The 55005-nt window shown below is 61.1% G+C and carries 58 protein-coding genes (1 of these 58 only partly in view); 17 read left to right on the forward strand and 41 right to left on the reverse strand.

The window, feature by feature from the left end; genetic code table 11:
• The 9 genes from ACJ8HB_RS19115 to fkpA form a co-directional block, all read right to left on the reverse strand.
• Window positions 1–263: GTP-binding protein (locus ACJ8HB_RS19115; RefSeq protein WP_227640557.1), on the reverse strand; the 263-nt coding region annotated here is incomplete at its 3' end.
• Between the two features lie 70 nt (window positions 264–333).
• Window positions 334–2448 (reverse strand): elongation factor G, encoded by a 2115-nt coding sequence (gene fusA / locus ACJ8HB_RS19120; RefSeq protein ID WP_033654876.1) that lies wholly within the window; start codon window positions 2446–2448, stop codon window positions 334–336.
• A gap of 93 nt (window positions 2449–2541) precedes the next feature.
• The gene (gene rpsG / locus ACJ8HB_RS19125; protein WP_004956203.1) at window positions 2542–3012 is read right to left on the reverse strand and encodes a 30S ribosomal protein S7; all 471 of its coding nucleotides are present in this window, start codon (window positions 3010–3012) and stop codon (window positions 2542–2544) included.
• A gap of 96 nt (window positions 3013–3108) precedes the next feature.
• Entirely contained in the window at window positions 3109–3483 is a 375-nt protein-coding gene (rpsL, locus tag ACJ8HB_RS19130) for a 30S ribosomal protein S12 (RefSeq protein WP_004930426.1), read from the reverse strand.
• 143 nt (window positions 3484–3626) lie between these two features.
• Window positions 3627–3914 carry a sulfurtransferase complex subunit TusB gene (tusB, locus tag ACJ8HB_RS19135; RefSeq protein WP_033636257.1) on the reverse strand — a complete coding sequence of 96 codons (288 nt, stop codon included), beginning with the start codon at window positions 3912–3914 and terminating at the stop codon, window positions 3627–3629.
• A gap of 9 nt (window positions 3915–3923) precedes the next feature.
• Window positions 3924–4283, reverse strand: coding sequence for a sulfurtransferase complex subunit TusC (gene tusC / locus ACJ8HB_RS19140; protein ID WP_033636258.1), 360 nt, complete (start codon window positions 4281–4283; stop codon window positions 3924–3926).
• Window positions 4284–4290: 7 nt separating this feature from the next.
• A complete protein-coding gene (gene tusD / locus ACJ8HB_RS19145) occupies window positions 4291–4680 on the reverse strand; it encodes a sulfurtransferase complex subunit TusD (protein ID WP_033636259.1) in 390 nt (129 codons plus the stop codon).
• Window positions 4680–5402, reverse strand: coding sequence for a helix-turn-helix transcriptional regulator (locus ACJ8HB_RS19150; protein ID WP_004930418.1), 723 nt, complete (start codon window positions 5400–5402; stop codon window positions 4680–4682). The genes tusD and ACJ8HB_RS19150 overlap by 1 nt, the downstream gene beginning before the upstream one ends.
• Before the next feature lie 373 nt (window positions 5403–5775).
• A complete protein-coding gene (fkpA, locus tag ACJ8HB_RS19155) occupies window positions 5776–6615 on the reverse strand; it encodes an FKBP-type peptidyl-prolyl cis-trans isomerase (RefSeq protein WP_016930330.1) in 840 nt (279 codons plus the stop codon).
• A gap of 356 nt (window positions 6616–6971) precedes the next feature.
• Here fkpA and ACJ8HB_RS19160 point away from each other — a divergent pair, with 356 nt between their 5' ends.
• Window positions 6972–7199 (forward strand): SlyX family protein, encoded by a 228-nt coding sequence (locus tag ACJ8HB_RS19160; RefSeq protein ID WP_004930414.1) that lies wholly within the window; start codon window positions 6972–6974, stop codon window positions 7197–7199.
• 15 nt (window positions 7200–7214) lie between these two features.
• Here the strand turns inward: ACJ8HB_RS19160 and ACJ8HB_RS19165 are convergent, their stop codons facing one another.
• The 7 genes from ACJ8HB_RS19165 to kefG form a co-directional block, all read right to left on the reverse strand.
• Window positions 7215–8387 carry a MalY/PatB family protein gene (locus tag ACJ8HB_RS19165; protein ID WP_047570294.1) on the reverse strand — a complete coding sequence of 391 codons (1173 nt, stop codon included), beginning with the start codon at window positions 8385–8387 and terminating at the stop codon, window positions 7215–7217.
• A gap of 1 nt (window position 8388) precedes the next feature.
• Window positions 8389–9828: a Na+/H+ antiporter NhaC gene (gene nhaC / locus ACJ8HB_RS19170; protein ID WP_047570292.1), complete on the reverse strand. Its 1440-nt coding sequence runs from the start codon at window positions 9826–9828 to the stop codon at window positions 8389–8391.
• A gap of 122 nt (window positions 9829–9950) precedes the next feature.
• Window positions 9951–10979, reverse strand: coding sequence for a LacI family DNA-binding transcriptional regulator (locus ACJ8HB_RS19175; protein WP_033654874.1), 1029 nt, complete (start codon window positions 10977–10979; stop codon window positions 9951–9953).
• Window positions 10980–11071: 92 nt separating this feature from the next.
• Window positions 11072–11659, reverse strand: coding sequence for a peptidylprolyl isomerase (gene slyD / locus ACJ8HB_RS19180; protein ID WP_033654873.1), 588 nt, complete (start codon window positions 11657–11659; stop codon window positions 11072–11074).
• Window positions 11660–11771: 112 nt separating this feature from the next.
• Complete coding sequence (locus ACJ8HB_RS19185; protein WP_041036966.1) at window positions 11772–11975, reverse strand: YheV family putative zinc ribbon protein; 204 nt, start codon at window positions 11973–11975, stop codon at window positions 11772–11774.
• Between the two features lie 14 nt (window positions 11976–11989).
• Window positions 11990–13798 (reverse strand): glutathione-regulated potassium-efflux system protein KefB, encoded by a 1809-nt coding sequence (kefB, locus tag ACJ8HB_RS19190; protein WP_033636264.1) that lies wholly within the window; start codon window positions 13796–13798, stop codon window positions 11990–11992.
• 2 nt (window positions 13799–13800) lie between these two features.
• On the reverse strand, window positions 13801–14352 hold the full coding sequence (gene kefG, locus ACJ8HB_RS19195; RefSeq protein ID WP_025159909.1) for a glutathione-regulated potassium-efflux system ancillary protein KefG: 552 nt from the start codon (window positions 14350–14352) through the stop codon (window positions 13801–13803).
• 129 nt (window positions 14353–14481) lie between these two features.
• Here kefG and ACJ8HB_RS19200 point away from each other — a divergent pair, with 129 nt between their 5' ends.
• A complete protein-coding gene (locus ACJ8HB_RS19200) occupies window positions 14482–16395 on the forward strand; it encodes an ABC transporter ATP-binding protein (RefSeq protein WP_047570288.1) in 1914 nt (637 codons plus the stop codon).
• 3 nt (window positions 16396–16398) lie between these two features.
• Here the strand turns inward: ACJ8HB_RS19200 and tauD are convergent, their stop codons facing one another.
• The 6 genes from tauD to ACJ8HB_RS19230 form a co-directional block, all read right to left on the reverse strand.
• Entirely contained in the window at window positions 16399–17247 is an 849-nt protein-coding gene (tauD, locus tag ACJ8HB_RS19205) for a taurine dioxygenase (protein WP_033654872.1), read from the reverse strand.
• Complete coding sequence (gene tauC / locus ACJ8HB_RS19210; protein WP_047570286.1) at window positions 17244–18080, reverse strand: taurine ABC transporter permease TauC; 837 nt, start codon at window positions 18078–18080, stop codon at window positions 17244–17246. Before tauC ends, tauD begins: the two co-directional genes overlap by 4 nt.
• Entirely contained in the window at window positions 18077–18844 is a 768-nt protein-coding gene (tauB, locus tag ACJ8HB_RS19215; protein ID WP_047570285.1) for a taurine ABC transporter ATP-binding subunit, read from the reverse strand. Before tauB ends, tauC begins: the two co-directional genes overlap by 4 nt.
• Before the next feature lie 9 nt (window positions 18845–18853).
• The gene (gene tauA, locus ACJ8HB_RS19220; RefSeq protein ID WP_033649304.1) at window positions 18854–19849 is read right to left on the reverse strand and encodes a taurine ABC transporter substrate-binding protein; all 996 of its coding nucleotides are present in this window, start codon (window positions 19847–19849) and stop codon (window positions 18854–18856) included.
• Between the two features lie 114 nt (window positions 19850–19963).
• The gene (locus ACJ8HB_RS19225; protein WP_047570283.1) at window positions 19964–20746 is read right to left on the reverse strand and encodes a PhzF family phenazine biosynthesis protein; all 783 of its coding nucleotides are present in this window, start codon (window positions 20744–20746) and stop codon (window positions 19964–19966) included.
• Between the two features lie 10 nt (window positions 20747–20756).
• Window positions 20757–21359: a LysE family translocator gene (locus ACJ8HB_RS19230; RefSeq protein WP_039569226.1), complete on the reverse strand. Its 603-nt coding sequence runs from the start codon at window positions 21357–21359 to the stop codon at window positions 20757–20759.
• Between the two features lie 118 nt (window positions 21360–21477).
• On the opposite strand from ACJ8HB_RS19230, the gene ACJ8HB_RS19235 reads away from it, so the two are divergent.
• From ACJ8HB_RS19235 to ACJ8HB_RS19245, 3 genes are all read left to right on the forward strand, one after another.
• Complete coding sequence (locus ACJ8HB_RS19235) at window positions 21478–22458, forward strand: hydrolase (RefSeq protein ID WP_047570281.1); 981 nt, start codon at window positions 21478–21480, stop codon at window positions 22456–22458.
• A complete protein-coding gene (locus ACJ8HB_RS19240) occupies window positions 22455–22688 on the forward strand; it encodes a YheU family protein (RefSeq protein WP_004930376.1) in 234 nt (77 codons plus the stop codon). The genes ACJ8HB_RS19235 and ACJ8HB_RS19240 overlap by 4 nt, the downstream gene beginning before the upstream one ends.
• Before the next feature lie 151 nt (window positions 22689–22839).
• Window positions 22840–23709 carry a phosphoribulokinase gene (locus tag ACJ8HB_RS19245; protein ID WP_004930374.1) on the forward strand — a complete coding sequence of 290 codons (870 nt, stop codon included), beginning with the start codon at window positions 22840–22842 and terminating at the stop codon, window positions 23707–23709.
• A gap of 38 nt (window positions 23710–23747) precedes the next feature.
• On the opposite strand, the gene ACJ8HB_RS19250 is transcribed toward ACJ8HB_RS19245, so the two are convergent.
• Window positions 23748–24155, reverse strand: a complete 408-nt coding sequence (locus tag ACJ8HB_RS19250; protein ID WP_004930372.1) for an OsmC family protein — start codon at window positions 24153–24155, stop codon at window positions 23748–23750.
• A gap of 382 nt (window positions 24156–24537) precedes the next feature.
• Here ACJ8HB_RS19250 and crp point away from each other — a divergent pair, with 382 nt between their 5' ends.
• Together crp and ACJ8HB_RS19260 are read left to right on the forward strand one after the other, a co-directional pair.
• Window positions 24538–25170 carry a cAMP-activated global transcriptional regulator CRP gene (crp, locus tag ACJ8HB_RS19255; RefSeq protein WP_004090925.1) on the forward strand — a complete coding sequence of 211 codons (633 nt, stop codon included), beginning with the start codon at window positions 24538–24540 and terminating at the stop codon, window positions 25168–25170.
• Between the two features lie 51 nt (window positions 25171–25221).
• Entirely contained in the window at window positions 25222–27300 is a 2079-nt protein-coding gene (locus ACJ8HB_RS19260; RefSeq protein WP_047570276.1) for a YccS/YhfK family putative transporter, read from the forward strand.
• A 40-nt stretch (window positions 27301–27340) separates the two neighbouring features.
• On the opposite strand, the gene argD is transcribed toward ACJ8HB_RS19260, so the two are convergent.
• The 3 genes from argD to ACJ8HB_RS19275 all read right to left on the reverse strand — a co-directional run bounded on the left by argD (window position 27341) and on the right by ACJ8HB_RS19275 (window position 30864).
• Window positions 27341–28558, reverse strand: a complete 1218-nt coding sequence (argD, locus tag ACJ8HB_RS19265) for a bifunctional acetylornithine/succinyldiaminopimelate transaminase (protein WP_047570274.1) — start codon at window positions 28556–28558, stop codon at window positions 27341–27343.
• A gap of 131 nt (window positions 28559–28689) precedes the next feature.
• Window positions 28690–29265: an aminodeoxychorismate synthase component II gene (locus tag ACJ8HB_RS19270; RefSeq protein WP_033654864.1), complete on the reverse strand. Its 576-nt coding sequence runs from the start codon at window positions 29263–29265 to the stop codon at window positions 28690–28692.
• Window positions 29266–29337: 72 nt separating this feature from the next.
• Window positions 29338–30864, reverse strand: coding sequence for a helicase HerA-like domain-containing protein (locus ACJ8HB_RS19275; RefSeq protein ID WP_039569209.1), 1527 nt, complete (start codon window positions 30862–30864; stop codon window positions 29338–29340).
• Window positions 30865–31074: 210 nt separating this feature from the next.
• Here ACJ8HB_RS19275 and ACJ8HB_RS19280 point away from each other — a divergent pair, with 210 nt between their 5' ends.
• Window positions 31075–31344 carry a hypothetical protein gene (locus ACJ8HB_RS19280; RefSeq protein WP_041036986.1) on the forward strand — a complete coding sequence of 90 codons (270 nt, stop codon included), beginning with the start codon at window positions 31075–31077 and terminating at the stop codon, window positions 31342–31344.
• Window positions 31345–31361: 17 nt separating this feature from the next.
• Window positions 31362–31640 carry a type II toxin-antitoxin system RelE/ParE family toxin gene (locus ACJ8HB_RS19285; protein ID WP_038878101.1) on the forward strand — a complete coding sequence of 93 codons (279 nt, stop codon included), beginning with the start codon at window positions 31362–31364 and terminating at the stop codon, window positions 31638–31640.
• Here the strand turns inward: ACJ8HB_RS19285 and btsR are convergent, their stop codons facing one another.
• From btsR to ppiA, 3 genes are all read right to left on the reverse strand, one after another.
• Window positions 31641–32366 (reverse strand): two-component system response regulator BtsR, encoded by a 726-nt coding sequence (gene btsR / locus ACJ8HB_RS19290; protein ID WP_047570270.1) that lies wholly within the window; start codon window positions 32364–32366, stop codon window positions 31641–31643.
• A complete protein-coding gene (locus tag ACJ8HB_RS19295; protein ID WP_033636285.1) occupies window positions 32366–34051 on the reverse strand; it encodes a sensor histidine kinase in 1686 nt (561 codons plus the stop codon). The genes btsR and ACJ8HB_RS19295 overlap by 1 nt, the downstream gene beginning before the upstream one ends.
• 156 nt (window positions 34052–34207) lie before the next feature.
• Window positions 34208–34777 (reverse strand): peptidylprolyl isomerase A, encoded by a 570-nt coding sequence (gene ppiA, locus ACJ8HB_RS19300; RefSeq protein ID WP_033636286.1) that lies wholly within the window; start codon window positions 34775–34777, stop codon window positions 34208–34210.
• 353 nt (window positions 34778–35130) lie between these two features.
• Between ppiA and ACJ8HB_RS19305 the strand changes: the two genes are divergently transcribed.
• The 4 genes from ACJ8HB_RS19305 (at window position 35131) to tsgA (ending at window position 39203) form a co-directional block, all read left to right on the forward strand.
• Complete coding sequence (locus ACJ8HB_RS19305; protein WP_094860072.1) at window positions 35131–35469, forward strand: PTS lactose/cellobiose transporter subunit IIA; 339 nt, start codon at window positions 35131–35133, stop codon at window positions 35467–35469.
• Window positions 35466–36773 carry a 6-phospho-beta-glucosidase gene (locus ACJ8HB_RS19310; RefSeq protein WP_094860071.1) on the forward strand — a complete coding sequence of 436 codons (1308 nt, stop codon included), beginning with the start codon at window positions 35466–35468 and terminating at the stop codon, window positions 36771–36773. The genes ACJ8HB_RS19305 and ACJ8HB_RS19310 overlap by 4 nt, the downstream gene beginning before the upstream one ends.
• Window positions 36774–36846: 73 nt before the next feature.
• Entirely contained in the window at window positions 36847–37827 is a 981-nt protein-coding gene (locus tag ACJ8HB_RS19315; RefSeq protein WP_047570266.1) for a LacI family DNA-binding transcriptional regulator, read from the forward strand.
• Window positions 37828–38018: 191 nt separating this feature from the next.
• Window positions 38019–39203: an MFS transporter TsgA gene (gene tsgA / locus ACJ8HB_RS19320; RefSeq protein WP_047570264.1), complete on the forward strand. Its 1185-nt coding sequence runs from the start codon at window positions 38019–38021 to the stop codon at window positions 39201–39203.
• Window positions 39204–39257: 54 nt separating this feature from the next.
• Here the strand turns inward: tsgA and ACJ8HB_RS19325 are convergent, their stop codons facing one another.
• A complete protein-coding gene (locus ACJ8HB_RS19325; RefSeq protein WP_033649318.1) occupies window positions 39258–40526 on the reverse strand; it encodes a cytosine deaminase in 1269 nt (422 codons plus the stop codon).
• Window positions 40527–40829: 303 nt separating this feature from the next.
• On the opposite strand from ACJ8HB_RS19325, the gene nirB reads away from it, so the two are divergent.
• The 4 genes from nirB to cysG are packed head-to-tail and all read left to right on the forward strand — an operon-like array spanning window position 40830 to window position 45973.
• Complete coding sequence (gene nirB / locus ACJ8HB_RS19330; protein WP_047570262.1) at window positions 40830–43379, forward strand: nitrite reductase large subunit NirB; 2550 nt, start codon at window positions 40830–40832, stop codon at window positions 43377–43379.
• Window positions 43376–43702 carry a nitrite reductase small subunit NirD gene (gene nirD, locus ACJ8HB_RS19335; RefSeq protein WP_019456155.1) on the forward strand — a complete coding sequence of 109 codons (327 nt, stop codon included), beginning with the start codon at window positions 43376–43378 and terminating at the stop codon, window positions 43700–43702. The genes nirB and nirD overlap by 4 nt, the downstream gene beginning before the upstream one ends.
• A 16-nt stretch (window positions 43703–43718) precedes the next feature.
• A complete protein-coding gene (gene nirC, locus ACJ8HB_RS19340) occupies window positions 43719–44519 on the forward strand; it encodes a nitrite transporter NirC (protein ID WP_033636294.1) in 801 nt (266 codons plus the stop codon).
• A 50-nt stretch (window positions 44520–44569) separates the two neighbouring features.
• Window positions 44570–45973 carry a siroheme synthase CysG gene (cysG, locus tag ACJ8HB_RS19345; RefSeq protein WP_047570258.1) on the forward strand — a complete coding sequence of 468 codons (1404 nt, stop codon included), beginning with the start codon at window positions 44570–44572 and terminating at the stop codon, window positions 45971–45973.
• Between the two features lie 51 nt (window positions 45974–46024).
• On the opposite strand, the gene trpS is transcribed toward cysG, so the two are convergent.
• The 11 genes from trpS to ACJ8HB_RS19400 form a co-directional block, all read right to left on the reverse strand.
• A complete protein-coding gene (gene trpS / locus ACJ8HB_RS19350) occupies window positions 46025–47032 on the reverse strand; it encodes a tryptophan--tRNA ligase (protein ID WP_025304534.1) in 1008 nt (335 codons plus the stop codon).
• A gap of 2 nt (window positions 47033–47034) precedes the next feature.
• Window positions 47035–47733, reverse strand: a complete 699-nt coding sequence (locus ACJ8HB_RS19355; protein WP_015379295.1) for a phosphoglycolate phosphatase — start codon at window positions 47731–47733, stop codon at window positions 47035–47037.
• Complete coding sequence (gene rpe / locus ACJ8HB_RS19360; protein WP_004930320.1) at window positions 47726–48403, reverse strand: ribulose-phosphate 3-epimerase; 678 nt, start codon at window positions 48401–48403, stop codon at window positions 47726–47728. Before rpe ends, ACJ8HB_RS19355 begins: the two co-directional genes overlap by 8 nt.
• 51 nt (window positions 48404–48454) lie before the next feature.
• Complete coding sequence (gene dam / locus ACJ8HB_RS19365) at window positions 48455–49267, reverse strand: adenine-specific DNA-methyltransferase (RefSeq protein ID WP_004930319.1); 813 nt, start codon at window positions 49265–49267, stop codon at window positions 48455–48457.
• 84 nt (window positions 49268–49351) lie between these two features.
• Window positions 49352–50362, reverse strand: coding sequence for an SPOR domain-containing protein (locus tag ACJ8HB_RS19370; RefSeq protein WP_033636298.1), 1011 nt, complete (start codon window positions 50360–50362; stop codon window positions 49352–49354).
• Between the two features lie 156 nt (window positions 50363–50518).
• Window positions 50519–51619, reverse strand: coding sequence for a 3-dehydroquinate synthase (gene aroB / locus ACJ8HB_RS19375; protein ID WP_033636299.1), 1101 nt, complete (start codon window positions 51617–51619; stop codon window positions 50519–50521).
• Window positions 51620–51725: 106 nt separating this feature from the next.
• Window positions 51726–52247, reverse strand: a complete 522-nt coding sequence (aroK, locus tag ACJ8HB_RS19380; RefSeq protein WP_004391482.1) for a shikimate kinase AroK — start codon at window positions 52245–52247, stop codon at window positions 51726–51728.
• 349 nt (window positions 52248–52596) lie between these two features.
• Entirely contained in the window at window positions 52597–53841 is a 1245-nt protein-coding gene (gene hofQ / locus ACJ8HB_RS19385; RefSeq protein WP_080298851.1) for a DNA uptake porin HofQ, read from the reverse strand.
• On the reverse strand, window positions 53838–54200 hold the full coding sequence (locus ACJ8HB_RS19390) for a HofP DNA utilization family protein (protein ID WP_047570249.1): 363 nt from the start codon (window positions 54198–54200) through the stop codon (window positions 53838–53840). Before ACJ8HB_RS19390 ends, hofQ begins: the two co-directional genes overlap by 4 nt.
• Window positions 54193–54687 (reverse strand): hypothetical protein, encoded by a 495-nt coding sequence (locus ACJ8HB_RS19395; protein ID WP_039569176.1) that lies wholly within the window; start codon window positions 54685–54687, stop codon window positions 54193–54195. Before ACJ8HB_RS19395 ends, ACJ8HB_RS19390 begins: the two co-directional genes overlap by 8 nt.
• Window positions 54680–55005 carry the 3' portion of a PilN domain-containing protein gene (locus tag ACJ8HB_RS19400; protein WP_047570247.1) on the reverse strand. It continues 214 nt past the right edge of the window, so the window shows 326 of its 540 coding nt (coding positions 215–540); the start codon falls outside the window, past its right edge; its stop codon occupies window positions 54680–54682. The genes ACJ8HB_RS19395 and ACJ8HB_RS19400 overlap by 8 nt, the downstream gene beginning before the upstream one ends.

Here is a 55005-nt window from a genome sequence, read left to right on the forward strand (position 1 = left end):
TAGTCGGCGTGCCCTGGGCAGTCAACGTGCGCGTAGTGACGAGTCGGGGTGTCATACTCAACGTGAGAGGTGTTGATGGTGATACCACGAGCTTTTTCTTCTGGCGCGTTATCGATCTGGTCGAAAGCACGTGCAGAACCGCCGTAGGTTTTAGCCAGTACGGTAGTGATCGCTGCAGTCAGGGTAGTTTTACCGTGGTCAACGTGGCCGATAGTACCAACGTTAACGTGCGGTTTTGTACGTTCAAATTTTTCTTTAGACACGGCTATATTCCTTACTATAGCGCTCTCCCCTTCTGGAGAGAGCACGGGACTTTGGTTTTAACCCTGCGGCTTATTTGCCACGGGCTTCGATTACGGCCTGAGCGACGTTGTTCGGTGCATCATCATACTTCAGGAATTCCATGGTGTATGATGCGCGACCTTTAGTCAGAGAACGCAGCTGAGTTGCGTAGCCGAACATTTCGGACAACGGTACTTCAGCGTGGATCTTAACGCCAGTCACTTCAGATTCCTGACCGCGCAGCATGCCGCGACGACGGCTCAAGTCACCGATAACGTCACCGGTGTTCTCTTCTGGAGTCTCAACTTCAACCTTCATGATAGGCTCAAGCAGAACGGGTTTCGCTTTCTTAAAGCCTTCTTTAAAGGCGATAGACGCGGCCAGTTTAAACGCCAGTTCAGAGGAGTCAACGTCGTGGTAAGAACCGAAGTGCAGACGAATACCCATGTCTACTACCGGGTAACCAGCCAACGGACCAGACTTCAGCTGCTCCTGGATGCCTTTATCAACGGCAGGGATGTATTCGCCAGGAATTACACCACCTTTGATGTCGTTGACGAACTCGTAACCTTTCGGGTTAGAGCCCGGCTCCAGTGGGTACATGTCGATCACAACGTGACCGTACTGACCGCGACCACCAGACTGCTTGGCGTGCTTACCTTCAACATCGGTAATCTTCGCGCGAATCGCTTCGCGGTAAGCTACCTGAGGTTTGCCCACGTTAGCTTCAACGTTGAATTCACGCTTCATGCGGTCAACGATGATGTCGAGGTGCAGTTCACCCATACCGGCGATGATGGTCTGGTTAGACTCTTCGTCAGTCCATACGCGGAATGACGGGTCTTCTTTAGCCAGACGGCCCAGAGCCAGACCCATTTTTTCCTGGTCAGCTTTGGTTTTCGGTTCAACGGCGATAGAGATTACCGGCTCAGGGAATTCCATACGCTCCAGGATGATTGGAGAGTCTGGATCACACAGGGTGTCCCCGGTGGTCACGTCTTTCAGACCGATCGCAGCGGCGATGTCGCCTGCGCGAACTTCTTTGATCTCTTCACGCTTGTTAGCGTGCATCTGAACGATACGGCCGAAACGCTCGCGCGCAGACTTAACGGAGTTCAGCACGGTGTCGCCGGAGTTAACAACGCCGGAGTACACGCGGAAGAAGGTCAAGTTACCGACGAACGGGTCGGTAGCGATTTTGAACGCCAGAGCAGAGAACGGCTCGTCATCACTTGCGTGACGCTCAGCCGGAGTGTCTTTACCGTCGTCCAGGATACCGTTGATCGCAGGAACGTCAGTTGGTGCCGGCAGGTATTCGATTACCGCATCCAGCATCGCCTGCACGCCTTTGTTCTTGAACGCAGAACCGCAGGTAACCAGGATGATTTCGTTGTTCAGTACGCGCTGACGCAGAGCAGTTTTGATTTCTTCCTCGGTCAGCTCTTCGCCGCCCAGGTATTTTTCCATCAGCTCTTCGGAAGCTTCCGCAGCGGACTCGATCAGGTTCTGGCGCCATTCTTCAGCCAGATCCATCATGTCAGCCGGGACGTCTTCGTATTCGAAGGTTACGCCTGCGTCTTCTTCGTTCCAGTTGATCGCCTTCATTTTCACCAGGTCGATAACGCCGGTGAATTTGTCTTCTGCGCCGATAGCCAGCTGCAGAGGAACAGGGTTGGCGCCCAGACGAGATTTGATCTGGCCTACAACTTTCAGGAAGTTAGCACCCATACGGTCCATTTTGTTAACGAACGCGATACGTGGCACTTTGTATTTGTTAGCCTGACGCCATACGGTTTCAGACTGTGGCTGAACACCACCAACAGCACAGTAAACCATTACCGCGCCATCCAGCACACGCATGGAACGTTCTACTTCGATGGTGAAGTCAACGTGCCCTGGGGTGTCGATGATATTTACGCGATGCGGTTCGAACTGCTTGGCCATACCAGACCAGAAAGCAGTAGTCGCTGCAGAAGTGATGGTAATACCACGCTCCTGCTCCTGTTCCATCCAGTCCATGGTGGCAGCGCCGTCATGAACTTCACCGATTTTGTGGTTTACACCGGTGTAGAACAGAATACGTTCGGTAGTGGTGGTTTTACCGGCGTCGATGTGAGCACTGATACCGATGTTGCGGTAGCGTGCAATGGGTGTTGTACGAGCCATTTGATTCCTCTATTCCTAGGGCGTTCAAGTTCAGTTAACCCAAGCGGGCCGATTTGACGCGCCCGCTTGGTTAGCATGACTACAGCCGGGTGATTACCAGCGGTAGTGGGCGAACGCCTTGTTGGCTTCGGCCATACGGTGAACGTCTTCACGCTTCTTAACAGCAGAACCTTTGTTCTCTGCTGCGTCAGACAGCTCGTTCGCCAGGCGCAGAGCCATGGATTTATCACCGCGTTTACGTGCAGCATCAACGATCCAACGCATTGCCAGAGCATTACGACGAACCGGGCGGACTTCAACTGGTACCTGATAAGTAGAACCGCCAACGCGACGCGACTTAACTTCTACAGTCGGGCGAACGTTGTCGAGAGCGACTTCGAAAGCTTCCAGGTGATCTTTACCAGAACGCTGAGCCAGGGTCTCCAGCGCGGTATAGACGATTGCTTCTGCAGTAGATTTTTTACCGTCTACCATCAGGATATTTACAAATTTGGCCAGCAGCTCAGATCCGAACTTAGGATCTGGCAGGATTTTACGTTGGCCGATTACGCGACGACGTGGCATGGAAATACTCCGTTGTTAATTCAGGATTGTCCAAAACTCTACGAGTTTATTTTGACATTAAAGTTAAAACGTTTGGCCTTACTTAACGGAGAACCATTAAGCCTTTGGCTTCTTCACGCCGTACTTGGAACGAGCTTGCTTACGGTCTTTAACACCGGAGCAGTCAAGCGCACCGCGGACGGTGTGGTAACGCACACCTGGCAGGTCTTTTACACGACCGCCACGGATCAGGATTACGGAGTGTTCCTGCAGGTTGTGGCCTTCGCCACCGATGTAGGAAGTCACTTCGAAACCGTTGGTCAAACGCACACGGCAAACTTTACGCAGTGCGGAGTTTGGTTTTTTCGGGGTAGTGGTGTATACGCGGGTGCATACGCCACGTTTCTGCGGGCAGGCTTCCAGCGCTGGAACGTTGCTTTTAGCAGCCTTCACAGAGCGTGGTTTGCGAACCAGCTGGTTAATTGTTGCCATTAAAAAAGCTCCTGGTTTTTGCTTCGTACTAGCTTCGTAAACATGTGATAAATCCCCTCGTATGCACTATTGGCAAAGTACGAGGACGCAGAATTTTAGGGCTGACCAGTATGGGTGTCAAGAAATATACAACATCACTCTCATTACCAGGCCATTTGGCTGCGGTGTTGTTCGGTTAATTCAACGAAGTGATTATAGCCGACGACAGTGATTTTGTGCGAAAAATGACCAACCAATCCCCGGGCTTCCAGGTCGTCCTGCAGCGCGTAAAGGGATATGGGGGCGGCGAGCAGCGATTCAAGATGGGCGCTGCCGGCAAGGCCTGCAAGCACGCCGTCCTGCAGCAGCAGCAACGCGTCACCCTCCGCCGTCAGGCGCAGCAGCGCAGGCAAGTCACATTGGTTTGGCGAGTGGCTCAGGGTATACAGCATCAGAGGATCCTAAAACGTCATCACGGCGTCGTAGCCGGCCAGTTCGCGGCGCAGTTCGTCCGGCGCCAGCACCTCGGCATCCAGCACCCAATCGGTCACCTGGCTCAGCCCACGCTCCTGCAGCGAAGCCTGGCACAGATAGCACCGCTCCACGTCATACAGCGGCAGCACGCCGAAGGTGGCGATGTAATTGCGCGCCAAAATCTTTTCCGGTTGCTGGCCTGGCAACAGCTGCAATACGCCGTCGCCGACAAAAAACACCCCCAAATCTTCACTGAGCGCCGACGTGGCGAGCAGCGCATCCAGCCCTTCCCTGCCGCCGGCGCCGCCGTGTGGCCCGTGGGTGAAAACAAAAGCGACTCGTTTCATCATATCCTCAGAACTGCACCAGACGGTCGCAACTCAGCGACGCTTCGGCCAGGGAACCCAGCCCGCTCAGGGTAAAACCAGGCTGCAGGTTGGCGCTTGCCAGCCCCTGTTGCGCCGCCTCCTGCTCGTCGGTGACCCCACGGCGCAACGCGGCGGCTACGCAGACGTTTAGCGCTACGCCGTGTTGCTGCGCCAGTTGCGTCCAACCGCGCACCAGGTCGAACTCGTCGCTGGCGGGCGCGGTCAGCTGGTTGGCGTTCAGCACGCCCTCACGGTAGAAAAAGACGCTGGAAAGCCGGTGCCCTTTCGCCAACAAAGCCTGAGCGAACTGATAGGCGCTGCTGGCCTGCTGCGTGCCGTAAGCCGGGCCGGTGACCAACAGGCAATAATCGAGCATCAACGGTCGCTTCCCAACAGATCGCCGCTCTTGAACTGGCGGATGTACAGATACACGGTGTGTTTGGAGATGTTCAGGCGATCCGCCACCTGGTTGATCGCATCCTTGATGTCGAAGATGCCTTTCTCATAGAGGTTGAGCACCACCTGGCGGTTCTTGGCGTTATTGGACACCGAGCGGTCGGCGTTCACCTCTTCGATGGTGAACTCCAGCGTCTGCGCCACCAGATCGTCGACGGAAGACGCAAAATTCACCGACGACGGCACGTCCTGCGTGGCCGGCGGCATAAAGGTCTGCATGATCTGCGAGAACGGTACGTCGAGGTTCATGTTGATGCACAGCAAGCCGATCACCCGCTGCTCGCGATTGCGAATGGCGATGGTCACCGACTTCATCAACACGCCGCTCTTGGCGCGGGTAAAGTAGGCTTTCGACACGCTGCTGTCGTCGCCGGCCATGTCGTGCAGCATGCGCAGCGCAAGATCGGTGATCGGCGAGCCGATTTTACGCCCGGTATGTTCACCGTTGGCGATGCGTACCGCGGAGCTGTTCAGGTCTTCCAGCGCGTGCAGTACGATCTCGCAGTGGCCGCCGATCAACATCGCCAGCCCGTCGACCACCGCTTCGTAGGATTTCAGGATTTCATGATCCGTTTGAGTAAACGGACGTTCATTCAGCAAATCAAGTTCGCTGGCTTCGCTGGATAAAAGCGAATTCGACATCGAAGATACCACCCTCATAGATCGCCTGTGCCAGGGGGCGCAGCTAAAACCGCTCGGACCGGATCGCTGCCGTCGTCGGCACGCCGTAGCGCGGCCGGCTGAGAGCGGCATCGAACTGCACAATGGCATCCGCGGGCGAGGCGGCCGGGAACAATTTTAGGTACACGCCCTAAGGGGCAGACGCATGACTGATAAGTCAGAATTATTAGTCTAGCAAAGCGGCCGGAGCAAAGTCCTTGCGTTTGCGCGTGGTATTGACGTTAAGCCCGATGCCCGGCAGGCGTCAAGCGTTCAATGGAGAGAGAAGCGGCGGCTGCCGAAATGAAAACCGCCGCGGAGGGCATCCGCGGCGGTGGCAAACAGAGCGACGATGTTATTTCGCTTTAGCGTCGGCTTTCGCGTCCGCCGGTTTTTCGGCTTTAGCGTCGGCTTTCGGCGCCGCTTTCACGTCCAGCAGCTCAACGTCGAAGACCAGCGTGGAGTTAGCCGGGATGCCCGGAACGCCGGTTTTGCCGTAGGCCAGCGCCGGTGGGATCACCAGCTTGATTTTGCCGCCTTTCTTGATGTGCTTCAGGCCTTCGGTCCAGCCTGGGATCACACCGTCCAGACGGAACGACAGCGGCTCGCCGCGAGTGTAGGAGTTATCGAACTCGGTACCGTCGGTCAGGGTGCCTTTGTAGTTCACCACCACGGTGTCGCTGTCTTTCGGCGCTTCACCCGCGCCCGGCTTCTCTACCTGGTACAGCAGGCCGGATTCGGTTTTCTTCACGCCTTTTTCTTTAGCGAAGCTATCGCGGTACTTGGCGCCTTTGGTTTCGTTGTCCTTGGCGTCCTGTTCCATCTTCGCCTGAGCGGAAGCCTTCACGCGCGCTTCGAAGCCCTGCAGGGTCTTCTCGATGTCGGCGTCGTTCAGTTTGCTCTTGTTGGCGAACGCGTCCTGAACGCCGGCAATCAGCTGATCTTTGTCCAGCTTGATGCCCAGCTTCTCTTGCTCTTTCAGAGAGTTGTCCATGTAACGGCCGAGAGAGGCGCCCAGTGCGTAAGCCGCTTGCTCGTCGTCGTTTTTGAACTTGCCGGTGCTCGGTGCTGCTGCCGCGTCCGCTGGTTTAGCGGCTTCTGCCGGTTTGGCGGCATCGGCTGCCATGACCTGGGTCGCATTCAGAGCAAAAGCCATGGTGGTTGCCAGAAGCGTGACTTTAAACAAAGATTTCATCCATTTCTCCAGTGTCTGAAGCAATGCCCCAAACAATCATTAGGTAAGATAACCGGGCTACTATAGCTGCCTGAAACAAAACAAAACAGTCGCACAGGTAACCAATCGAGTCAAAGTGTGACTCCCGCTTTGCCAAGAAGTTTCCCCCTGCGTGCTACTCCCATGATAAATCAGATTTTTCTTGCGGGATATTCGGCCAGGCTCGCAAAAAACGGCAGATCGCGCGTGCAACTTTTCAGCACTTTACATTGTCGATCGCAACGTTGCGCGCCGTCTGGAGAAATAGCGCGAGCAAACCCGGCGCCAGCTGTTACCATAGCGCCGAATCAGGATTTTATCGCGTCAGAGGTAGCCTCATGCACAACGCCGACATTCAACGCCTGCTACAGCGGCTTGAAGAACTGGAGAGCCGTCAGGCCTTCCAAGAGCTCACCATCGAAGAGCTCAACCAAACAGTCATCCAGCATCAAATGGAAATGCTGAAGATGCGCGAACACCTGCGCATGTTGACCGACAAGCTGCGCTCGACTCAAACCTCAATGATCGCCTCGCAATCGGAAGAAACGCCTCCGCCGCACTATTGAGGGCCCGCCATGCGGTTATTTCAGGCGTGCCAACCCCGCGACGGCGCGCTCGAGATACCGGCGCGGGCACCCCAGGTTGATGCGGATAAAACCGCTCCCCTGCGGGCCGAAACCGCTGCCCATCGACGGCGCCAGCTTCGCCACCGCCACCAGCGCCTGCTGCAAGTCTGTATCGCTCAAACCCAGCGAGCGGCAATCCAGCCAGGCGAGATAGGTCCCTTCAGCCTGGGTCATCGCGCACCAGGGTGCGGCGGCCGCCAGCGCCTGCTCAAACCAACGCCGATTCTCCGCCAGGTAGTCGAGCAGCTCATCAAGCCAGGCAGCGCCCCGTTGATAGGCCGCGGTCGCCGCCGTCATCGACAGCGCGTTGAATACATCCAGCCCGTGGGCGTTCAGCCGATCGACAAACGCCTGCCGAAGCCGGGCGTTGGGGATCAGGAAATTCGAAATGCGCAGCGAGGAGAGGCCGAACGTTTTGCTGGCGGACGTCGCCGCAATCACCCGATCGCGATATTCCTCGCCCAGATGCAACACCGACGTAAACGTCTCGCCGGGCAGCAGCAGATCGGCCCAAATTTCATCGGAGATCACCGTGACGTCGTGGGCGTGGCAGAGCGCCATGAGCCGCTCCAGTTCATCGCGGCGCCAGCAACGGCCGGTTGGATTGTGCGGGTTGCACAGCAACAACAGCGGCGGTTTACGCTGCGCCAGGCAGGCGGCCAGCTGGTCGAAATCGATCCGGTATCCCTGAGGGGTTTCCCGCAGCGGGTTTTCAATCACCTCTCTGCCGTTCATGGTGACTATCTTGGCGAACGAGCCATAATACGGCCCCTGCACCACCACCCCGTCCCCCGGCTTGCTGAGCAGTTGGATCAGCATCGCCAGCCCCGGCACCACCCCTTCAATCGACGTGAACCACTCGCGCCGCAGCGGCAAGCCGTGCCGCTTGGCAAACCAGTCGATCGCTGCCTCATAGTAAGCGTCGTCGCGTTCGCTGTAGCCAAAGACGCCGTGGTCCACCCGCTGATGCAGCGCCTGCTGCACCTCTGGCGGGCACGGAAAATCGAAATCGGACACCCACATCGGCAACAGTTCGCTGCCGTCCAGTTGCAGATAGCGGTCGATGAAGTCCCACTTCACGGAGCCGGTGTTGTGGCGATCGATGATGGCGTTGAAATGACTCGTCATGTCAGGCTTCCTTACGCTGCAAGTCGTTCTGAGGTTGGAGTTTGGCGATACCGAAGCCGGTGAACCCATAAATCAGGGCGAACACCACCGCGGCATAACATTGGATCGCCCACGGCAGCAGATCGAGGGTGCTGACCCCCAGCGTGGTGGCCATGTAAATGCCGGCGGCCGTCCACGGGATCAGCGGTTCGATGACGGTGCCCGCATCTTCGACGGTGCGCGACAGATTTTTGTTGTCCAGCCCCATGCGTCGATAGGCCCCTTTGAACAGCTCCGCCGGGATCAGCAGCGCCAGCTTGCCGTCGCTGGTCGCGCCGGTCACCAGGATAGTGGTGGCAACGGTGGCGGCGATCAGCTGGCCGGTGGTGTGCACCACTTTCAGCAGCCGGCTGATGATCACCGTCAGCGCGCCGGTCAGCGTCAGAGCGCCGGCGAAGGAAAAGGCGCAGAACACCAGCAGGATCGTACTCATCATCGAGAACATGCCGCCGCGGTTCAGCAGGCGCGGCACATCGGCGACGATCCCTTCGACGTTATGGCCCTGATTGGCGAACATCGACAGATTGAAACCGTCCATCAACGCATTCAGCCCCTGCTGCAGGCTAAAGCCCTGCAGCGCGACGCCGATGGCGATCGCCAGCGCGCAGGCGGCCAGCATAACGGGGATCACCGGCCGTTTGGTCACCGCGCCCCACAGCACCAGCACCGGCGGCAGGATCAGCAGCAGATTGAAGTGGTACAGCCCCTCGAGCGCGCCGACGATTTCGGTCACTTTTTCCGGCGTTGCCACGCTGCCCACCGCACCGGTGTGGCCGGCGATCAGGTACACCACGGCGGCCAGGATGAAGCTCGGCAGCGTCGTGTACATCAGATGCTGGATATGGCTGTAGAGATCGGTATCCGCGACGATGGCCGCGAAGTTGGTCGAATCGGACAACGGCGAAATTTTGTCGCCGAAGTAAGCGCCGGACACCACCGCCCCGGCCGCGGCGGCCAGCGGCACGTCCAGACCGGCGGCCACGCCCATCAGCGCCACGCCCACGGTGCCGGCCGCTCCCCAGGAAGTGCCGGTGCACACCGAGATCACGCTGGTGATGAAGAATGCGGCGATCAGAATGTATTGCGGGCTGATCAGCTTCAGCCCCCAGTACACCATGTAAGGGATTGTGCCGCTGATCATCCAGGTGCCGATCAGGCCGCCCACGCAGATCAGGATCAGGATAACCGGCATCGCCTTCGCCAGTTTGGCCACGATGGCCTCGATGATGTCGTCCCAGCGGTAGCCTTGCCACCAGGCCAACGCGGCGGCGATGGCGGCGGAAACCAGCAGCAGCGGTTCAATGCGCAGGCCAAACTGACCATAGCCGATGATGAGCAGCAACAGCATGGCCACAATCGGCAGCGTCGCCAACCCAAGGTTGAGCGTTTTCTTATTATCCATATACGGCTCCTGTTGAAGATGGGGTACTGCAACAGCGTAATGGCTTCGATAATCGGAGGATGTGAGCGCAGGCAATCGGCCATGTAATCGGTTTCATGAGGTAGCGTTGTGTGAGCCGTCTCTCATTCGCCGCGCTTGCTTTGCGCATGCGCCTCACCGTCGGTTACGGAGTCTCGCAGGATAAGTTCGGCCGAAAAGCGGTTGTTCTGCGGCGCAACGTCGCTGCCGCTGTGGATCTGCAGCGCCAGGCGCGCGGCGCGTCGGGCCATTTTCTCGATCGGGTAATGCACGGTGGTCAACGAAGGATGGAGATATTTCGCCAGGGCAATGTCGTCAAAGCCGACGATCGACAGCGCCTGGGGCAGTTGAACTTGCCGTTGATGGCAGGTGCGCATCATGCCGGCGGCCATCACGTCGTTGAACGTCACTGCAGCGGTGAAGCGTTGGTCGCTGGCCAGAACGCGCTCGGCCGCCAGTTCGCCCCCTCGCTCGTTGAAGGGCACGCTGATGATCCAGCTGCCGGGCACCTCAATGCCGGCGGCGGCCATGGCCTGGCGGTAACCCGCTAGCCGCTGCGCGCGATCGTCGATCGGCAGATCCGCCGTCACGCAGGCAATTCTTCGATGCCCCTGGCGTATGAGCAGCTCGGTCGCCGTCTGCGCCGCATTGGCGTTGTCGAGCCAGATGCAACGGTTGGCGATGGCGGGCAGATAACGATTGATCAGCACCAGCGCGGGCGTATGGGCGGCGTAGCGCAGCAGCGCCTCCTCCCCCATGCGCGTGACGTGCGCCACGATGGCTTCACATCCCTGATTGATGAGAAAATCGAGGCCGCTTTTTTCCAGCTCGGCCTGATGCCCGCCGCTGCATAACATCAACCGCACGCCGGCCTGCCGCGTGATGTCTTCCACGCCCCGCGCCAGACGCGAGAAAAACGGATCGTCGAGATTGCCGGTCAGCAATCCCAGCATATTGCCGCTTCTTTTCGCCAGCGCCAGCGCTGCGGCGTTGCGGTGGTAGTTAAACTCGCGCATCGCTTTCTCGACGCGTTCGCGGGTCACCGGTTCAACGTAGGCGGTATTATTGATCACCCGGCTGACGGTGGCCGTGGAAACGCCGGCGCGCCGCGCCACGTCTTTCATGGTGGCCATGGCATGTCCTGTTGTGCCGTTCGGCGCCCGGTGCGCCGCGCATAAAAAAGGGCAGCCGATGGCCGCCCTCTTGTCTCGTCACTGCGATCTGCTTAGTGGCAGCCGCAGCCGCCGTTACCGCAACCGCCTTTACCGTGGTCGTGGCCATGGTCGTGATCGTGGCTGTGGCCGTGACCGCCGCAGCAGCCGTCACCGTGTTCGTGGTGATGGTCGTGCTCGCCGTGTACGTGACCGTGCGCCAGTTCTTCTGCGGTCGCTTCGCGGATCGCGACAACTTCCACGTTGAAGTTCAGGTTTTGGCCGGCCAGCATGTGGTTGCCGTCAACCACCACGTGGTCGCCGTCAACTTCGGTGATTTCAACCGGTACCGGGCCCTGATCGGTGTCAGCCAGGAAACGCATGCCGACCTGCAGTTCATCAACGCCCATGAAGACGTCTTTCGGTACGCGCTGCACCAGGTTTTCGTCGTAGTTGCCGTACGCGTCGTTCGCGCCGACGTGAACGTCAAAACGATCGCCAACGTCGTGGCCTTCGAGTGCTTTTTCCAGACCTGCGATCAGAGAACCATGCCCGTGCAGATAGTCCAGCGGTGCGCTCACCGGAGACTCATCAACCAAAACACCGTCTTCTGTACGTACTTGGTAAGCCAGGCTGACCACCAAGTCTTTTGCTACTTTCATGATATCTCCTACCGTTGGCTACTAGGACGCGCACCGTTATCGGGATGCGCGCCTTTTCCGGACAGATTGTAACGGAAATCTGCCTCGCTGTACCCTCCGGGATAAAAAAACGCTACTTCGGCTGGAAAATGCCGATCACCTGCTCTTGCGGGCGAACGTGTTTTTCCACCTGTTGTTCGGTCTGGCGCTGATGGTGGCCGCACTTGACGCACTCCACCACCTCCACCTGATCCTCCCGCCATACCGCCAGCGTATCCATGGCGCTGCAGCTCGGGCACACCGCCCCGGCGATAAATCTCTTACGTGTTACAGACATCGTTATGCTCCCGCTTATTCGTATTCGTCCCAGCCGTCGAACTGGCGACTTTCTTTTTGCATTTCGCGATGGAACAGCTCTTCCAGCTCGCGCCGCGCCTCTTTCACGCGGGAAATTTGCGCCACGTCGCCCTGATGCGGCGGCATCAGTTCACGCAGCATGCGCATATCCAGGCGGCGGAAATGCTGCTGGGCGCGGAAGGCCTGATGCGGGTGCATGCCCAACTCCATCAGCGCTTTGCGCCCCAGTTCCAGCGCGCTGGAGAAGGTCTCGCGGCTGAACTGCTTCACGCCCGCCTGCAGCAACTCATGCGCCTCCACGCGGCCGCGCGCCCGCGCCAGAATGCTCAGATTCGGGAAGTGCTGCTGGCACAGCCGCACGATCTCCATGGTGTCTTCCGGCTCATTGCAGGTGATCACGATCGACTTGGCCTTCTCGGCGCCCGCCGCGCGCAGCAGCTCCAGCTCGGTGGCGTCGCCGTAATAAACCTGGTAACCGTAACGCCGCAGCACGCCGACGGCGCTGACGTCGCGCTCCAGTACGGTAATGCGCATTTTGTTGGCCATCAACAGGCGGCCGATCACCTGGCCGAAACGCCCGAAGCCGACGATGATCACCTGCGGATCGTCGTCCTCTACGTACGGCGTTTCCTCTTCTTCGCCCTTGGCGTTATAGCGACGCGCCAAAATGCGGTCGATGGCCTGCATCAGCAGCGGCGTGGTCATCATCGACAGCGTCACCACCACCAGCAGCAAGGAGAGTTGATCCGGCTGCAGCACCTTTTGCGCGCCCGCCGCAGAAAACAGCACGAAGGCGAACTCGCCGCCCTGGCTGAGCACCCCGGCGAACTGCAGGCGCACCGAACTGCGCAGGCCGAACAGACGCGACACCCCGTAGAGCACGCCGGATTTGATCGCCACCAGCGCCAGCACGCCGATCAACACCTCCGCCAGATGGGTGTAGAGCACGCCGATATTCAACACCATGCCCACCGAGATAAAGAACAGCCCCAGCAGCAGCCCTTTAAACGGCTCGATGGAAATCTCCAGTTCGTGGCGGTATTCGCTCTCCGCCAGCAGCACCCCGGCGATGAAGGTGCCGAGCGCCATCGACAGGCCAAGCGTCTCCATAAACAGCGCCGAGCCGAGCACCAGCAACAGCGCCGCGGCGGTGAAGATCTCGCGCACGCCGGAAGCGGCGATATAGCGGAACAGCGGTCGCAGCAGGAAGCGGCCGCCGATCAGCATGCCGCCGAACGCCGCCACCTTGAGCGCGATCTTCGCCCAGTCGTCGCTGGTTCCGCCGGCGCCGGCCAGAATGGGGATCAGCGCCAACGCCGGGATCACCGCCATATCCTGGAACAGCAGCACCGAGAAGCCGAGCTGCCCCCCTTCGTTGCGGTTCATGCCCTTCTCGCGCATCAGCTGCAGCGCCATGGCGGTGGAAGACATCGCCAGGCCGATACCGCCGATCACCGCCGCCTGCCAGGCGAAGTGCGTCAGATACAGCAACGCGCCCAGCACCGCAGCGGTGATCAACACCTGGCCGGCGCCGGCGCCGAAGATCGAGCGCCGCAGCTCCCACAGCTTGCTGGGGTTCAGCTCCAGGCCGATGATGAACATCAGGAACACCACGCCCAGCTCGGAGAAATGCAGGATCTCGTCGACGTCGCGAATGAAGCCCAATCCCCAGGGGCCGATGGCGATGCCGGCGATCAGATAGCCCAGCACCGCGCCGATCCCCAGGCGACGGGCGATCGGCACCGTCACCACCGCGGCGAACAGGAACAGCAAAATGGCGGTCAGTAAGGTCGATCCTTCCATCGTCACCGCCCTCCGTGCGGCAGCGGGTGGCTCAGCCACTCGCCGTAGGCGTCCGCATGGCTGCGCAGCACCTCCGGCTTCTGCCGCCGCGCCCAATAGACCACGAACGGCGTCAGCCAATGCATATGGCACATCCCGGCGGTCAACTCGAACGGCCGCAGGATATCTTCCATCGGATAGTGGTTATAACCGCCGGTGCGGTAGGCGCCTTCCGGCTCACCGGTGGTGATCACCGAGCGCCAGTATTTGCCCGCCAGCGCATTGCCGCCCACCCCGCTGGCGAAGCCGCGCGACAGCACGCGATCCAGCCACTCCTTCAGCAGCGCCGGGCAGCTGTAGGTATACAGCGGGTGCTGAAACACGATGACCTGATGCTCACGCAGCAGCTGTTGTTCGTGATGGATATCGATAAAAAAATCAGGGTAGTGCGCGTAGAGATCGTGCACGGTGACATGTTCCAACTGCTGCGCCGGTCGAAGCAAAACCCGGTTCGCCACCGAGTCATGAGATTCCGGATGGGCATACAGCAGCAAGACCTTGGGCGGCTGCGACATCATTCCCCTCCAAAGCGTCGTCAGGGTAGCGGTTTTCCGTTACCATGCATCGCAAAGACAAAAACAGCGCGCGGTGCGCGTTCTGTTACCTTAATGATAATTTAACATACTCTGAACATACGGCGCTTTATGATTGTATTCTCCTCGCTACAAATTCGACGCGGCATCCGCGTCCTGCTGGACAACGCCACGGCGACGGTTAATCCAGGTCAGAAGGTCGGCCTGGTGGGCAAAAACGGCTGCGGCAAATCCACGCTGCTGTCGCTGCTGAAGGGCGAGATCGCGGCGGATGGCGGCAGCTTTACCTTCCCCGGCAACTGGGCGCTGGCCTGGGTCAACCAGGAGACGCCGGCGCTGGACGTGCCGGCGATCGAGTATGTTATCGACGGCGACCGCGAGTTTCGCCAGCTCGAAGCCGAATTGCAGGCGGCCAACGACCGCAACGACGGCCACGCCATCGCTACCCTGCACGGCAAGCTGGACGCCATCGACGCCTGGACCATCCGTTCCCGCGCCGCCAGCCTGCTGCACGGCCTCGGCTTCTCCAACGAACAGCTGCAAAGCCCGGTGCGCGACTTTTCCGGCGGCTGGCGCATGCGCCTCAACCTGGCGCAGGCGCTGGTGTGCCGTTCCGATCTGCTGCTGCTCGACGAACCGACCAACCACCTGGATCTCGATGCGGTGATCTGGCTGGAGCGCTGGCTGAAAAGCTATCCCGGCACGCTGGTGCTGATCTCGCACGACCGCGACTTCCTCGATCCGATCGTCGACAAGATCCTGCATATCGAACAGCAGACGATCAATGAGTACACCGGCAACTATTCGTCGTTCGAACGCCAGCGCGCCACCAAGCTGGCGCAGCAGCAGTCGCTGTATCAGCACCAGCAAGAGAAAGTGGCGCACCTGCAAAGCTATATCGACCGTTTCCGCGCGCAGGCCACCAAGGCCAAGCAGGCGCAGAGCCGCATCAAGATGCTGGAGCGCATGGAGCTGATCGCCCCGGCACACGTCGACAACCCGTTCACCTTCAGCTTCCGTCCGCCGGAAAGCCTGCCGAACCCGCTGCTGCGCATGGACAAAGTCAGCGCCGGGTATGGCGATAAAGTGATCCTGAAGTCAATCAAGCTGAACCTGGTGCCCGGCTCGCGCATTGGCCTGCTAGGCCGCAACGGCGCCGGTAAATCCACGCTGATCAAACTGCTGGCCGGCACCCTGGAGCCGCTGAGCGGCGAGATCGGCCTGGCGAAAGGCATCAAGCTGGGTTACTTCGCCCAGCACCAGCTGGAATTCCTGCGCGCCGACGAATCGCCGCTGCAGCACCTGAGCCGCATCGCACCACGGGTGCTGGAACAGCAGCTGCGCGACTATCTGGGCGGCTTCGGTTTCCAGGGCGACAAGGTCAGCGAAGTGACCGAACGCTTCTCCGGCGGCGAGAAGGCGCGGCTGGTGCTGGCGCTGATCGTCTGGCAGCGCCCTAACCTGCTGCTGCTCGATGAACCGACCAACCACCTGGATCTCGACATGCGCCAGGCGCTGACCGAGGCGCTGATCGATTTCGAAGGCGCGTTGGTGGTGGTCTCGCACGACCGTCACCTGCTGCGCTCCACCACCGACGATCTGTACCTGGTGCACGACGGCCAGGTCGAGCCTTTCGAGGGCGATCTCGACGACTACCAGCAGTGGCTTGTCGACCTGCAGCGCCAGGAAAGCCAGCAGGACGCGCCGGAAAAAGAGAGCGGCGGCAACAGCGCGCAGGCGCGCAAGGATCAAAAACGCCGCGAGGCGGAGTTCCGTACGCAGACCCAACCGCTGCGCAAGCAGATCGCCAGGCTGGAACAGCAGATGGAAAAACTGGGCGCCGAACTGGCGGCGGTGGAGGAACAGCTGGCGGATCCCGCGCTGTACGACATCAGCCGCAAGGCCGAGTTAACCGACTGCCTGCAAAAGCAAAGCCAGGCCAAATCCGCGCTGGAAGAGACGGAGATGACCTGGCTGGATGCGCAGGAACAGCTGGAGCAGTTAACGCAGGCGTTCGAAGCCTAAGCCTCAGGCCTTGTAAAAAGGCCTATCCCCCAGAATGGTCGCGCGGTGCATGATGCGCCGCTGCGGCAGATAATCCGCGTTGGCGTAGTGCTGCGTCACGCGGTTATCCCAGATCGCCACGTCATTTTCCTGCCAGCGCCAGCGCACCTGAAACTCCGGTTTGGTGATGTGAGCAAACAGGAAGTTCAGCAAAGCGTCGCTCTCTTTCGGCGCCAGATCGACGATCCGCGTGGTAAACCCTTCATTGACGAACAGCGCCTGCCGTCCGCTGACCGGGTGGGTGCGCACCACCGGATGCAGCAACGGCGGGTTTTTCTGCACCGCCTGTTGCCAGCGCTGATGCTCCTCTACACTGCCGCGATGTTTGTGTTCCGGGAACGACTTGGTGAAGTCATGCTCCGCACGCAGCCCCGCCAACAGCGTTCTGAACGGTGCCGACAGCGCCTCGTAGGCCGCGATGCCACTGGCCCACAGCGTATCGCCGCCGGTGGAAGGCAAGGTCTTGGCCGCCAGGATCGCCCCCAGCGGCGGGTTGTCGATAAAGGTCACGTCGGTGTGCCAGTTATCGTTGTCCGGCGGGTTGTCGTCGTGGGTATCGAGCACGATGATCTCTTCCACGTCGGTGGCGTGCGGATAGACCGGATGGATATGCAGATCGCCGAAGCGGCCGGCCAGATCGCGCTGCTGCAGCGGGGTGATCGGCTGATTGCGGAAGAACAGCACCTGATGCTTCAGCAAGGCGTGATAAAGCTGCTCAAACTGGCCGTCGCCCAGTGGCCGGGCCAACTCGACGTTTTCCACCAGCGCCCCGATGTAAGGCCCCAGCGGGGTGATATTCAGACGTTCGTTCATTGCTGTACTCCATGCCACGGGGTCAATCGGCGCTGCAGGGCACGCAGCCCCAGCTCCAGCCCAAATGCAATCACCGCAATCACGCCGATGCCGGCCAACACCACGTCGGTCGCCAGAAACTCACCGGCGGATTGCACCATAAATCCCAGGCCGCGCGTGGCGGCGATCAGTTCGGCGGCCACCAGCGTCGACCAGCCGACGCCCAGCCCGATGCGGATGCCGGTCAGGATCTCCGGCAGCGCGCTCGGCAGCACAACGAAACGCAGCACCTGCCAACGCGTGGCGCCCAACGCGCGGGCGGCACGCACCCGCACCTGCGCCACGCTGCGCACGCCGGCCACGGCAGACAGCGTCACCGGCGCGAAGATCGCCAGATAAATCAGTAAGATCTTTGAGGTTTCGCCGATGCCGAACCAAATCACCATCAGCGGCAGATAGGCCAGCGGCGGCACCGGGCGATAGATCTCAATCAGCGGATCGAGAATGCCGCGCACCGTGTCGTTCAGCCCCATGGCGATGCCCACCGGAATGCCGACGATCACCGCCGCCAACAGCGCCACCAGAATGCGCCCCAGGCTGGCCACCAGGTGTTGCCACAGCGTGGCGTCCATAAAGCCTTGCGGGCTGGCGATGGTGATCAGCTGGTGCAGCACCTGCTGCGGCGCCGGCAAAAACAGCGGGCTGATCAGCTGCAGCGCCGTCACGCCCCACCAGACGATCAACACCGTCAACAGCGTGGCGCCGCTCAGCCAAACGTTGCGCGGCACGCTGAAACGGCGCGCCGCTTTGCCCTGCGGCTGCGCCGCGGCCTTCAGAGTGGAATGCAGGCTCATAGCATGGCCTCGCGCTGTTGGAAAACTTTGCCCAGCACGTATTCGCGCTGCGCGATAAATTCAGGATCGGACTTGATGACGCGGCAGGCTTCGCCGTCGGCATAGCGTTGGCCGAAGTTCAGCGACAGCCGCTCCACCACCTGCCCCGGCCCCGGCGACAGCAGCAACAGCTCGCTGGCGAGGAACACCGCCTCTTCGATATCGTGGGTGATCAGCAGCACCTGTTTGCCGGTATCACGCCAAATGGTCAGCAACAGCTCCTGCATTTGCTCGCGGGTGAACGCGTCCAGGGCGCCGAACGGCTCGTCCAACAACAGCAGTCGCGGATCGGCGGCCAGGGCGCGGGCGATGCCGACGCGTTGGCGCATGCCGCCGGAAAGCTGCCAGATAAAGTGCTGTTCATAGCCCGCCAGCCCCACGCGCTGCAGCATCTGCTCCGCCACCTGGCGGCGCTGCGCCTTGCCGACGCCGGCCAGCTGCAGGCCGAACTCGACGTTGTCCACCACGTTGCGCCACGGCAGTAAGCCCTCATGCTGGAACACCACGCCCCGTTCGGCGCTCGGGCCGTGAACAGGCGTTCCATCCAGCGTGATGCTGCCAGCTGAAGGCTCGATAAACCCGGCGATCAAATTCAGCAGCGTGGTCTTGCCGCAGCCCGACGGGCCGAGCACCACCACCAGTTGCCCGGCGGCAATCTGGAACGACACGTCACGCAGCGCGGGCCGCCCCTGATACTCTGCTGAAAGATGATTGACGTTTAGCATCCTGCTTCCTTACGACTGCGGCGCAGCCTGCACCTGTTTCACAAAACGGTCGGTCACGTAAGCGCTGTAGTCGCTGTCGACCTGCGGGATCTTGCCCTGCTGCTTGAGGAATTCGGCGGTATCGCGGATCGCCTTGTCCACCGGTTGGCCGAGCTGGGCAACCTGATCCGCCACCGGCAGATAACGGTTTCCCTTCACCAGCTCCGGCACCTGCGCTTCCGGCACCCCGCTCAGGCGCGCCAGCGTGCTGAGATGGCTCGGATCTTTCAGCCACTGCTCCGGCGCCGCCAGGTAGGCCTTTTGCGCCTGCAGGGCGCTGGCGGCAAAGGCGGTCACCACGTCGGGATGTTTCTCGGCAAAGTCTTTGCGCACCACCCACACGTCCAGCGTCGGCGAGCCCCATTCGCCCACCTGCGCGGAGTCGGTCAACACCTTGCCCTGTTTGGCCAGTTCGTTGACCACCGGCGCCCAGACGTAAGCGCCGTCGATGTCGCCGCGCTGCCAGGCGGCGGCGATGGCCGGCGGCTGCAGATTGAGGATCTTCACCTGCTCAGGCTTGATGCCCCAATGCTTGAGCGAGGCCAGCAGGCTGTAATGGGTGGTGGAGATAAACGGCACCGCAATGCGCTTGCCGATCAGATCCTGCGGGCTTTTGATGTCATTTTTCACCACCAGCGCTTCGGAGCTGCCGAGCTGCGAGGCGATGAGGAATACTTCGATGGGGAGTTTCTGGCTGGCGGCCACCGCCAGCGGGCTGGAGCCGATATTGCCGATCTGCACGTCGCCGGAGGCCAGCGCACGCAGCACGCTGGAGCCGCTGTCGAACTTACGCCAGTCGACGGTCGCGCCGGACCGTTTGGCGAAGCTGTTTTCCGCCTGCGCCACCTTGGCCGGCTCCGCCGACGTCTGGTACGCCACGGTCACGTCCACCGCGTAGGCGCTGGCTGCGCTGAGCGCCAGCGCCAACAGCGCCGCGTTGCGTAAGGAAAAGAGTTTGCCCGCCATGTTCCGCTCCGTTGATAAAAATCTGTTCAGTTGCTGACAGTTTTATCTGAGCGGTGACGGGCGATAAAAGAATAAAAAAGTCTTCTTTATTACCCTGCGTAATATAAACGCGGATTACAGCGCGATCGTCCCGTGCAGGAACACGTGAGCATAGCCGCCGAGCAGCGTACGATCCCCTTGCAGTTCGCAGAACAGTTCGCCGCCGCGTGCCGAGACCTGCTGCGCCTGCAGCCGATGGCGGCCGAGACGCGCCGTCCAGTAAGGCATCAGCGTGCAGTGCGCGGAGCCGGTAACCGGATCTTCACCGCCGTCGAACGTGAAATAGCGCGAAACGAAGTCCACGGTGTCACCGGGCGCAGTGACGATCACCGCACACCCGGCCAGCGCGATCAGCGCCGGGATGTCCGGCCGCAGCGCGCGCACCTGCGCCTCGTTTTCCAGCACCACCATCAGCGCTTTCGCCTGCCACACCTCCTGCGGCTGCACGCCCAGCAGCGCCGCGAGGCCCGTCGGCTCAGCCACCTTCTGCGGCGGCCGAGCGGGGAAGTCGAGCACCAGCCGTTCCCCGTCCTGCGCATCGCGCTTGACGAACAGCTCGCCGCCGGCCGAGCGGAAGCGAATATCCTGCAGCGCCGGGTTAACCACGCTGAACATCACATGCGCCGCCGCCAGGGTGCCGTGGCCACAGAGATCGACCTCGCGCTGCGGGGTAAACCAGCGGATGGCGGTCATATCGCCGTCATCCCAGACAAAGCTGGTTTCCGGCAGGCCGATCTCGTTGGCGATCGCCTGCAGCCGCGCCGCCGGCAGCGACTGCGTCAGCAGGCACACCCCGGCCGGGTTGCCGCGCAGCCCTTCGCCGGTAAAGGCAACCACGTGATAATAATTTTCCGCCATCGTTCGCTCCTTAATGCCAGATCAGTAACACACAGGCTGCGGTCAACAACCCCATGGAAACGTTGAAGATAACCCAGGCCTTTTTGCTGCGCAGCAGGCGGCCGATCAGGGTGCCGAACGCCAGCCAGATAATGCCGGCGACGATGTTGACCGCCAAAATGCCCAGCGCGATCGCCGCAATGGACCCGTTGTACTTATCGCCCGCCAGGCTGAAGCTGGCCACCGCCCCCAGCGCCATCAGCCAGGCTTTCGGGTTGAGGAACTGCAGCAGCCAGCCCTGATACAGCCGCACCGGCTGCGGCGGCGCCACGTCGGTTTCCAGTTTTTCATAGGCGGCGGTGGCGACTTTCCACGCCAGCCACAGCAGGTACAGGCTGCCAAGGATTTTCAGGATCAGGTGCAGCGACGGGTAAACCAGGATCAGGCTGCCGACGCCGAAGGCCACCAGCAGCAAAATGCTTTGCATGCCGAGCATGATGCCGATCATCAGCCACAGCGAACGCATAAAGCCGAAGTTGGCGCCGGAAGTGGTCAGCAGCAGGTTATTGGGGCCGGGCGTGATGGCGGCGACCCACAGGAAGCCCAGCATCGAAAGGAATAAACTCGGTTCCATGGCACGGGTGCTCCTCACCCAAGGCGCTTTTTTGCAGTATCATTGTTAATTCTTGGTATTGAAGCTAACAGTGCGCTAGGGATCTCACAATAGCCGCCCACAACATTTTACTCAGCCTATGCCTAACACCTTTCGCCCTCTGACCGGGGCCAGTAACCCGCACCTGCAAACGCTGTTGCCGCGGCTGGTGCGCCGCCGCGTATTATTGAAACCGCATTGGCAGCGGCTGGAATTGCCCGACGGCGATTTCGTCGATCTCGCCTGGAGCGAAGATCCGGCGCAGGCGCGCGACAAACCGCGCGCGGTGCTGTTCCACGGCCTGGAGGGCAGCTTCTACAGCCCCTACGCGCATGGCCTGCTCAACGCCTGGCGCGAGCGCGGCTGGCTCGGCGTGGTGATGCACTTTCGCGGCTGCAGCGGCGTGCCCAATCGCAAGCAGCGCATCTACCACTCCGGTGAAACCGAAGACGCGCGCTTCTTCCTGCGCTGGCTGCGCGACCGCTACGGCGAGGTGCCGACCGCGGCGGTCGGCATTTCGCTCGGCGGCAACATGCTGGCCTGCTACCTGGCGCAGCAAGGCGCCGACAGCTTGCTGCAGACGGCCGTGGTGGTCTCGGCGCCGCTGATGCTGGAGCCCTGCGCCTACCGCATGGAGCAAGGCTTTTCCCGCGTTTATCAGCGCTACCTGCTGGGGCAGCTGAAACAAAACGCCACCCGCAAGCTGTTGCACTACCCGGACACCCTGCCGCTCAAGCTGTCCCAACTGAACGGTCTGCGGCGCATCCGCGAATTCGACGACGCCATCACCTCGCGCATTCACGGCTTCAGTGACGCCACCGACTATTATCGCCGCTGCAGCGCCCTGCCGCTGTTGCCGGCTGTCCAAACGCCGCTGCTGATCATCCATGCGAAGGACGATCCCTTCATGACCCCTGAGGTGATCCCCGACGTCGCTGGTCTGCCGCGCAATATCGAATATCAGCTGACCGAGTTCGGCGGCCACGTCGGCTTCGTCGGCGGCACGCTGAAAAAACCATACATGTGGCTGGAGCATCGCATTCCGGCCTGGCTTTCCCCTTATCTGGACATCCCGACGTGATCATTCCCTGGCAAGAACTGGCAACCGACACCCTCAACAGCCTGATCGAATCTTTTGTACTGCGCGAAGGCACCGATTACGGCGAGCACGAACGCTCGCTGGAACAGAAGGTGGAGGACGTGCGCCGCCAGCTGAAAAACGGCGAAGTGGTGCTGGTGTGGTCGGAACTGCACGAGAGCGTCAACATCATGCCGCGCGGCCAGTTCCGCGCCGGGCAGGAAGAAATTTAGTGGCGATCGGTTCTATGACTGACGGAAAAAATCAGGTAACAATGGGGCATTGCAAACCAGCGCGCGCCATTTTTTCCCGAGATAGAGAGCGTCAACAAGAGCCACAATAATCCCCTGACGCCGGCGCATTCAACACGGAGTGACAACCACCATGTCTGCCAAACATCCCGTTATCGCGGTGACCGGTTCCAGCGGCGCCGGCACCACCACCACCAGCGTGGCGTTCCGCAAAATATTCCAACAGCTCAACATCCGCGCCGCCGAGCTGGAGGGCGACAGCTTCCACCGCTACACCCGGCCGGAAATGGACGCGGCGATCCGCAAAGCGCGCGATCTGGGCAGACACATCAGCTATTTCGGCCCCGAGGCCAACGACTTCGGCCTGCTGCAGCAGAGCTTCATCGACTACGGCAAGAACGGCACCGGCCGCTCGCGCAAGTATCTGCACACCTACGACGAAGCGGTGCCCTACAATCAGGTGCCGGGCACCTTCACCCCGTGGGAACCGCTGCCGGCGCCGACCGACGTGCTGTTTTACGAGGGGCTGCACGGCGGCGTGGTCACCGAGCACCATGACGTGGCCAAGCACGTCGACCTGCTGGTCGGCGTGGTGCCGATCGTCAACCTGGAGTGGATCCAGAAACTGATCCGCGATACCGGCGAGCGCGGCCACTCCCGCGAAGCGGTAATGGATTCGGTGGTGCGTTCGATGGAAGACTACATCAATTACATCACGCCGCAGTTCTCGCGCACCCACATCAACTTCCAGCGCGTGCCGACGGTGGACACCTCCAACCCGTTCGCCGCCAAGGCGATTCCCTCACTGGACGAAAGCTTCGTGGTGATCCACTTCCGCGGGCTGGATCAAATTGACTTCCCCTATTTGCTGGCGATGCTGCAGGGCTCGTTTATCTCGCACATCAATACGTTAGTGGTGCCGGGCGGCAAGATGGGGCTGGCGATGGAACTGATCATGGCGCCGCTGGTGCAGCGGTTGCTGGAAGGCAAGAAGATCGAATAAACGCGTTGGGCGCGGCGCCGGGCCGCGCTCCGCCTCGATTACGCCGGTTGGCGGATCTCGAAGCTGTGGGTCACCGTGGCGGCCTTGTTGAGCATCAGCGCCACCGAGCAATATTTCTCCGCCGACAGGTTCACCGCACGCTCGACGATCTTGTCGGTCAGGTCCTGGCCGGTAACGATGAAATGCAGGTTGATATGGGTGAACAACCGCGGAGCTTCTTCGCGGCGCTCGGAGGTCAGCTTCACCTCGCAGTCGCGCACGTCGTTGCGCCCTTTTTGCAGGATGGACACCACGTCGATCGCGCTGCAGCCGCCCACCGACATCAGCACCATCTCCATCGGGCTGGGTGCTTTATCGCCGGCGTTGCCGTCCATCAGCACCTGGTGGCCGGAGGCCGATTCACCCAAAAACGTTAACCCTTCCACCCATTTAACTCTTGCCTGCATTCTGGTCACTCCGGTTGATTTCTTAAAATCAGAGTACGCTTTCGCATAGAAACAGGCAACGTAACCTGATGCTAATCATGCTGAAGCGAGACAACACGAGACACCCGCCTTACTCTGTGCTACAAACAGAGCCGCAATAAATCTTTCCGGGACACTGAATTTCAGGGAAACGCCCAGAGAAAGGCTCCTTTACCGGTATGTTAACAGAATGTAGCTTGCAGCGCTTACGGCAAGTTAATATGCTAGAGCGACAGCGTATTTTTATGACACGCCTCAAAACTTGCCGGTAGCCCTCGCTCATGACTGCGGCTACAGGCGGGTTTTACAGGGAACTCTGACCCCTGTGACACAAGGCAGCGATAACAACAGAGGATAACAGCGAATGGTTCTCGGCAAACCGCAAACAGACCCTACTCTCGAATGGTTCCTGTCTCATTGCCATATCCACAAATATCCATCGAAGAGTACGCTGATTCACCAAGGTGAAAAGGCCGAAACGCTTTACTACATCGTGAAAGGCTCCGTCGCGGTGCTGATCAAGGATGAAGAAGGTAAAGAGATGATCCTGTCCTACCTCAACCAGGGGGATTTCATCGGCGAGCTCGGATTGTTCGAAGAAGGCCAGGAGCGCAGCGCCTGGGTTCGCGCGAAAACCGCCTGTGAAGTGGCCGAAATTTCCTACAAGAAATTCCGCCAGCTGATCCAGGTGAACCCAGACATCCTGATGCGTCTGTCCGCCCAAATGGCGAGCCGCCTGCAGGTCACCTCCGAAAAAGTGGGCAACCTCGCCTTCCTGGACGTTACCGGCCGCATCGCGCAAACCCTGCTGAATCTGGCGAAGCAACCCGACGCCATGACTCACCCGGACGGCATGCAGATCAAGATCACCCGCCAGGAGATCGGCCAGATCGTCGGCTGCTCGCGCGAAACCGTTGGCCGTATTCTGAAAATGCTGGAAGATCAAAACCTGATTTCCGCCCACGGCAAAACCATTGTCGTCTACGGCACCCGTTAATCCCTGAAGAAACGGCGCAATCTGCGCCGTTTTTTTTATCTGCTCTCTGCCATGTGGCGCCGCCTGATCTACCACCCGGAAATCAACTACGCACTGCGACAAACGCTGGTGTTGTGCCTGCCGGTGCTGTTCGGCCTGCTGATAGGCCAGCTGCAGCTCGGCCTGATGTTCTCTCTGGTGCCCGCCTGCTGCAATATCGCCGGTCTGGACACGCCGCATAAGCGCTTCTTTAAACGGCTGGTGGTTGGCGGCTCGCTGTTCGCCTTCAGCAGCGTGCTGCTGCAACAGGCACTGCTGTGGCACGTGCCGCTGCCGGCGCTGATGCTGGGCCTGGCGCTGCTGCTCGGCGTCACCGGTGAAATCAGCCCGCTGCACGCCCGGCTGTTGCCGGCGGCGCTGGTGGCCGCCATCTTCGCCCTCAGCACGGCCGGCACAGTACCCATCTGGCAGGCGCCGCTGCTATACGCCATCGGCACCGTCTGGTACGGCTTATTCACCTGGTTCTGGTTTAAGCTGTGGAAAGAGCAGCCGATGCGCGAGACGCTGAGCCAGCTCTACCTGGAACTGGCGGACTATTTCGAAGCCAAATACTCGCTGCTGACCCAGCACACCGATCCGCAAACCGCGCTGCCGCCGCTGCTGGTGCGCCAGCAAAAGGTGATGGATCTGATCAGCCTGTTGTACCAACAGCTTAATTTCCTGCCACACGCCAACAACCTCGAGCAAAAGCGCCTGCAGCGCGCCTTTCAGGTGGCGATGGACCTGCAGGAGCACATCACCGTCAGCCTGCATCTGCCGGAGGAGGTGCAAAAACTGGTGGAGCAGAGCCAGGCCGAAGCAATCATTCGCCGCAACGCTCAGGTGATCGCCGGCCGGCTGCGCGTAGTGGCGCACGATATTCTCTATCATCAACATTCGAAGCGCTTCTCCATGGCCCACGAGCTGGCGGCGCTGGAAAAAATGGCGGCGCAGCATCCCGATAACCCGGTCGGCCAGTTTTGTTATTACCACTTCAGCCGCATCGCCCGCCTGCTGCGCACCCAGCATCCGCTATACCGCCGCGACCTGATGCCCGGCCAGCACCGCCTGCCGTTTTGGCCGGCGCTGGCCAGCTATCTGTCGTTCAAGTCCACCGCCCTGCGCAACGCCGCGCGGCTGGGCGTGACGCTGGCAGTCGGCAGCAGCCTGGGTGCGGTGTTCAATCTGCCGAAGCCTTACTGGATCCTGCTCACCATCATGCTGGTGAGCCAAAACGGGTACAACGCCACCCGGGTGCGTATTCAGCACCGTGCGCTGGGCACGATTGCCGGGCTTTTGCTGGCGGCCGGGCTGCTGCAGCTGCAGTTGCCGGAAGGAGAAACGCTGAGCATCATGTTGGTGATCACGCTGCTGGCCTACCTGGTTTCGCGCAAGAACTACGGGCTGTCGGTGATTGGCTTTACGGTCACGGCGGTTTACACCCTGCAGCTGCTGGCGCTGAACGGCTCGCATTTTCTGGTGCCGCGCCTGATCGATACGCTGATCGGCTGCGTGTTGGCGTTCGGCGGCACCATTTGGCTGTGGCCGCAGTGGCAAAGCGGGCTGCTGCGCAAGAATGCCCATCAGGCGCTGGAGCACGATCAAACCGCGCTGCGGTTGATGCTGGAACAGCCGGAACCGGATGCCACCGCGTTGGCCTATACCCGCATGCAGGTCAACCAGGCGCACAACGCGCTGTTCACCTCGCTCAATCAGGCGATGCAGGAGCCGGGGTTCGCGTCTAACTATCTGGCGGACATGCGGCTGTGGGTCACGCATAGCCAGTTCATCGTCGAGCACCTGAACGCCATGACCATTCTGGCGCGCGAACACTACATGCTGACGCCAAAACTGGCGGAAGCGTATCTGCAAACCTGTGAAATCGCGCTGCAAAGCTGCCAACAGCGGTTGGAATACGACGGCCCGAGCAGCGGCAACAGCGGCATCATGCAGCCGCCGGATCTGCATCCGGAGATGCCCGTTACCGAGATGGAGCGCCATCTGCGGCGCATTCTGTCGCACCTGAGCGTGATGCACACCATTTCTTCGCTGGCCTGGCGCCAGCGCCCGCACCACGGCATTTGGCTCAAGCGCAAACTGCGCGATCAATAAGGGCGCGGCATGCCGCGCCCCGTTATATGCCGCGCGGGCGTCAGGCGTTGATCACATCCTGCACCGCCAGCTCGAACAGCGCCATGCCGGCCTCGATATCCTGCAGCTCCACCACCAGTGACGGCGCGAAACGAATCACGTTCGGCCCGGCGTTGAGGATCATCAACCCGCGCGCGGCGGCGGCGGTGAGGAAGTCGCGCGCCCTGCCGTGATAATGCGGCGTCAGCTCGGCGCCAATCAGCAACCCCATGCCGCGAATCGCGGTGAAAATACCGTATTTATCGCCGATATGCTGCAAAGCCTGCACATACAGCGCATGACGCTGCTCGATGCCGCTCAGCACCTCCGGCGTATTGATCACGTCCAGCGCCGCCTCCGCCACCGAGCAGGCCAGCGGGTTGCCGCCGTAGGTGGTGCCGTGGGTGCCCACCTGCATCACCGACGCAATGTCTTCGGTGGTCAGCATGGCGCTGACCGGGAAACCGCCGCCCAGCGCCTTGGCGGTGGTGAGAATGTCCGGCGTCACGCCATAATGCATATAGGCGAACAGTTTGCCGCTGCGCCCCATGCCGCTTTGCACTTCGTCGAACACCAGCAGCGCCTGATGTTGGTCGCACAGCTCGCGCACGCCTTTGAGGAAGCCGGCGTCGACCGGCGTAATGCCGCCCTCGCCCTGAATCGGCTCCATCACCACCGCGCAGGTGTGGTCGTCCATCACCGCCTTCACCGCCGCCAAATCGTTGAACGGCACGTGCACGATGTCGGCCGGCTTCGGCCCGAACCCGTCGGAATATTTGGCCTGCCCGCCCACCGACACGGTGAACAGCGTGCGGCCGTGAAACGCGTTATAGAAGGCGATGATTTTGGTTTTGTAAGGGCTGTGGCGGGTGATGGCGTAATGACGCGCCAGTTTGAACGCCGCCTCGTTGGCCTCTGCGCCGGAGTTGGCGAAGAACACCCGATCGGCGAAGGTGGCGTCGATCAGTTTGCTCGCCAGGCGCAGCGCAGGCTCATTGGTGAAGACGTTGCTGGTATGCCACAGGGTTTCGCCCTGGCGTTTGAGTGCCTCGACCAGCGCCGGATGGCAGTGCCCCAGCGCCGTCACCGCGATGCCGCCGGAAAAATCGATGTACTCTTTTCCCTGTTGATCCCAGACCCGGCTGCCTTGGCCGCGCACCGGCACAAACTGGGCAGGTGCATAAACAGGCAGGATCACCTGGTCAAAGGTGCTGCGGCTCACTGCGGATTTTTCAGTCATTTTCGGCTCCACCCTGAAGGTTTTTCAGCGCTATCGTAATGTTAGATTGAAAACATAATCACGAAATATGCATAAAAAACCAATCTAGCGCAAACGCAAAACGCCTGGCGAGCGAAAAAAACGCATCGGGATTAACGCTGGAGGAAATTATCCAGCAGCTGATGGCCCTGCTCGCTGAGCACGCTTTCCGGATGGAACTGCACGCCTTCCAGCGCCAAAGTGCGGTGGCGGATGCCCATGATCTCGTCGCGCACGCCGTCGCGTTCGCTCCAGGCGGTCACTTCAAAACAGTCCGGCAGCGTATCGGCTTTCAGCACCAGCGAGTGGTAGCGGGTCACGGTCAGCGGATCGCTCAGGCCGCGAAACACGCCGACGCCCAGATGACGAATCGCCGAGGTTTTGCCGTGCATCACCGCGCGGGCGCGCACCACCTCGGCGCCGAACGCCTGCCCCAGAGCCTGGTGCCCCAGGCACACGCCGAGGATCGGCAGCTTGCCGGCGAAATGACGAATGGCGGCCAGCGAGATACCCGCTTCGTTCGGGGTGCAGGGGCCAGGGGAAATCACCAGATGCTGCGGCGCCAGCCGCTCGATATCGGCCAGCTGCAGCTCATCGTTGCGCTTCACCAGCACCTCCGCGCCCAATTCGCAGAAGTACTGGTAAAGGTTATAGGTAAAGGAGTCGTAGTTATCGATCAGCAGCAGCATGTTAGGTCCGGCAGAGAAAAATGCCGCCACAGTGTACTGATTTAACCCACCGCTGCCGACGATAATTTCCGCTTACTTTTTACGGCCGCCGGTGATCGAGCCCAGCACGCCGCGCAGGATCTGGCGGCCGAGATCGCGCGCCATGCTCTTGGCGGCGGTCTGGACGATGCCGTCGCGCTTGCCGCCGCGCGGGCCGGTGGAACCGAACAACAGCTCGTTCAAGCCGTCCATCAGGCCGCCGCCCGCCTGCTGTTGTTGCTGTTGCGCCTGCGGTTGCTGCCCCTGCTGCGGGGTGCCGACGGTGGCAAAACCGCCCGACGACAGCTTCTCGTAGGCGGACTCGCGGTCAATCATATCCTCATAGCGGCCATAAAGCGGCGACTTGTTGATCGCACTGTTCAGCCCTTCCGCGCCGAGCATGCCCATTTTGGATTCCGGCGCGATCACCATCGCCCGCTCCACCACGTTCGGCCGGCCCTTCTCGTCGAGGAATGACACCAGCGCTTCACCCACGCCCAGCTCGGTGATCGCCGTTTCGGCATCGAAGGCCGGATTGGCGCGCAGGGTTTGCGCCGCCGTCTTCACCGCCTTCTGATCGCGCGGCGTGAAGGCGCGCAGCGCATGCTGCACGCGGTTGCCCAACTGGCCCAGCACGCTGTCCGGGATGTCCAGCGGGTTCTGGGTGACAAAGTAAATGCCGACGCCTTTGGAGCGGATCAGGCGCACCACCTGTTCGATCTTGGTCAGCAGCGCCGCCGGCGCGTCGTTGAACAGCAGGTGCGCCTCATCGAAGAAGAACACCAGCTTCGGCTGTTCAGGGTCGCCCACTTCCGGCAGGTGCTCGAACAGCTCAGCCAGCAGCCACAGCAGGAACACCGAATACAGCTTCGGCTGATTGATCAGCTTGTCCGCCGCCAGCAGGTTGATCACGCCGTGGCCGTTGGCGTCGGTTTTCATCAGATCGTTGATGTCGAGCATCGGCTCGCCGAAGAACTGGTCAGCGCCCTGCTCTTCCAGCGTCAGCAACCCGCGCTGAATGGCGCCGATCGACGCGGCAGAGATATTGCCGTACTGGGTCTGGAATTGTTTGGCGTTGTCGCCGACGAACTGCAGCATGGTGCGCAGATCCTTCATGTCCAGCAACAGCAGCGCGTTGTCATCGGCGATCTTGAACACCAGCTGCAGCACGCCGCTTTGCACCTCGTTCAGATCCAACAGGCGCCCCAGCAGCAGCGGCCCGAGATCGGAAATCGTGGCGCGGATCGGGTGCCCCTTTTCACCGTAAATATCCCACGGGATAATGGTGCAGGCCTGCGGCTGCCAGTCGCTGACGCCGATCGCCGCCAGGCGCGCCTGCAGTTTCTCGGAAGGCACGCCCTCGGCGCCGATGCCGGACAGATCGCCCTTCACGTCCGCCAGGAACACCGGCACGCCGATGCGCGAGAACTGTTCGGCCATTTTCTGCAGCGTCACCGTCTTGCCGGTGCCGGTTGCCCCGGTGATCAGCCCGTGGCGGTTGGCCAACGCCGGCAAAATCACCAGATCCTGCTCCGGTTTTCCGTCTTTCATCGCTTTGGCGATAATCCGTGGTTCACTCATTTTCTGTTCCTTTGACGCTGACGCGGCGCGAAACGCGCCTGTGGATGCAATAAAGCTATAAGCGCCGCGTAACCCCGTCAAGGACAAACAAAATGGGTGCCGTCGGGGCCTGATGAATTCAGATTGCGCTTAGCGTCAAAGCGCCTTTGCTTGAACAATAAAGCACCAGTGCTATAGTGAGCATTACGCTGTATATACGAGGTAAATACCATGTCTGAATCTACCGTGGTAATCCGCGTGGATGAAGAGTTAAAAACCGCTTTCGCCAGCGCGGCAAAGGCCGCCGATCGCACGGCTTCGCAACTGCTGCGTGATTTCATGCGCGAGTTTGTCAGCCGCCAGGCGCAACAGGAAGAGTACAACCAGTGGTTAAAGGAAAAGGTCGAGGTAAGCCGCAAGGCGTTGCGTGAAGGCAAATTCGCCGACGATGAAGAGGTGGCCGCTTATTTCGCCGAACGCAGAGCCAAATCAACGCAATAAAACACAAAAGGACTTTTGTGAAACTGACATGGACGGAACCCGCCATCGCCGATCGTCTGGCGATTTATGAATGGTTGGAACTTAAAAATCCGGCCGCCGCCGCAGAAAATGATGCAAAAATCGCTGACGCGGCGGCACGCCTCGTGCATCATCCCGCCAGCGGGAAAACGGGGCGGATAGCCGGTACGCGCGAGCTGGTCATCTCCCCGTCCTATTTGCTGGTCTATGAATGGGCGGCTCAACGCGTCATCGTATTGGCCATCGTGCATACTCGCCGTCGGTGGCCGCCGGCATAGTCACCCCCGCAGCCCCAGCTGCTCCTTCAGCGCTTTCAAATAGCGCCGGCTGACCGGCACCGGATCGCCGGCCGACATGATCATCTCCGCCGCGCCTCCCTCTTCGAAGCGGATCTCGCGCACCTGCTCCAGGTTGACCAAATACTGCCGATGGCAGCGCACCAGCGGCGTACGGCTTTCCAGCGTGCGCAGCGTCAGCTCGGTGAAACACTCCATGCCGTCGCTGCGCACCACGAAGACCCCGCTCAGCTTGGAACGGATCGCCAGCACTTCGTCGAAGCGCAGCAGATAGATGCGGCTGTGGCCGGTGCAGGGAATGTATTTCAGGTAACCGGCGCTCTCTTCCAGCGCCGTCACGTCCTGCGGCGCACTGCGCTGCCGCAGGCGTTGCAGCGTCTTGCTCAGCCGCTTCGGCTCCGCCGGCTTCAACAGGTAGTCGAAGGCGTGCTCCTCGAATGCCTGCACCGCGTATTCGTCGTAGGCAGTCAGAAACACGATGTGCGGCATGCGGTTGGGATCCAGCATGCCGACCATTTCCAGCCCGCTGATACGCGGCATCTGGATATCGAGAAACACCACGTCAGGCTGCAGCCGGTGGATCTGGCTGATGGCTTCAATGGCGTTGGCGCACTCGCCGATAATCGCGATCCCCGCTTCAGCTTCCAGCAGGTGGCGCAGGTTGTCGCGGGCGGAAGGTTCATCGTCAACAATCAGTGCGTTTAACATCAGGCGGCCCTCTCCATGGGAACATTGAGCGTAATGCGGGTGTAGGCGTCCGGTCGGCAATCCACCTGCACGCCATAGCCTTCGCCGTAGCGCACGCGAATGCGTTTATCCACCAGGTTCATCCCCAGCCCGCTGCAGTTCGGTTTCGGCTGAAACAGCCCGGCGTTGTCCGTCACCTGCAGCAGCAGATGCTCCCCTTCGCAGCAGGCGCCGATTTCGATGCGGCCCACGCCCAGCAGATGCGAGGTGCCATGCTTGATGGCGTTCTCGACGATCGGCTGCAGCGAGAACGCCGGCAGCCGCACCGCCAACAGCGCCTCCGGCAGCGATACCGCGATCTCCAGCCGATCGGCGAAGCGCGCTTTCTCGATCTGCAGGTAGGCATTCACGTGTTCAATCTCGTCCGCCAGGCTGACTTCGTCATCGGAACGTTTGAGGTTTTTACGAAAGAAGGTCGAGAGAGACTGCACCAGATCGCAGGCGCGTTCGCCATCGCGGCGGATCACCGCCACCAGAGTATTCAAGGCATTGAACAGGAAATGCGGATTGACCTGCGCATGCAGCAGCTTGATCTCCGACTGCGCCAGCAGCTGCTTGTGGCGCTCGTACTGTCCGGCCATGATCTGCGCCGACAGCAGGCTGGCGATGCCTTCGCCCAGCGTACGGTTGATGGTGCTGAACAGCTGGCTTTTCGGCTCATACAGCTTGATGGTGCCGATCACCCGCTGATTTTCGCCGCGCAGCGGGATCACCAGCGTCGATCCCAGCTTGCAGGCAGGATTGATCGAGCAGCAGTAAGAGAGCTGATTGCCGTCGGCGTACACCACCTCGTTGTTGTCGATGGCGCGATGCGAATGCACCGAGGCGATCGGCGTGCCCGGCAGGTGGTGGTCGTCGCCAATGCCGATAAACGCCAGCAGCTTGTCGCGATCGGTGATCGCCACCGCGCCGATGCCCAGCTCCTGATAGATCACCCGGGCGACCTTCATACTGTTCTCCTGATCGAAGCCCTGCCGCAGGATGCCCTCGGTGCGCTCGGCGATCTTCAGCGCCTTGGAAGAGAAGGCGCTGGTGTATTTTTCGAACATCGCGCGCCGATCCAGCAGGATTTGCATGAACATCGCCGCGCCGACGGTATTGGCGATCATCATCGGCAGCGCGATGTGCTCCACCAACTGCAACGCTTCGTCGTAGGGGCGCGCCACCGCCAGGATGATCGCCATCTGCAGCACTTCCGCCACCAGCGCCACGCCGCCGACAAACAGCGGATTGAACAGCAGCTCGATGCGCCCGCGGCGCATGGCGATGCTGTGTACGATGCCGCCGACCAGGCCTTCCGACACCGTGGAGATCGCGCAGGCCACGTCGGTCATGCCGCCGAGCGTATAGCGGTGCAGGCCGCCGGTCAGCCCGACCAGAAAGCCCACCGACGGCCCGCCCAGCAGACCGCCCAGGACCGCGCCTATCGCGCGGGTGTTGGCGATCGAATCCTGAATGTGCAGCCCGAAATAGGTGCCCATGATGCAGAACACCGAGAAGATCACGTAGCACAGCAGCTTGTGCGGCAGGCGGATGGTCACCTGCATCAGCGGGATGAACAGCGGGGTTTTGCTCAGCAGATAGGCGATAACGAGATAGACGCACATCTGCTGCAACAGCAACAGCACCTGGTTAAATTCATACATGGCAGCAACTCATCCAGAGACAACAAAGGGCGAACGCCGGATTTCCGGTCTGATTATTGTCTGCCGATTAGAGCATGAGGCGCGGGAGAAAACAGTGATGAAGGCAAGGCTTCGGGAGGAAGGAGCGGCCGACCCCAACGGGATCGGCCAAAAAACTTACGGCAGCACCTTGGCCGACAGAATCACCACCGGTTTGGTCGGCACATTCTGGTAAGGGCCGACGTTGCCGGTCGGCACCTGGGCAATTTTGTCCACCACGTCCATGCCTTTCACCACTTTGCCGAACACCGCGTAGCCGAAGTCACGCTGGCCGTGATCCAGGAAGGCGTTATCCGCCACGTTCAGGAAGAACTGGCTGGTGGCGCTGTCCTTGTCGGCGGTGCGCGCCATCGAGATGGTGCCGCGCAGGTTGCGCAAGCCGTTGTCGGCTTCGTTCTTGATCGGCGCCTTGGTGGATTTTTGCTGCATGTCAGCGGTGAAACCGCCGCCCTGGATCATAAAGCCCGGGATCACGCGATGGAAAATGGTGTTGTTGTAGTACCCGCTGTTCACGTAATCGACGAAGTTCTGGGTGGAAACCGGTGCCTTCTGGCTGTCGAGCGCCAACTCGATATTCCCCGCCGAGGTCGTCAGCATGACGTGGGTCTCACCGGCGGCGAGTGCGGCTGGCGCCATCGCTGTGAGGGAACACAGCGCGACGAAGGTCACTAAAGTACGTTTGAACATTAACGGGTCCTTTCTCTGAGAGACAAACAACGGAAAAGCGCTTTGATTCTAAAGAGCTGTATCGGCAAGTACCAGCCATTTACCTATATTTACCCAATTACGGGACATATCCTAGGCGGCCCTGAATTTTGCTGCGGAAAGTATGGGCGCAGAAGGCTTTTTTGCCAACCGCATCACGCATTTTTTGCCCCGCGCCGCCCTGGGTTGATTTTTGCGATCTGCCTCCCAGTTTGCACACGCATTGCCGTTACTCTATATAAATGAGAGCGCTCTCATTATAAAAAGAGCGGATACTGAAGCATCCCACGGCGGCGTCGCCGCGCAACCCCTGGAGAAATGACGTGAGTGAACTGATGACTGAAGTCAGCCCCGAGTTTGAAAGCACCATCATGGAACTGCTGGTGTTCTCCGGCAGCGCGCGCAGCAATGCGTTGACGGCGCTGCGGCAAGCGCGCGCCGGCGACTTCGCCGCCGCGGCCAGGCACATGGCCGAGTCCAAAGAGTGGGTGAAGAAAGCACACCTGATCCAGACCGAGCTGATCGGCCTGGACGAAGGCTGCGGCAAACTGGCGATCAACCTGATCACCGTGCATGCGCAGGATCATCTGATGAACGCCATGGTGATCCAGGATCTGGCCGACGACATGATCGAGCTCTATCGCCGTCAGTCGCAGACGGAGGGCTGCCCATGAGCACGCTCAAAATCGCCGTGATCGGCGGCGGCAGCAGCTACACTCCCGAGCTGGTCGATGGGCTGATCCAGCGCATCGAGGAGCTGCCGGTCACCGAGCTGGCGCTGGTGGACGTCGAACCGGGCCGGCAAAAAGTGGAAACCATCGCCGCCCTGACCCGCCGCATGCTGGCGCGCCACGGGCTGGAGCAGGTGAAGGTCAGCGTGCACTTTGCGCTGGACGACGCCATTCGCGGCGCCGCCTTCGTGCTGACCCAGTTCCGCGTCGGGCAACTGCCGGCGCGCGCTGCCGATGAACGGCTGGGCCTGAAATACCAGCTGCTCGGCCAGGAGACCACCGGCGTCGGCGGCTTCGCCAAGGCGCTGCGCACCATCCCGGTGATGCTGGACATCGCTCGCCGGGTGGAAAAACTGGCGCCGGACGCCTGGATCATCAACTTCACCAACCCGGCCGGCATCGTCACCGAGGCGGTGTCCCGCTTTACCAAAGCGAAGATCATCGGCCTGTGCAACGTGCCGATCAGCATGCATCACATGATCGCCAACATGCTGCAGGCGCCTTACGCCGACGTGCAGCTGCGCTTCGCCGGCCTGAACCACATGGTCTGGGTGCATCAGGTCACGCAGCAGGGGCGCGACGTCACCGCCAAGGTGATCGACATGCTGTGCGACGGCGCGGCGCTGACCATGAACAACATCAAGGAAGAGCCCTGGCAGCCGGACTTCCTGCGCGCGCTCGGCGCCATCCCCTGCCCCTACCACCGCTATTTTTACCAGACCCGCGAGATGCTGGCGGAAGAGATGGCTGCCGCCGGCGAGCGCGGCACCCGCGCCGAGCAGGTGATGCAGGTGGAGAAAGAGCTGTTCGAGCTGTATGCCGATCCGCAGCTGAACACGAAACCGGAGCAGCTCAGCTTCCGCGGCGGTTCTTTCTATTCCGAAGTTGCGCTGGAGCTGATTCGTGCTATCCATAATAATCTCGGCACGCAATTAGTGGTCAACACCGCAAACCGCGGCGCTATCCATGGCCTGCCGGACGATGCTGTGATAGAAATCAACTGTATCGTTGATGCTCAGGGCGCGCACCCGCTGACCTTCGGCCCGCTGCCAGAGCCGATGCAGGCCCTGACGCAGCAGGTGAAAGCCTACGAACGCCTGACCATCGAGGCGGCGGTGCACGGCGATCGCCGCAGCGGGTTGCTGGCGTTGATCGCCAACCCGTTGGTGGGCAACGCCAACCTGGCGCAGCCGCTGCTGGAAGAGGTGTTGACGATAAACGCGCCGTATTTGCCGCAGTTCAGGTAAGCGGCTATACGCAGCCAGACAGGGGTTCGGCGCGCCGAACCCATTTTTTTAGCCGTAATTCAGGAGTGGGACGATGGTGACACTGGAAGATGTCGCAGCGCTGGCGGGCGTTTCGCGCGCCACCGTATCGCGCGTGGTGAATGGCGACAGCAACGTCAAGGCGCCGACCCGCGAGAAGGTTGAACGCGCCGTTGCCCAGCTCGGTTACACCCCCAACCCGGCGGCCCGCGCGCTCGCCTCCAGCCACAGCAATACCCTTGGGCTGGTCACCACCTCGTACCGCGGCGGCTTTTTCGGCGCGCTGATGGACTTCGTGCAGACCGAGGCCGAATCCCACGGCAAACAGCTGCTGGTGACCCAGGGCCGCAACAGCGCCGAAAACGAATGGCAGGCGGTGCAGCGGCTATTTAGCCTGCGCTGCGACGGCGTGATCCTGCACGTGCGTTTTCTCAGCGACGATCGGCTGCGCCAATTGGCGGCGGAGCAACGTGATTTCGTGTTGCTCGATCGTCTGGTGCCGGGGCTGGAAGACCGCTGCGTCACCTTCGATCACCCGCTCGCCAGCCGCATGGCGACGCAGCAGCTGCTCGATGCCGGGCACCGGCGCATCGCCTGTATCAGCGGCCCGCGTGAACGCCCGTCGAGCCGCCTGCGGCTGCAGGGATTTGAAGAGGCGATGCAGGCGGCGAATATCGAGCCGGTGGCCTGCCTGGAGGGCGTCTACGATCTGGAAAGCGGTTACCGCTGCGCCGATCGGCTGCTGCGGCAAGCCGCGCAGCCCAGCGCCATCTACTGCTGCAACGAAGAGATGGCGATCGGCGCGCTGCTGGCGATCAACGAACACCGCCTGCGGGTGCCGCAGGATATCTCCTTGATCTGCTACGACAGCGGCGAACGCGCGCCTTTCGTGCGCCCGGCGTTGAGCAGCGTACATTTTCCCATCAGCGAGATGGCCCAATACGCGGCGCGCAGGTTGATCGACCCCGCCACCCCGGCGCACCGGTTTGAGCCGACGATCGTCAACCGTGATTCCGTTGTGACAGTACGCAAATAGATCACAATAATGCACACCGGCCCTTCATGGGTTACATCAAAAAATCGACAGCCATCACAAAAAATCCCGTTGTCTGTGCTAGGATCCGCCCCCTGGTGGCCTGATCGGGACTTTTTTCTGCGTTTGCCAGGAAAAGCCAGCGGCCTTATGCCAGCGTTAAAACCTCTAACAGACATATTCAGGCCTATACAATGAATGACAGTAACCGCATACGGCTTACCTGGATCAGCTTCTTTTCGTACGCGCTGACCGGTGCTTTAGTGATCGTCACAGGGATGGTGATGGGAAACATTGCAGAGTACTTTAACCTGCCGGTTTCCAGCATGAGCAACACCTTTACTTTCCTCAACGCCGGCATTTTGATTTCGATCTTCCTCAATGCCTGGCTGATGGAAATCATCCCGCTGAAGCGTCAGCTGATCTTCGGCTTTGTCCTGATGGTGCTGGCGGTCGCCGGGCTGATGCTCGGCAAGAGCCTGACCATGTTCTCGCTGTGCATGTTTATCCTCGGCGTGGTTAGCGGTATCACCATGTCGATCGGCACCTTCCTGATCACCCACATGTATGCCGGCCGCCAGCGCGGTTCGCGCCTGTTGTTCACCGACTCCTTCTTCAGTATGGCCGGGATGATCTTCCCGATCGTCGCCGCGATGCTGCTGGCCCGCCATATCGGCTGGTACTGGGTTTATGCCTGCATCGGCCTGCTGTACGTGGGGATCTTCGTGCTGACCCTGTGCTCCGAATTCCCGGTGCTGGGCAAGAAAGGCGCCGACGCCAGCCAGCCGGCCGAGAAAGAAAAATGGGGCATCGGCGTGCTGTTCCTGTCGATCGCCGCGCTGTGCTACATCCTCGGCCAGCTGGGCTTCATTCAGTGGGTGCCTGAGTACGCCACCAAGTCGTTCAACATGGACATCGGCCAGGCCGGTAAGCTGGTGAGCGACTTCTGGACCTCTTACATGGTCGGTATGTGGGTGTTCAGCTTCATCCTGCGCTTCTTCGATCTGCAGCGCATCGTGACCGTGCTGGCCGCACTGGCTACCGGCGCGATGTACCTGTTCGTCAGCACCGACAACCCGGAGCACCTGGGCTACTACATCATGGCCCTGGGCTTCGTTTCCAGCGCCATCTACACCACGCTGATCACCCTCGGCTCGCTGCAGACCAAGGTCTCCTCGCCGAAGCTGGTCAACTTTATCCTGACCTGCGGCACCATCGGCACCATGCTGACCTTCGTGGTTACCGGCCCGATCGTGGCGAAAGGCGGCGCGCACGCGGCGCTGACCACCGCCAACGGCCTGTATTTGGCGGTGTTCGTGATGTGCCTGCTGCTGGGCTTCGTGACCAAGCACCGCAGCCACGGCCACGTGACGCACTGATTTCTTCGCATCAAAGACATCAGGGGCGCCCGCAAGGCGCCCTTTTTTTGCGCCTTAACGCCGAAAATCCACCGTTTCATCCTGCTGCAGATGCAGCGTGGTTTCCGCCGGCCGCGTTTCGGCGATCACCGCCCCCTGGCGAATCGAGTAGCGCACCGGCGTCTGGCGGCGCACCGCGTCGAAGCCGCTTTCCGCCGGCAGGATCACCAAGTTGGCGCTGTTGCCGGCCGCCAGGCCGTAGTCGCTCAGGTTAAGGGTGCGCGCGCTGTGGCTGGTGATCAGCTTCAGCCCGTCGTCGATCTGGCCATAGCCCATCAGCTGGCACACGTGCAGCCCCATATGCAGCACCTGCAGCATGTTGGCGGTGCCGAGCGGATACCAGGGATCGAACACGTCGTCGTGGCCGAAGCAGACGTTGATCTGCGCCTCCAGCATCTCCTTCACCCGCGTTACGCCGCGCCGTTTCGGATAGCTGTCGAAACGGCCCTGCAGGTGAATGTTCACCAGCGGGTTGGCGACGAAGTTGATGCCGGACATTTTCAGTAGCCGGAACAGCCGCGAGGCGTAAGCGCCGTTGTAAGAGTGCATCGCCGTGGTGTGGCTGGCGGTGACTTTCGCCCCCATCTCCAGCTTCAGCGCCAGCGCCGCCACGGTCTCGACGAAGCGCGATTGCTCGTCGTCGATCTCATCGCAGTGCACATCCACCAGCCGATCGTATTTTTGCGCCAGCGCAAACGCCTTATGCAGCGACTCCACGCCGTACTCGCGGGTGAATTCGAAATGCGGAATGGCGCCCACCACGTCGGCCCCCAGCCGCAGCGCCTCTTCAAGCAGCGCTTCGCCGTTGGGGTAGGAAAGGATCCCCTCCTGCGGGAAGGCGACAATCTGCAGCGTCACCCAGGGCGCCACCTCCTGTTTCACCTCCAGCATGGCGCGCAGCGCGGTCAGCGTGGGATCGGAAACGTCGACGTGGGTGCGCACATACTGCACGCCGTTGGCGATCTGCCACTTGAGCGTTTGCCAGGCGCGCTGTTTGACGTCTTCATGGGTCAGCAACGCTTTGCGTTCGGCCCAGCGCTCAATGCCCTCGAACAGCGTGCCGGACTGGTTCCAGGCCGGCTGACCGGCGGTTTGCGTGGTATCCAGGTGAATATGCGGTTCGACGAACGCCGGCAGCGCCAGCCCGCCCTGCGCATCCAACACGTCGCTGCGCCACTCCTGCCCTTCCGGCTGCGGCACCAGATGCGCGATGCGCCCCTGCTCAATCGCCAGTTGCCACAATCCTTCATGCCCGCTCAAACGCAGGTTATCGATAAACTTCAATGGACGTTTCGCCACCCTTCACCTCTGCCGTTGCGCTGGTTTTCTTCATCATACTGGCAGCGGATCGCGCTGACAAAGTCACCGTTGCCTGCCTACCCCCTGCGTTTACTCCCTGCGGGGTAGTTTGCATGCAAACTGACTCGCTTCAGCTAAAGGTGAATAAAATCCGCAACTTATCAAAAAACGTGAAAAATCATCCATATACCACGTTAGAGGTATATGAGGGTGTGATTGATTTGCATCAATAAATTGCCCATTGGGAGAGATAAGGTAAGCCTAGGAAACCAGAATTTTGAGGCAATAATGAGCAGAGTCAAACTTGCCGTCGTCGGCAATGGCATGGTCGGCCACCGGTTCATCGAAGATCTGTTGGATAAAGCAGACAAAGACCAGTTCGAAATCACCGTATTTTGCGAAGAGCCGCGCATCGCTTACGATCGCGTGCACCTCTCTTCCTACTTCTCGCACCACACCGCCGAAGAGCTGTCGCTGGTGCGCGAAGGCTTTTACGAAAAACACGGCGTGAAGGTGCTGGTCGGCGAGCGCGTCATCACCATCAATCGCGACGAGAAGGTCATCCACTCCAACACCGGCCGCACCGTCTATTACGACAAGCTGATCATGGCCACCGGTTCCTATCCGTGGATCCCGCCGATTAAAGGTTCGGATAGCCAGGACTGCTTCGTTTACCGCACCATCGAAGACCTGAACGCCATCGAAGCCTGCGCGCGCCGCAGCAAACGCGGTGCGGTGGTCGGCGGCGGGCTATTGGGGCTGGAAGCCGCCGGCGCGCTGAAAAGCCTGGGGGTGGAAACGCACGTGATCGAGTTCGCCCCGATGCTGATGGCAGAACAGCTCGACCCGATGGGCGGTGACCAGCTGCGCCGCAAGATCGAGCGCATGGGCGTCAAGGTACACACCGGCAAAAATACCCAGGAGATCGTCAACGGCGGCGGCACCGCGCGCAAAACCATGCATTTCGCCGACGGCAGCCTGCTGGAAGTGGATTTCATCGTGTTCTCCACCGGCATCCGCGCCCAGGACAAGCTGGCGCGCCAGTGCGGGCTGGAGATTGGCCGCCGCGGCGGCATCGCCATCAACGACAGCTGCCAGACGTCGGATCCGGACGTCTACGCCATCGGTGAGTGCGCCGCCTGGCGCGATCGCACCTTCGGCCTGGTGGCGCCGGGTTACAAAATGGCGCAGGTGGCCGTCGATCACCTGCTGGGCCGCGAAAACGGCTTCCAGGGCGCCGACATGAGCGCCAAGCTGAAGCTGCTGGGCGTGGACGTCGGCGGCATCGGCGATGCTCACGGCCGCACCGAGGGCGCCCGCAGCTACGTTTATCTGGATGAAAGCAAAGAAGTCTACAAACGCATCGTGGTCAGCGCCGACAGCAAAACCCTGCTCGGCGCGGTGCTGGTGGGCGACACCAGCGATTACGGCAATCTGCTGCAGCTGGCGTTGAACGGCATCGAGCTGCCGGAAAACCCGGACGGCCTGATCCTGCCGGCCCATGCGGGCAGCAAACCGGCCATCGGCGTGGATTCGCTGCCGGAAAGCGCGCAGATCTGCTCCTGCTTCGACGTCAGCAAAGGCGACATCATCCAGGCGGTCAACAAAGGCTGCCACACCGTGGCGGCGCTGAAGGCCGAAACCAAGGCCGGCACCGGCTGCGGCGGCTGCATCCCGCTGCTCACCCAGGTGTTGAACGCCGAGCTGAGCAAGCAAGGCATCGAGGTCAACCATCACCTGTGCGAACACTTCGCCTACTCGCGCCAGGAGCTGTTCCACCTGATCCGCGTCGAAGGCATCAAGTCGTTCGAGGCGCTGCTGGCCAAATACGGCAAAGGCTACGGCTGCGAAGTGTGTAAGCCGACCGTCGGCTCGCTGCTGGCTTCTTGCTGGAACGAATACATCCTCAAGCCGCAGCATACGCCGCTGCAGGATACCAACGACAACTTCCTCGGCAATATCCAGAAAGACGGCACCTACTCGGTGATCCCGCGCTCCGCCGGCGGCGAAATCACCCCGGACGGCCTGCTGGCCATCGGCCAGATCGCCAAGGAGTACAACCTCTACACCAAAATGACCGGTTCGCAGCGCATCGGCATGTTCGGCGCGCAGAAAGACGACCTGCCGGCCATCTGGCGCAAGCTGCTCGCCGCCGGCTTTGAAACCGGCCACGCGTATGCCAAGGCGCTGCGCATGGCGAAAACCTGCGTCGGCAGCACCTGGTGCCGCTACGGCGTCGGCGACAGCGTCGGCTTCGGCGTCACGCTGGAGCATCGCTACAAAGGCATCCGCACCCCGCACAAAATGAAGTTCGGCGTCTCGGGCTGCACCCGTGAATGCGCCGAAGCGCAGGGCAAGGACGTCGGCATCATCGCCACCGAGAACGGCTGGAACCTGTACGTCTGCGGCAACGGCGGCATGAAACCGCGCCACGCCGATCTGCTGGCCGCCGACCTCGATCGCGAGACCCTGGTGCGCTACCTCGACCGCTTCATGATGTTCTATATCCGCACCGCCGATAAGCTGCAACGCACCTCGGTGTGGCTGGAGAGCCTGGAAGGCGGCATCGATTACCTGCGCAAGGTGATCATCGACGACAAGCTCGGCATCAACGACCAGCTGGAAGCGGAGATCGCCCGCCTGCGCGATGCGGTGATCTGCGAGTGGAAAGAGACCGTCGAGCACCCGGAAACGCAGCTGCGCTTCGCCCACTTCGTCAACAGCCCGCTGCGCGATCCGAACGTGCAGGTGGTGGCCGAACGCGACCAGCACCGCCCGGCGCGCCCTGACGAGCGCATTCCCGTCACCCTGATCGATACCGAGGAGAGCCACGCATGAGCCAGTGGATTACCGTTTGTCCCGTCGCCGACATTCTGCCCGGCACCGGCGTGTGCGCCCTGATCGGCGATCGGCAGGTGGCGGTGTTCCGCCCCTATGCCGACGAGCAGGTGTTCGCCATCAGCAATATCGACCCGTTCGCCCAGGCCAGCGTGCTGTCGCGCGGCCTGATCGCCGAGCATCAGGGCGAGCTGTGGGTCGCCAGCCCGCTGAAGAAACAGCATTTCCGCCTGTACGACGGCCACTGTCTGGAAGACGACAGCCGTTCCGTCGCCAGCTTCGCCAGCCGGGTGGTCGACGGCATCGTGCAAGTCGCGGCATAACCTTTCGGGAGGCAACATGTTTACCGACACGATCAACAAATGCGCCGCCAACGCGGCGCGCATCGTCCGCCTGGCGAAAGAAAGCCCGCTCGGCTTTTGGATCAGCTCGGCGATGGCGGGCGCCTACGTCGGCCTCGGCATCATCCTGATCTTCACCCTCGGCAACCTGGTCGACCCAAGCGTGCGGCCGCTGGTGATGGGCGCCACCTTCGGCATCGCGCTGACGCTGGTGATCATCGCCGGTTCCGAGCTGTTCACCGGCCATACGATGTTCCTGACGCTCGGCGTCAAGGCCGGCACCATCCGCCAGAGCCAGATGTGGGCGGTGCTGCCGCAAACCTGGCTCGGCAACCTGCTCGGCTCGGTGCTGGTGGCGCTGATGTATTACTACGGCGGCGGCAGCCTGCTGCCGGTGGATACCAGTCTGGTGCACAGCGCCGCGCTGGCGAAAACCACCGCGCCGGCCGAGGTGCTGTTCTTCAAGGGCGTATTGTGCAACTGGCTGGTCTGCCTGGCGATTTGGATGGCGATCCGCGTCGAAGGCGCCGCCAAATTCATCGCCATCTGGTGGTGCCTGCTGGCCTTTATCGCCTCGGGTTACGAACACTCCGTCGCCAACATGACGCTGTTCGCCCTCTCCTGGTTCGGCAACCACAGCGAGGCCTACACCCTCGCCGGCATTGGCCACAACCTGCTGTGGGTGACGCTGGGCAACATCCTGTCCGGCTCGGTGCTGATGGGCCTGGGGTATTGGTACGCTACGCCGCGCGCCGAACGCCCGCAGGCGGCGAAAGCCGCCGCACGTCAGACCGCCTGAGTTTTCGGGGGCGCATTTTGCCCCCACACTGATTACCCCGAGGAGTGCCGATGGACTACCTGCCGATTTTCTGCCAACTGCAACATAAAGCCTGCCTGCTGGTGGGCGGCGGCGAGATCGCCGAACGCAAGGCGCGCCTGCTGCTGGACGCCGGCGCGGCGCTGACCGTCAACGCCCTGGCATTCAGCCCACAGTTCCACCACTGGGCTGAAGAAGGCCTGCTGACGCTGGCCGAGGGCGAATTCAGCCCGGCCCTGCTGGCGGAAAAATGGCTGGTGATCGCCGCTACCGACCGGCTGGAAGTCAACGCACTGGTGTATCAGTGCGCCAACCAGCAGCGGGTGTTCTGCAACGTGGTGGACGATCCGAAACGCGCCAGCTTTATCATGCCGTCGATCATCGACCGTTCGCCGATCATGGTGGCGGTGTCCTCCGGCGGCAAAGCGCCGGTGCTGGCGCGGCTGCTGCGCGAGAAGCTGGAAGCGATGCTGCCGCAGCACCTCGGCAAGCTGGCCCAGCTGGGCGGCTCGCTGCGGCAGCGGGTAAAACAACGCTTCAGCAGCCTCGGCGCGCGCCGTCGCTTCTGGGAACGGTTATTCGCCCACGATCGGCTGGCGCAGTCGCTGGCCAACGACGACGCCGCGCTGGCCGAACGCCAGCTCGAGCAGCTGTTGAGCGAACGGCCGGAAGATCGCGGTGAAGTGGTGCTGGTGGGCGCCGGGCCGGGCGATGCCGGCTTGCTGACGCTGAAAGGGCTGCAGCAGATCCAGCAGGCCGACGTGGTGGTTTACGACCGGCTGGTCTCCGAAGAGATCATGACGCTGGTGCGCCGCGACGCCGAACGCATCTTCGTCGGCAAACGCGCCGGCCACCACTGCGTGCCGCAAGAGCAAATCAACCAAATCCTGCTGCAGCAGGCGCTGCAAGGCAAACGCGTGGTGCGCCTGAAGGGCGGCGATCCCTTTATCTTCGGCCGCGGCGGCGAAGAGCTGGAGACGCTGGCGGACGCCAACGTGCCGTTCTCGGTGGTGCCGGGCATTACCGCCGCCTCCGGCTGTTCCGCCTACAGCGGCATCCCGCTCACCCACCGCGACCATGCGCAGAGCGTGCGCCTGGTGACCGGCCACGCCAAGGCCGACGGCGGATTGGACTGGGCGACGCTGGCCGCCGGGCAGCAGACGCTGGTGTTCTATATGGGGCTAACGCAGGCAGCGGAGATCCAGCGCCAGCTGATCGCACACGGCTTGCCGGCCGCCACACCGGTAGCGCTGGTGGAAAACGGCACGTCCTGCCGCCAGCGGGTGATCGAAGGCGAGCTCGGCCAACTGGGCGCCTTGTCCCTGCTGGCCGCCAGCCCCAGCCTGATCATCGTCGGCAGCGTGGTCAGCCTGCGCAGCAAGCTCAATTGGTTCGCCAGCGAGGAACCGCCCGCCGGCCTGGCGCAAATGGCGTGATACCGACGTAAAAAAAGCGGCCTTTGGCCGCTTTTTCTATTCGCGCCGGCGTTACGCCTGCGGCGGTACGAAACCGACGGCCTGATAGACCTTCGCCAGGGTTTCCTGCGCGCGCGCGCGGGCCTTGGCGGCGCCGTCGCGCATCACCTGCTGCAGATAGGCTTCGTCGTTGCGGAAGCGATGGTAGCGCTCCTGCAGCTCACCCAGCATGCCGGAGACGGCTTCCGCCACCGCGCCTTTCAGGTGGCCGTACATCTGGCCTTCGAACTCGGCTTCCAGCTGCGCGATGCTCTTGCCGGTCACGCCGGCGAGGATATCCAGCAGGTTGGAGACGCCCGCCTTGTTGACCACGTCGTAACGCACGACAGGCGGCTCTTCCGAGTCGGTCATTGCGCGTTTGATCTTCTTGGTCACCGCTTTCGGATCTTCCAGCAGGCCGATCACGTTGTTGCGGTTGTCGTCCGACTTGGACATCTTCTTGGTCGGCTCCTGCAGCGACATGACGCGCGCGCCGGATTTAGGAATGAACGGCTCCGGCACTTTGAACACGTCGCCGTACAGCGCGTTAAAACGCTGGCCTACGTCGCGGCTCAGTTCCAGGTGCTGCTTCTGGTCTTCGCCCACCGGCACCTGATTGGTTTGATACAGCAGGATATCGGCCGCCATCAGCACCGGATAGCTGAACAGCCCGGCGTTGATGTTCTCCGCGTAGCGCGCGGATTTGTCCTTGAACTGCGTCATGCGGCTCAGTTCGCCGAAATAGGTGTAACAGTTCAGCACCCAGCTCAGCTGCGTGTGCTCAGGCACGTGCGACTGCACGAAGATGGTGCTTTTTTCCGGATCGATACCGCAGGCCAGGTACAGCGCCAGCGTATCCAGCGTGGCCTTGCGCAGCTTCTCGGCGTCCTGGCGCACGGTGATGGCATGCAGATCGACGATGCAGTAGATGCAGTCGTAGTCGTCCTGCATCTGCACCCACTGACGCAGCGCACCCATGTAGTTGCCGATGGTCAGTTCGCCGGACGGCTGCGCGCCGCTAAATACGATGGGCTTACTCATGTTTAAATTTCCTGATTCTCTAAAGATGACAGCCCAAGAGCGGGCAACAAATCGGCGAAGCGCTCCAACACCCGATCGGGGTGGCTCAGGGCGATCGATTCGCCGTAGTTATAACCGTAGGTAAAGCCGACGCTCGGGCAACCGGCACCCTGCGCGGCTTGAATATCGTTGCGGGAGTCGCCGACGAACAGCAGTTCATGCGCCCGCAGCCCAAGCTTGCCGAGCACCAGGTACAGCGGCGCCGGGTGCGGTTTCTTTTCCGTCACGTCGTCGCCGCCGATCACCAGCGAGAAATAGTCGCCAATGCCCAGCGCCGCCAGCAGCGGTGCCACGAACGGCGTCGGCTTGTTGGTCACCAATGCCATCGGGTAACCGTGCGCGGCCAGCCGGGCCAGCGTCTCTTGCACCTGCGGGAACAGGCGGCTGCCGCTGTCGACGGTCTGCGCGTAGAAATGGTCGAAGCGTTCACGCAGCCGGCTGCACTGCTCCGGCGTGCCTTCCGCTTCCGCCCAGCGCAGCGCGCGTTGCACCAGCACGTCGGCGCCGTTGCCGATCCAGGTGCCGACCCGTTCTTCACCCGCTTGCGGCAGGCCCGTCTCTTCCAGCGCCATATCGATGGCGGCCGCCAGACCCGGCGCGCTGTCGACCAGCGTGCCGTCCAGATCGAAGGCCAATGCGCGGATCGCGCCGAAATCAGCCATGGGTAACCTTTGCCAGCTCGCTGCGCATCTCGTCGATCACCTTGCGGTAGTCCGGCTGGCCAAAGATGGCGGAACCGGCGACGAACATATCGGCGCCCGCGGCGGCGATTTCGGCGATGTTGTCCACCTTCACGCCGCCGTCGACTTCCAGGCGGATATCGCGGCCGCTGTCGTCAATCAGCTTGCGCACCTGGCGCAGCTTGTCCAGAGTGCCGTGAATGAACGACTGGCCGCCGAAGCCCGGGTTAACCGACATCAGCAGGATCACGTCGATTTTATCCATCACGTAATCGAGGTAGCTCAGCGGCGTGGCCGGGTTGAACACCAGGCCGGCTTTACAGCCGTGCTCTTTGATCAGCTGAATGGTGCGATCGACATGCTCGGAAGCTTCGGGGTGGAAAGAGATATAAGACGCGCCGGCCTTGGCGAAATCAGGCACGATGCGATCCACCGGCTTGACCATCAGGTGCACGTCAATCGGCGCGGTAATGCCGTAGTTGCGCAGCGCTTCGCACACCATCGGGCCGATGGTCAGATTGGGCACGTAGTGGTTGTCCATCACGTCGAAGTGCACCACGTCGCCGCCTGCGGCCAGCACGTTGGCGGTATCTTCACCTAACCGGGCAAAATCTGCCGACAGAATGGACGGGGCAATCAAAAACTTTTTCATCCGCTTCTCCAAACGTAGGGTCGAGTTGTTATGCGCCGGGGTGCCCCCGGCTTAGCGATACAGCGCCAAAAGCTCGTTCACTTTGCTGCGGCCGAGAATGTTGCGGCTGATCGTGCGGCGCGCTTTCACCACATACAGCGCGGCATGCTGGTACCAGTCGCGCGTCAGCTCGGTATCGTGATTGGAGATCAATACCGGTACCTGGCTCTCTACCGAGAGCTGGTGCGCCAGATGCGCCAGGCTCTGCTGATCGGCGATGCTGAAGCTGTTGGTGTGGTAGGCGGTGAAATTCGCCGTCGCCGACAGCGGCGCATAAGGCGGATCGCAATACACCACGGCGCCGGCCACGGCCTTCGCCATGGTATCGCGGTAATGCTCGCAGACAAAAGTGGCATTGCGCGATTTTTCAGCAAACCAGTAGAGCTCTTCTTCCGGGAAGTACGGTTTCTTGTACCGGCCAAACGGCACGTTGAACTCGCCGCGCAGGTTATAGCGGCACAGGCCGTTATAGCAGTGGCGGTTCAGGTACAGGAACAGCAGCGCCCGGCGGTAAGGCTCGGTGCTAGTATTGAACTCTTCTCGCAGCAGGTAAAACTGATCCGAGTTATTGAATTCATCGGCGAAAAGCGTGCGGGCATCGCGCACGAAGTCATCCGTGCGCAGCTTAACGATGTTATACAGGTTGATAAGATCGCTATTGATGTCGGCGAGAATGTAGGCGTCGTAATCCGTATTCAGAAAGACGGATCCCGCACCCACGAAGGGCTCGATTAAGCAGTCTCCCGCCGGCAGATGGCGACGAATCTCATCTACCAGCGGGTATTTTCCACCAGCCCATTTTAAAAAAGCGCGGTTTTTCTTCATGCCGTCAATTAGCTACTTATACAATTCAGAGCGGCGGATTGTACTCTGTTTCAGACAGCACATCAGCGCACAAATTTAAATGATTTATTTTTTAAGATCTTGCTGCACTTGGTGTACAGGTCGGACCCACGGTTTTTTCGCCTGCACATCCGCCGGCAACGAAGCAATGGCGCGCTTCGCTTCTGCGGAAGACGCATAGTTGCCGCTTACCAGCACGTACCACGGTTTGCCGTCACGCTTGGTGGCGTACACCAGGTAGTTCTGCAGCTTCTGCTGTTTGGCGTAGGCGTTCAGCGTATCGGAACGCGAAGCGCTGCTCAGCTGCAAGGTATAGTGGCTGCCTGGCGCAGACTGCAGCGAACTGCCGCTGCTGGCGACCGCTCCCGCTTTCGCGGTGGAAGACGGCTTGGCCGGCGGCGTATACACCGTGGTCGGTGATTTATGCTGCGTCGCGCTCGGCTTGGCGGCGGTTTTCGCCGGCGTTTTATGCTGTTGCTGCGCGGTGCCCTGCACAGGGCGAGTCGTTTCGCGCGCCGCGGCGCCGCTCATCACCGTCGCCGGTGCGGTCGGCAGCGTCGAGGCTGCGCCGGTCATGCCCTGGGTCGCGGCATCCACCTGCCCTTGCTGCTGCGACAGCGCATCCGCCATGTTGCCAGGCAGATCGACGCGCTGCTGCGCACCGCCCTGCTGAGGCTGAGTTTGCGCTTCGGTCGGCGTGCCGGAGATCGGCGGAACGCTGACGTTCTGCGGTTGCTGCGGCTGAGTCGCGCTCACGCCGTTGTTGTCATGGGTATCCGTGGTGCCGCCCGGCACGCCGTTATTGGCGGTGGTCAGCGACGAAGAACCGGACAGGTTGATATCGCGGGCCGCGCCGTTTTGCGCGCCGCTATCCTGAGCCGCTTCATGCTTGGTCGGCGCCTTCAAGGCGGAACCGATGCCGATAATCAGCAGCAACAGCACCAAAATGCCGATGCCGATCATCAAATGCTGGCGCGAAACGGCGAAGCGCGGCGCGGCGGCCGGCTTGCGCGAACGCGTAGGACGACGATCGCTGCTATCAGGTCTGAGATCGTCTTCCGGTTTAAACTCGTCCATCTGAAACCCTCCAACTAGAGGCAAAAGCCCACCACCGTAGACCTACCGTGGCACGGGCAGATTAACCCGATGATGGCAAAGCGACACCCGTCGTGCTCTGCTCACTGTATTAATATAGATGCAAATGGCGGCTAAGCCACTGTTACTTAGTCCGATTTAATTACGCTGCTGCTCAGGCAGGCAGGCGGCGATCGACGCCAACACCAGCTCATGCCCTACGCCGCCGCGCACTTCCGCCGCACCTATCGCGGTCGGCAGCACCAGACGCAGTTCACCCGCCAGCACTTTCTTGTCGCGCAGCATGTGCGGCAGATAGGATTCCGGCGTCATTTCCTGCGGCCCGCAGACCGGCAAGCCGGCGCGCAGCAGCAGCGCTTTGATGCGTTCGATATCTTCAACCGAGAACTGGCCGAGACGGCGCGCGGTTTCCGCCGCCATCACCATGCCCGCAGCCACCGCTTCGCCGTGCAGCCATACGCCGTAGCCCATTTCGGCTTCGATGGCGTGGCCGTAAGTATGGCCCAGATTCAGCAAGGCGCGCAGGCCGCTTTCGCGTTCGTCGGCGGCCACGACCTCGGCCTTCAGCTCGCAGCAGCGGCGGATACAGTACGCCAACGCCTGCATATCCAGCGCCATCAGCGCATCGATGTTGTTTTCCAACCAGACGAAGAACTCGCGATCGAGGATGATCCCGTATTTGATGACTTCAGCCAGGCCGGAAGAGAGTTCACGCGTCGGCAACGTTTTCAGGCAATCCAGATCAACCACCACCGAAGCGGGTTGATAGAAAGCGCCGATCATATTTTTGCCGAGCGGGTGGTTGACGGCGGTTTTGCCGCCTACGGAGGAGTCCACCTGCGACAACAGCGTGGTGGGAACCTGAATGAAGCGCACGCCGCGTTGATAGCACGCGGCGGCGAAGCCGGTCAGATCGCCGACCACGCCCCCGCCGAGGGCGATCAGCGTGGTATCGCGCCCGTGCGGTTTTTCAAGCAGCGCCGAAAACACCTGCTCCAACACCGCCAGAGATTTGTACTGCTCACCATCGGGAAGGATCACCTGATCCACCACGACGCCCCCCTGCTCCAGCACCTGCCGGACACGCTCCAGATAAAGCGGCGCCAGGGTCTGGTTGGTGACCAACATCGCTTGCTCACCCGCCTTCAACGGCATAAAAGAAGCCGGATCGTTAAACAATCCGGCGGCGATGGTAATCGGGTAGCTGCGCTCCCCAAGCGTTACAGTAATTCTCTCCATGTCGCGCTCAGTTCTCTGTATGGTGCGGCGGTGGTTGATCCCCGCAACCGCGGGGAACACAAATCAGTTTTCCGCATTGGCCGACGGCGAACGCGAAAATCGGCAATCAGTTGCTTTCCAGCATGTTGATGATCTGGTTGGCAACCACTTTAGCGCTCTGATCGTCGGTGCGGATGGTGACATCGGCAATCTCTTCATACAACGGATTGCGCTCTTTCGCCAAGGCTTCCAGCACTTCACGCGGCGGAGAATCAACCTGCAGCAGCGGGCGTTTTTTATCACGCTGGGTACGAGCCAGCTGCTTCTCGATCGTGGTTTCCAGATAGACCACCACGCCGCGCGCGGACAGACGGTTGCGCGTTTCGCGCGACTTCACCGAACCGCCGCCGGTCGCCAACACAATCCCTTGTTTTTCCGTCAGTTCATTAATGACTTTTTCTTCACGATCGCGGAAACCTTCTTCCCCTTCCACGTCGAATACCCAGCCCACGTCAGCTCCGGTACGTCGCTCAATTTCTTGATCGGAGTCGAAGAACTCCATATTGAGTTGCTGAGCTAACTGACGGCCAATAGTGCTTTTGCCGGCACCCATAGGCCCAACCAGAAAGATATTGCGTTTCTCTGCCATGTTTTTCGGTATTACTAAGACAATTCGTTAATGTTAACCCGCCCCGCCAATCAAATCAGCGGCGGGACCTAAACTGAAACCTCATGAGCGATAGTGCGAGATCAGACGAAAAATTATCTCAACACTCTTGGTAGTTTGGCAACCGAATAAATCGCAATCCACGCCGCGGGAGGGAAACCATATGTTTTTAACGGCGTCTTGACGCTAACAAAAAACCTCGGTGCTCAATTCGGTAACCCTTGTAAGCTAAATCGGCCGCAGCGTCAAACGCAGATCCCCCCAAGGGGATAAAAAAGTGTATCTGCTCATCAACTTTAGGAGATTTGCCGTCCGGCCGACAGGCAGCCGCTTATCCCTTAATCAGGGTCGGCGTAATGAAGATCACCAGCTCGCGTTTTTTCTGTTGCGCGCCGCTTTGCCGGAACAAGCCCCCCAGCAGTGGTGCATCGCCCAATCCCGGCACCTTGTCCGCCGTCTTGCCGCTATGCCGTTGGAAAATACCACCGAGCACCAGGGTTTCGCCGTTTTTCACCGTGATCTGCGTCTTAATCTCCTGTTTATCGATGGTCAGCGCTTCCCCCGCGCCCCGGCTGATGGCGCGCCCCGGCATATTTTGGCTGATGTGCAGCGTCAGCGTGATGCGTCCGTCCGGCAACACCTTGGGCGTCACCTCCATGCCCAGCACCGCCTCTTTGAACTCGATCGCGGTCGCACCGCTGGCACCGCTCGACACTTCGTAAGGGATCTCGGTTCCCTGTTTGATACTGGCGGTTTGCAGATGCGCCGTCAGCAGGCGCGGGCTGGCGATGATCTCCACCTGATTCTCCTGCTCCAGCGCCGTCAGTTCGAGGCTTAGCAAACGCCCGCTGATGCGCGCCAGGTGGAAACCGGCGTTCACCGCGCTGCGCTCCAGCGGCAGGTTGACGCCGAGATTGCCCGGCCGCAGCGGCCGCGTCGGCCTGTCGTCGGGCGCCAATCCCCAACGCACGCCGAGTTCACGCAGGCTTTCGCTGTTGATGGTCACGATATGCGCCGCCAGCTGCACCTGTGCCAGCGGCGCGTCCATTTCCGTCACCCGTTTTTTTAACTGCGCCAGGATTGGCGCGGTGTCGCGCAGCAGCAGCGTATTGGTGCGCTTATCCGCCAGCACGCTGCCACGCTCGCTGAGCAAGGCGCCGCGTTGGGCATTGAGGCTTTCGGCAATCTCCGCCGCATCGCCGTTCTGTAACGTCAGGGTCAGGCTGTGCAGCGGTTGCCGCTGCGCCAGCGCTTCTCGCTGCTGTTTTTTTTCCTGCGCGTCCGGCTCCGGGGCGATCAGCATCACGCTCCCCTCCCGCGTCATCGTCAGCTTGCCCATACGCAGGGTCAGCGCCAGCGCCTGAGGCCAGGGCACATTCTCCAGCCGCAGCGTCAGGTTGCCGCTCACGCCGGGCGCGGCGATCAGGTTCATCTGCCGATAATCCGCCAGCGCCTGCAGGATGACCGTCACCGGCGCATCCTGAAACTCCAGGGAAACCCGCTGCTTATCCTGCGCCTGCGCGGCGCCGAGCGCCAGGCACCACAGCGCCACGCCCAATCCAGCGCGTCCTTTCATGGTTTGCCATCCTTGTTGTTGTCCATCATGAGCGAGATGTCGCTCTGGCTCGCCGGGCAATCCGGTTCGGTCGCCAGCGCCGTTAACGTCAGGCTGCGCGCCTGCACCTGCGTCACCTGCCAGCGCTCGGCCAGCACCCGCTGCTGCGGCTGCAGGCGTAGCCATTGCCCCGCCGGCGTCACCACCCAGCCATAGCGCAGCGCCGGGTGCCCGATGACGCCTTTCAGTCGCCAGCCCGCCGGCGATGCCTCCGTTTGGGCACAAGCAGGCAGCGGAGGCGGCGCAAACGGATCGCGCGGCTCAGCGCATAAGGCCCACGGCCATAGCAGCCACCACCAACGGCCAGGTCTTTTACTCATCGGCCTGCTCCTCGGCGGCATCCTGTAAAACCAACCGCGCCGTCATGCCCTGCGGCGGTGTCTCCACGCTCAGCTGCTGGAGGCGCAAATCGGCGGGCAGCGCCTCCAGCAGCACCAGCAAACCGGCGTAGTCAATGCGCAAGCTCAGCGTTTGCCGCGGCGGTTTTTCCTGCCGCTGCCAACGCAACAAGGCGCCCCCCGCTCGTTGCAGCACGCTCGCCAGATCGCCGGTGGCGATCGGCGCAAGCGGCGCCGCCGGGATAGCGGTTTGCGGCACCTCGTCCAGTTGGCGTTGCACCATGGCGATCTGTTGCAACAGGCGCTGTTGCCGCTCCGCCGCGCTTTCCCGCTGACGCCATTCGTCTTGCAGCATCCAGCCGCCGCCCAACAGCGCCAACGCGCCAATGCCCAGCCCTTGCGCCACCAGCAATAGCCAACCCGGCAAGCTCAGCCAGAAGCGCAGCCCGGATGACAAACGGCTATCCATCACGCCCCCAGCGCGCCGCCAGGTGAAAGGAGTACAGGCCGTCTTCGCGTTGCGCCACCTCCGCCAAACGCAGCCGTGGCAACGCAGGCATCCCCGCCAGCCGTCGTTCGAACTGCGTGATGGCCGCAGGAGAACGGCTCAATCCACGCAGCCGCAGGCCGTTCGCCGCATCGCTGTCCAGCGCCGTGAGCCACAGCGGGGGAGGAACGCTGGAGGACAATTGCTGCAGCAGCTGCAAATAACGCCGGTTATGTTGGGCGTTGCTCGCCTGCCGTTCGGCGCGGACGCTGTGCAACGCTCGTTGCGCCCGCTCTTGCT

Origin of the sequence: Serratia sp. CY27727, assembly GCF_052169275.1 — a bacterium.
Taxonomy (GTDB): domain Bacteria; phylum Pseudomonadota; class Gammaproteobacteria; order Enterobacterales; family Enterobacteriaceae; genus Serratia; species Serratia sarumanii.

Excerpts from the sequence above, each read along its gene's own strand:
- argD (WP_047570274.1), bottom strand. The coding sequence starts at position 28,558 with ATGACTGAAAAATCCGCAGTGAGCCGCAGCACCTTTGACCAGGTGATC.
- tusC (WP_033636258.1), bottom strand. The coding sequence starts at position 4,283 with ATGAAACGAGTCGCTTTTGTTTTCACCCACGGGCCACACGGCGGCGCC.
- aroB (WP_033636299.1), bottom strand. The coding sequence starts at position 51,619 with ATGGAGAGAATTACTGTAACGCTTGGGGAGCGCAGCTACCCGATTACC.
- ACJ8HB_RS19275 (WP_039569209.1), bottom strand. The coding sequence starts at position 30,864 with ATGAGTGAACCACGGATTATCGCCAAAGCGATGAAAGACGGAAAACCG.
- ACJ8HB_RS19185 (WP_041036966.1), bottom strand. The coding sequence starts at position 11,975 with ATGTCTGTAACACGTAAGAGATTTATCGCCGGGGCGGTGTGCCCGAGC.
- hofQ (WP_080298851.1), bottom strand. The coding sequence starts at position 53,841 with ATGAAAGGACGCGCTGGATTGGGCGTGGCGCTGTGGTGCCTGGCGCTC.
- crp (WP_004090925.1), top strand. The coding sequence starts at position 24,538 with ATGGTTCTCGGCAAACCGCAAACAGACCCTACTCTCGAATGGTTCCTG.
- ACJ8HB_RS19165 (WP_047570294.1), bottom strand. The coding sequence starts at position 8,387 with ATGACGAGTCATTTCAACGCCATCATCGATCGCCACAACACCGGCTCC.
- tauB (WP_047570285.1), bottom strand. The coding sequence starts at position 18,844 with ATGCTAAACGTCAATCATCTTTCAGCAGAGTATCAGGGGCGGCCCGCG.
- tusB (WP_033636257.1), bottom strand. The coding sequence starts at position 3,914 with ATGCTGTATACCCTGAGCCACTCGCCAAACCAATGTGACTTGCCTGCG.
- rpsG (WP_004956203.1), bottom strand. The coding sequence starts at position 3,012 with ATGCCACGTCGTCGCGTAATCGGCCAACGTAAAATCCTGCCAGATCCT.
- dam (WP_004930319.1), bottom strand. The coding sequence starts at position 49,267 with ATGAAGAAAAACCGCGCTTTTTTAAAATGGGCTGGTGGAAAATACCCG.
- ACJ8HB_RS19315 (WP_047570266.1), top strand. The coding sequence starts at position 36,847 with ATGGTGACACTGGAAGATGTCGCAGCGCTGGCGGGCGTTTCGCGCGCC.
- tauC (WP_047570286.1), bottom strand. The coding sequence starts at position 18,080 with ATGAGCCTGCATTCCACTCTGAAGGCCGCGGCGCAGCCGCAGGGCAAA.
- ACJ8HB_RS19245 (WP_004930374.1), top strand. The coding sequence starts at position 22,840 with ATGTCTGCCAAACATCCCGTTATCGCGGTGACCGGTTCCAGCGGCGCC.
- fkpA (WP_016930330.1), bottom strand. The coding sequence starts at position 6,615 with ATGAAATCTTTGTTTAAAGTCACGCTTCTGGCAACCACCATGGCTTTT.
- nhaC (WP_047570292.1), bottom strand. The coding sequence starts at position 9,828 with ATGGATAATAAGAAAACGCTCAACCTTGGGTTGGCGACGCTGCCGATT.
- ACJ8HB_RS19395 (WP_039569176.1), bottom strand. The coding sequence starts at position 54,687 with ATGGATAGCCGTTTGTCATCCGGGCTGCGCTTCTGGCTGAGCTTGCCG.
- btsR (WP_047570270.1), bottom strand. The coding sequence starts at position 32,366 with ATGTTAAACGCACTGATTGTTGACGATGAACCTTCCGCCCGCGACAAC.
- tsgA (WP_047570264.1), top strand. The coding sequence starts at position 38,019 with ATGAATGACAGTAACCGCATACGGCTTACCTGGATCAGCTTCTTTTCG.
- tauA (WP_033649304.1), bottom strand. The coding sequence starts at position 19,849 with ATGGCGGGCAAACTCTTTTCCTTACGCAACGCGGCGCTGTTGGCGCTG.
- trpS (WP_025304534.1), bottom strand. The coding sequence starts at position 47,032 with ATGAGTAAGCCCATCGTATTTAGCGGCGCGCAGCCGTCCGGCGAACTG.
- ACJ8HB_RS19260 (WP_047570276.1), top strand. The coding sequence starts at position 25,222 with ATGTGGCGCCGCCTGATCTACCACCCGGAAATCAACTACGCACTGCGA.
- fusA (WP_033654876.1), bottom strand. The coding sequence starts at position 2,448 with ATGGCTCGTACAACACCCATTGCACGCTACCGCAACATCGGTATCAGT.
- ACJ8HB_RS19235 (WP_047570281.1), top strand. The coding sequence starts at position 21,478 with ATGCCTAACACCTTTCGCCCTCTGACCGGGGCCAGTAACCCGCACCTG.
- ACJ8HB_RS19175 (WP_033654874.1), bottom strand. The coding sequence starts at position 10,979 with ATGGCCACCATGAAAGACGTGGCGCGGCGCGCCGGCGTTTCCACGGCC.
- tauD (WP_033654872.1), bottom strand. The coding sequence starts at position 17,247 with ATGAACGAACGTCTGAATATCACCCCGCTGGGGCCTTACATCGGGGCG.
- cysG (WP_047570258.1), top strand. The coding sequence starts at position 44,570 with ATGGACTACCTGCCGATTTTCTGCCAACTGCAACATAAAGCCTGCCTG.
- ACJ8HB_RS19390 (WP_047570249.1), bottom strand. The coding sequence starts at position 54,200 with ATGAGTAAAAGACCTGGCCGTTGGTGGTGGCTGCTATGGCCGTGGGCC.
- ppiA (WP_033636286.1), bottom strand. The coding sequence starts at position 34,777 with ATGTTCAAACGTACTTTAGTGACCTTCGTCGCGCTGTGTTCCCTCACA.
- nirD (WP_019456155.1), top strand. The coding sequence starts at position 43,376 with ATGAGCCAGTGGATTACCGTTTGTCCCGTCGCCGACATTCTGCCCGGC.
- ACJ8HB_RS19370 (WP_033636298.1), bottom strand. The coding sequence starts at position 50,362 with ATGGACGAGTTTAAACCGGAAGACGATCTCAGACCTGATAGCAGCGAT.
- rpe (WP_004930320.1), bottom strand. The coding sequence starts at position 48,403 with ATGAAAAAGTTTTTGATTGCCCCGTCCATTCTGTCGGCAGATTTTGCC.
- ACJ8HB_RS19150 (WP_004930418.1), bottom strand. The coding sequence starts at position 5,402 with ATGTCGAATTCGCTTTTATCCAGCGAAGCCAGCGAACTTGATTTGCTG.
- ACJ8HB_RS19305 (WP_094860072.1), top strand. The coding sequence starts at position 35,131 with ATGACTGAAGTCAGCCCCGAGTTTGAAAGCACCATCATGGAACTGCTG.
- ACJ8HB_RS19310 (WP_094860071.1), top strand. The coding sequence starts at position 35,466 with ATGAGCACGCTCAAAATCGCCGTGATCGGCGGCGGCAGCAGCTACACT.
- ACJ8HB_RS19160 (WP_004930414.1), top strand. The coding sequence starts at position 6,972 with ATGCACAACGCCGACATTCAACGCCTGCTACAGCGGCTTGAAGAACTG.
- ACJ8HB_RS19270 (WP_033654864.1), bottom strand. The coding sequence starts at position 29,265 with ATGCTGCTGCTGATCGATAACTACGACTCCTTTACCTATAACCTTTAC.
- ACJ8HB_RS19295 (WP_033636285.1), bottom strand. The coding sequence starts at position 34,051 with ATGTATGAATTTAACCAGGTGCTGTTGCTGTTGCAGCAGATGTGCGTC.
- ACJ8HB_RS19355 (WP_015379295.1), bottom strand. The coding sequence starts at position 47,733 with ATGGCTGATTTCGGCGCGATCCGCGCATTGGCCTTCGATCTGGACGGC.
- tusD (WP_033636259.1), bottom strand. The coding sequence starts at position 4,680 with ATGCTCGATTATTGCCTGTTGGTCACCGGCCCGGCTTACGGCACGCAG.
- kefB (WP_033636264.1), bottom strand. The coding sequence starts at position 13,798 with ATGGAAGGATCGACCTTACTGACCGCCATTTTGCTGTTCCTGTTCGCC.
- rpsL (WP_004930426.1), bottom strand. The coding sequence starts at position 3,483 with ATGGCAACAATTAACCAGCTGGTTCGCAAACCACGCTCTGTGAAGGCT.
- ACJ8HB_RS19230 (WP_039569226.1), bottom strand. The coding sequence starts at position 21,359 with ATGGAACCGAGTTTATTCCTTTCGATGCTGGGCTTCCTGTGGGTCGCC.
- slyD (WP_033654873.1), bottom strand. The coding sequence starts at position 11,659 with ATGAAAGTAGCAAAAGACTTGGTGGTCAGCCTGGCTTACCAAGTACGT.
- kefG (WP_025159909.1), bottom strand. The coding sequence starts at position 14,352 with ATGTCGCAGCCGCCCAAGGTCTTGCTGCTGTATGCCCATCCGGAATCT.
- ACJ8HB_RS19280 (WP_041036986.1), top strand. The coding sequence starts at position 31,075 with ATGTCTGAATCTACCGTGGTAATCCGCGTGGATGAAGAGTTAAAAACC.
- nirC (WP_033636294.1), top strand. The coding sequence starts at position 43,719 with ATGTTTACCGACACGATCAACAAATGCGCCGCCAACGCGGCGCGCATC.
- aroK (WP_004391482.1), bottom strand. The coding sequence starts at position 52,247 with ATGGCAGAGAAACGCAATATCTTTCTGGTTGGGCCTATGGGTGCCGGC.
- ACJ8HB_RS19250 (WP_004930372.1), bottom strand. The coding sequence starts at position 24,155 with ATGCAGGCAAGAGTTAAATGGGTGGAAGGGTTAACGTTTTTGGGTGAA.
- nirB (WP_047570262.1), top strand. The coding sequence starts at position 40,830 with ATGAGCAGAGTCAAACTTGCCGTCGTCGGCAATGGCATGGTCGGCCAC.
- ACJ8HB_RS19225 (WP_047570283.1), bottom strand. The coding sequence starts at position 20,746 with ATGGCGGAAAATTATTATCACGTGGTTGCCTTTACCGGCGAAGGGCTG.
- ACJ8HB_RS19200 (WP_047570288.1), top strand. The coding sequence starts at position 14,482 with ATGATTGTATTCTCCTCGCTACAAATTCGACGCGGCATCCGCGTCCTG.